The following is a 53,937-nucleotide window of genomic DNA, read 5'->3' as shown; positions in this document are numbered from 1 at the left end:
AACTGCATTGATGTCCAGGCCGATAGGTGAATGCAGCTGGGCGATCCGCTCTGGCCGGATCCCCGCGCTGAGGAGCCCCTCCATGCGCTGGAGGTGGCTGCGGCGCGATCCCATGGCGCCGATATACGCCAGGTCGAGCGCCAGTGCTGCTTCCAGGAGCGGGAGGTCGAACTTGGGATCGTGGGTAAGGACGGCCGCCACGGTGCGGCTGTCCAGGCGGCCCGCGGCAGCTTCCGCCGCGAGGTAGCGGTGCGGCCACTGGGTGACCACAGCGTCGGCGGCAGCGAACCGTGGCTGGTGGGCGAAGGCAGGCCGGGCATCCACGAGGGTCACGTGGTAGCCCAGCAGCTTGGCAGCCGGGACCAGGGCGGCGCCGAAATCGTTGGCGCCGAACACCAGCATCCGTGGCGGCGCAAGGCGGGACTCCACGAGGATCAGTGGTTCCCCGGCCTCGGGCCGGCTGGCCTGGCCCAGCCTGCCGGGAAGGCAGTTGCCGTCCCCGGCCGGCCGAACCAGGCCCGCACCGCCGCTGCGTACCAGGGACTCCACCTGCAGCGCGGGCTCCCCGTGCAGCATTGGTGCCAGCCCGGGGAATGTTCCCACGCGGGCAGCGGCGGGGTTGGAAAGCACGACGGCGCCGCCCCCTTGCCCGTCCAGCAGCCGTACCAGCGCCACGGGTTCGCCCGGGCCAAGTCCGGCGAGTTGCAGCAGGGCGGCCCGCAGGGGATGCACTGCCCCGCCGGGACACTTGCCGGGCACGGCACCGGGCACCGGCTGGACATGAACGTCCAATGCGCCGCCGCAGGTGAGCCCGGCAGCGAAGGCGTCCGCCGAACTGAAGCCGAAGGTTGCCAGCCGGGAGCCGCCGTCGTCCATTGCCTCTTCCGCCAGCGCAACCACCGCGCCCTCCACGCAGCCGCCCGAAAGGCTGCCCAGCACAGCCCCCGAGCCGCTGACCAGCATTGACGTGCCCACCGGGCGGGGCACCGAACCGGAAGCAGAGACGATGGTGGCCACGGCAAACCGCTGCCCCAGCAGCCCGTGCAGCCAGCTCTCAGGCAAGGGGATCAGGTCAAGCATGGCGGCGCTCCTTCATCCGCGCGGCGGTGGTGTCCATTGTCGGTCCTTCCAGGTGGTTGGGGAAGCAGGCGGGCGCTTACCCGCCGAGCAGGGCGTTGATCGGTCCGCGGGCGAAGTACACCAGGAACCCGGCGCTCACCACCCACATCAGCGGATGGATCTTCTTCGCCTTGCCCGACGCCGCGCCGATCACGGCCCAGCTCACGAAACCCACACCGATGCCGTTGGCAATCGAGTAGCTCAGCGGCATGGTCACGATGGTGAGGAATGCCGGCAGGGCCACGGTGAACTTGGTGAACTTGATCTCCCGGATCTGGGCCATCATCATCGCGCCCACCACCACCAGCGCGGCCGCGGCGACCTCGAGGGGCACCACGCTGGTGAGCGGGGTGAGGAACATCGAACCCAGGAACAGCAGGCCGGTGACCACCGAGGCCAGGCCGGTGCGCGCGCCTTCCCCGATGCCGGCAGCGGAATCGATGTACACGGTGTTGGAGGAGCCTGAGGTTGCCCCGCCTGCCACGGCGCCGAAGCCTTCCACGATGAAGGCGGACTTCAGCCGCGGGAACGTGCCGTCCTTGTGCGCAACGCCGGCGCTCTTGGCCAGGCCGGTCATGGTGCCCATGGCGTCGAAGAAGTTGGTGAACACCAGCGTGAAGACCAGCATGGTGGCAGCGAGTCCGCCGATCCGGGCGTACGAGCCGAAGAGGTCGAACTGGCCCACCAGGCCCAGGTCCGGAGCCGAGACCAGCTGGCCGGAAAGGACCGGGGTGTTCAGGTGCCAGCCGCCGGGGTTGGTGGCGCTGGCCGGGCCAATCTTCATGATGGCTTCCACGATGGCGGCCAGCACGGTGGTGCCGACGATGCCGATGAGCAGGCCGCCCTGGACCTTGCGGGCCACGAGGATGCCCATGCTGAGGAGCCCGACGACGAAGACGAGGGTGGGCACGGAGGTGATGGAGCCGCCGTCGCCCAGCTGGACGGGAGGCCCGCCCGCGGTGGGCCGGACGAAGCCGGAGTCCACGAACCCGATGAAGGCGATGAACAGGCCGATGCCGACCGCGATGGCGGCCTTCAGTTCCTTGGGAACGGCGCGGAAGATCGCGGTGCGGGCGCCGGTGACGCCGAACAGCACGATCAGGATGCCGTTGATCACCACCAGGCCCATGGCCTCCGGCCAGGTGACCTCGTGGATCACCGAGACGGCCAGGAAGGAGTTGATGCCGAGCCCGGCGGCCAGCCCGAACGGCAGGTTGGCGATGAGGCCGAACAGGATGGTCATGACGCCGGCGGTAAGGCCGGTGACGGCGCCCACCTGTGCTGCGGAGAGCCAACCCCCGGCGACGTCGGTGGGAGCGTTGTCCGCGCTGAAGCCGCCCAGGATCAGGGGGTTCAGGATGACGATGTACGCCATGGTGAAGAAGGTGACCAGGCCGCCGCGGAATTCGCGGGCCAGGGTTGAGCCCCGCCGGGTGATGTGGAAGAAGCGGTCAAGGAAGGAGTTCGACGCCGGCAGCTTGGGAGTGCGCGGGGCCTGCCGGGTGGCGGGGGTACTTGGAGCCGAATGCTCCTCGTGGGAATGGTCCAGAATGGTCATCTTTGCCGCCGGGCCTAGTAGTCGATCCTGGATTCGAGCGTGTTCCAGGTGTTGAACGGCTCCAGCGGCGCCGGGGCCTGGGGATCGCCCAGTTCCAGCTTGGAGACCGGCATCAGGGAGTCCCTGTCCTGGTTTTCGAAGTATTCGTAGAAGACGGCGTCGTCGAAGCCGACCGAGGCGGCGTCGTGCCGGTCCGCCGCGTAGACCACCCGGTCCACGCGGGCCCAGAGTGCGGAGGCCAGGCACATGGGGCATGGCTCGCAGCTCGTGTAGAGGGTTGCGCCGCTCAGGTCGAAGGTGCCCAGTTCGCGGCAGGCGGTGCGGATGGCGGTGACTTCTGCGTGGGCGGTGGGATCGTTGTCCGCGGTGACGCGGTTGACGCCGTCGAAGGTTGTGCCGTCCGCGGTGACGATCATGGCGCCGAAGGGCCCGCCGCTGTTGAGGACGTTGGCCGTTGCCAGCCGGATGGATCTGGCCAAAAACTGTTCGGCCGTGACGGTGGTACTCATGATGCGACTTCCTTTTGCCGGGAAGCCTGTTGCCGTGCAGGACCAGTAGAACCAGGTGCGAACGGTTACCAGGCTTCAGCATGTGCTGTGAAGGTTAAGTTGCGCCTGGTAGATAGCTTCCCGGGTTCGGGTGCCCGCCTTTGGCAGAATTGAGATTAGCACCGCTTTGTGGGCCACGCCATAGTTTTCTGGAAATTTTCTTTCGCCATGTGAAATCAATGTTTCGGGCCCTTCACCGCCCTTCCCCGGGCCGCCGGTCACATTCCGCCGGCGTTGACCCGCCGCCCACGGGCTGGCTACTGTCATCGGACCCGCGGCCCGCGGTTCTTCGGGCACGGCGGCGACCTGGATCAGCAGACAGGGCCTCACTGAGCTGGATTAACTGCCCCTTTGCTCAGAACAGGACATCCACATGCACCAGCCCACCCCCGCATCCCGGCTCTGGATCCGGAACCCCCTGGCCGCGTTCACCGCCAACTCCCTTGACGCGTCCGGCGGGGTGGTGGTCAGCGGCGGCGCCATCACTGAAGTCCTCGCAGCCGGGCAGCGGCCGTCCGCACCCTGCGAGGAGACGTTCGACGCCGGCAGCCACGTGCTGCTGCCGGGCCTGATCAACACCCACCACCACTTCTACCAGACCCTCACCCGCGCCTGGGGACCCGTGGCCAACGCCCCGCTGTTCCCCTGGCTGCAGAACCTGTACCCGGTATGGGCACGGCTCACGCCAAAGGACCTCGAACTCGCCACCACCGTTGCACTGGCCGAACTGCTGCTTTCGGGCTGCACCACAGCCGCCGACCACCACTACCTCTTTCCGGCGGGCCTCGAGGATGCGATCGACATCGAAGTGGCAGCGGTGCGCCGGCTGGGCATGCGGGCAACGCTCACCCGCGGGTCCATGACGCTGGGAACGGACGACGGCGGCCTGCCGCCGCAGTCCACGGTGCAGGACCCGGAGGTGGTGCTGGCGGACAGCGAACGGTTGGTCCGCCAGTACCACGAGCGCGGTGACGACGCCGCGATCCAGATCGCCCTGGCGCCGTGCTCGCCATTCTCGGTGACGAAGGAGATCATGGCCGAGAGTGCCGCCCTCGCCGAGCGGCTCGACGTCCGGCTGCATACCCACCTGGCCGAGACGCTGGACGAGGAGGACTTCTGCCGGGAGATGTTCGGGCTGCGGACCGTGGACTATTTGGACAGTGTCGGCTGGCTGACGGACCGCACCTGGCTGGGGCACGGCATCCACTTCAGCGACGCCGAGATCAGCCAACTCGGGGCGGCCGGGACCGCCGTCGCACACTGCCCAACCTCCAACATGCGCCTCGCGTCGGGCACTGCCCGCGTCCTGGAACTGGAGGACGCGGGAGTCCCGGTGGGGCTGGGGGTGGACGGCTCGGCGTCGAACGATGCCTCCAACATGATCCTCGAAGCGCGGCAGGCGCTCTACCTCCAGCGGCTGCGCTACGGCGCGGACGTTCCGGTGGAGCGGGCGCTCGCGTGGGCAACCCGCGGGTCCGCCGCGGTCCTGGGCCGGCCGGGACTGGGACAGCTGGCGCCGGGCATGCAGGCGGACCTGGCCCTCTTCAAGCTCGACGACCTGCGGTTCTCCGGCAGCCACGACCCCATTGCGGCGCTGCTTCTGTGCGCGGCCGACCGGGCAGACCGGGTAATGGTGGGCGGACACTGGCGGGTGGTGGACGGCCGGATACCGGGACTCGACGTCGCAGGCCTGATCGCGGAGCACTCCGCCGCCGCATACCGGCTGGTCAACGGCTGACAGGCATCCACCCCGCTGCTAGCGTGGCGCCATGACTCCATCAAAGACGCCGGCCGAGATCCTGGACATCGATGGTGAGGAAGTCCGGATCTCGAGCCCGGACAAAGTGGTGTTCCCCGAACCAGGGCTGACCAAGCTGGACCTGGTGCGCTACTATCTTGCCGTCGCGGACGGTGCGCTGCGCGGGGCGGGCGGCAGGCCCATGGTGCTCAAGCGGTTCCCGAAGGGGATCGACGCCGAGCCGTTCTTCCAGAAGCGCGTCCCGGAGAACCATCCGCCGTTCATCGACACCACCACCCTGCACTACGCCTCCGGAACATCGGCCGAGGAAGCTGTCATCCGGGACGCCGCGGGCCTTGCCTGGGTGGTGAACCTGGGCTGCCTGGACCTCAATCCGCACCCGGTCCGCGCCGAGGACCTGGAACATCCGGACGAGCTCCGCGTGGACCTGGATCCGATGCCGGGCGTGGACTGGTCGCAGATCGTGGACGTCGCGTACGTGGCGCAGGAGGTGCTCCATGATGTGGGGCTGGTGGGCTGGCCCAAGACCAGCGGGTCGCGCGGGCTCCACATCCTGGTGCGCATCGCACCCCGGTGGTCCTACCGCGACGTGCGGCTCGCCGCGGAAGCGCTCGCGCGGGAGGTGGAGAACCGCGCCCCCGGCCTCGCCACGGCGCGGTGGTGGAAGGAGGAGCGCGGCGAGAGCGTATTCGTGGACTTCAACCAGAACGCCAAGGACCGGACCGTGGCCTCCGCCTACTCGATCCGGCCGCTGCCTGACGCCCGGGTCTCAACACCGCTGGCCTGGGGCGAAGTACGCACCATCCGCCCGGAACAGTTCACCGTTCCTACCGTGCTCAAGCGGTTCGCGGAGTCGGGCGATGCCCACGCGGGCATTGATGGCGCCGTGGGTTCGCTGGACGGGCTGCTGGCGCTGGCCAAGGAACTGGGCCCGGCGGAAAAGGCGCCGCGCGCCGGAAACGGATCCGGCCGCAGGCAGTCAGTGATGCCACTGATTGAAGTGGCGCGCACCCGGACCAAGCCGGAAGCCCTCGCGGCCCTGGAGGAGTGGAAGTCCCGGCACGCCGCCGTCACCCCGTCCCTGAGTCCCGCCGACGTCATGGTGGACGGGATGCGCGGGTCCAGTTCGCTCTGGTACCGGGTGCGGGTCAACCTGCAGCACGTTCCGGAGACTAAGCGCCCGGCCCAGGAGGAGCTGATTGCGGACTACGACCCGTGGGCCGGCAAGGAATGGGCCGCCGCCGGGGACTGACTGGAGGGCTGGCGTCAGCGGCGGCCGAAGCCGGGAAGCGCGTGCATCCAGCGCGAGAAGCGGCTGGGTTCATGGACCCGGTCCTCCGGTACGTAGAAGTCCGGATCCGTGCCGCCGCCGAGGGGGAGATAGAACTCCTGGGCTGAAGGTGCGGCGGGTGGCTGCGGTGCGACGGGTGCCCTGTCCTGCTGGTACATCTGATCCTCCTCGTTGTCTAAGCGCTGTTTCATATTGTGGAAACTAAATTTTGCTATACGAAAAGAGTACGGGCGAGATGGGGGGACCGTCAATAGGTGCCGCCAACGCCGGGCGGCAGGGCAGTCACAAAATGAATTTTCGCCTTGTGATGTACACCACCGGCTTCCAGGGGTACGCTTTTAGGCAACTCGTGGCGCAGGTCACGTAACCTGGGAGCAGCAGGCAGGGTCGTAATGAGCTGGCATCAATGGATGCCGGCTCTTTTTTGTTGGGTCGGCTCCACCGGAAACGCGCTTGAAATGCGCGCTTAATTTCAGTGATGGAACCTTGGTTCCACTTACCGGAGATTGGGAAATGACCATGAGCAGCAAGATCATCCTCGGCGAAAACCAGTACGGCAAGGCCGAAGTCCGCGTCGTCAAGATCACCAGGGACACGAACCGCCACGAGATCGAGGACCTGAACGTCACCTCGCAACTGCGGGGCGACTTCGCCGCGGCCCACCTGGAGGGCGACAACGCCCACGTGGTGGCCACGGACACCCAGAAAAACACCATCTACGCCTTCGCCCGCGACGGCATCGGCTCGCCGGAAGCATTCCTGCTGCGGCTCGGCGAGCACTTCACCTCCAGCTTCGACTGGGTCACCGGCGGCCGCTGGGAGGCCGAGTCCTACGCCTGGAACCGCATCCAGGCCCACGGCAGCGAACACGACCACTCGTTCGTCCGGAACGGCCAGGAAGTCCGCACCGCCGTCCTGGTCCGCGACGGTGCCACCAGCCACCTGGTCTCCGGGCTGAAGGACCTGACCGTCCTGAAGTCCACCCAGTCCGGCTTCGTCGGCTACCCCAGGGACCGCTACACCACGCTGCCCGAGACCACCGACCGCATCCTGGCCACTGACGTTTCAGCGCGCTGGCGCTTCAAGACCGGCACCGACTTCAGCACCCTGGACTTCAACAAGAGCTACGACGACGTCAAGGGACTCCTGCTCGAAGGCTTCACCGAGAAGTACTCGCACGCCCTGCAGCAGACCCTGTTCGACATGGGCACCAAGGTCCTTGAGGCCCACAGCGAGATCGATGAGATCAAGTTCTCCATGCCGAACAAGCACCACTTCCTGGTGGACCTCTCCCCGTTCGGCCTGGACAACCCGAACGAGGTCTTCTTCGCGGCAGACCGCCCGTACGGACTGATCGAGGCCACCGTCCAGCGCGAGGACGCTACGGCGGCCCCGGCCGCCTGGTCGGGCATCGCCGGCTTCTGCTAAAGCACGACACCAGGTTTCGACGGGCCCAACCACCTTTGGCGGCTGGGCCCGTCGGGGTCACCCCACAGCTTCACCTGTTAGCCAGACAACGTTAGCCAGACGATGACGTCTGCCATGAACCCAGAAAGTCTGCCATGAACATCAGAAGGAAACCGGCCACCGCGGCCGCCGCAAAAGGCACCCAGCCGGCCCGCCCGGAGGACCAGCGGCTCCCGATTGGAAGCACGTTCGCCTACGGCTTCCAGCACGTCCTCACCATGTACGGCGGCATCATCGCCCCGCCACTGATCATCGGCGCCGCCGCGGGAATGAACTCCCAGGACATCGGCCTCCTCATCGCGGCCTGCCTCTTCGTCGGCGGCCTCGCAACCATCCTGCAGACCGTCGGCGTCCCCTTCTTCGGATCGCAACTGCCGCTGGTCCAGGGCGTCTCCTTCGCCGGTGTTTCCACGATGGTGGCCATCGTCCACGGCGGCGGCGGGATCCAGGCCGTCTTCGGATCGGTTATCGCAGCCTCCCTGATCGGCCTGCTGATCACCCCCCTGTTCTCGAAAATCATCAGGTTCTTCCCGCCGGTAGTGACCGGAACGGTGATCACCACCATCGGCCTGACGCTGATGCCGGTCGCCGCCAACTGGGCCATGGGCGGCAACAGCAAGGCGCCCAACTACGGCAGCGTGGCCAACATCGGTTTGGCCGCGGCCACCATGGGCATCGTCCTGCTCCTGAGCAAGGTGGGCAGCGCCGCCATCTCGCGGCTGTCCATCCTGCTCGCCATGGTCCTCGGCACGCTCATCGCAGTCGTCTTCGGCATGGCCGACTTTTCCAAGGTGGGCCAGGGCGAAATCGTCGCCTTCCCCACCCCCTTCGCCTTCGGACCGCCCACGTTTGAAGTCGCGGCCATCATCTCCATGCTGATCGTCATCCTGGTGACCCTCACCGAAACGTCCGCGGATATCATCGCCGTGGGCGAGATCGTGGGCACCAAGGTGGACTCGAAGCGGATCGGCAACGGCCTGCGTGCTGACATGCTCTCCAGTGCCGTCTCCCCGCTCTTCAATTCCTTCACCCAGAGCGCCTTCGCACAGAACGTCGGCCTGGTGGCCATTACGGGCGTCAAGAGCCGGTTCGTGGTCAGTGCCGGCGGCGTGATCCTGGTGGTCCTGGGCCTGCTGCCCGTCCTGGGCCGGGTGGTCGCGGCGGTGCCGACGCCCGTCCTGGGCGGCGCCGGCGTCGTGCTCTTCGGCACTGTCGCGGCCAGCGGCATCCGGACGCTGTCCAAGGTGGACTACAAGAACAACATGAACCTGATCGTGGTGGCAGCCTCCATCGGCTTCGGGATGATCCCCATCGCCGCCCCGGCGTTCTACGACCAGTTCCCCTCCTGGTTCGGCACCATCTTCCACTCGGGCATCAGCTCCGCCGCCGTCATGGCCATCCTGCTGAACCTGCTGTTCAACCACCTCCGCGCCGGCAATTCGGACAACCAGTCGGTGTTCGTCGCGGGCACCGAGCGGCTGGTCCGCGCCGAGGACCTCCGCTGCCTGGCAGAGGGCGACCGTTTTGAAAACGGTAAGCTCATCGACTGCGACGGCAAGGAAGTGCCCATCCAGTCAGCCGAGAAGGCGTCAGAGCACTGACACTTCCGCAATGGGCGCACGACGGCGGCCCCTCCCGAAAGGAAGGGGCCGCCGTCGCGCGTGGTTATGGCAGTCCGGGCCGCGCGGGTGCCCTAGGTGCGGTTCAGCTCGCGCGAGATGGCTTCGGCAGCTTCCCGAAGGATCGGAACGGCCTTGTCGGCAAAGTCCTCATCCACCCGCGAGACGGGGCCGGAGACCGAAATCGCCGTCGGCGTGGGGGCGTTGGGCACGGCCATGGCGAAGCAGCGGACGCCCAGCTCCTGCTCCTCCTCGTCAATGGAGTAGCCCCGCTCCCGGATGAGCTTCAGGTCGGCGAGGAGCTCTTCGACGTCGCCAATGCTCTTGGGCGTGGGGGTGGGCATACCCGCGCGGGCAACGATGCCGCGGACCGTGTCGTCGTCGAGCTGGGCGAGGATGGCCTTGCCGACGCCGGTGGCGTGGGTATGGGCGCGCCGGCCCACCTCGGTGAACATGCGCATCGAGTGCAGCGAAGGCACCTGGGCCACGTAGATCACCATGTCCGAGTCCAGCACGGCCATGTTGGAGGTCTCCCCCAGCCGGTCCACCAGGGTCTTCAGCTGCGGGCGGGCCAGTGCGCCGAGCTGCTTGTTGGCGCCTTCACCCAGCCGGATGAGGCGCGGCCCCAGGGCGTAGCGCCGGTTGGGCAGCTGCCGGATGTAGCCCAGCGACACCAGGGTGCGCAGCAGGCGGTGGATGGTGGGCAGCGGGAGGTCCGTGGACGAGGAGAGCTCGCTGAGCGTGACGTCGCCGCCGGCATCGGTGATGAGCTCCAGCAGCTCGAAGACGCGTTCCACCGACTGAACCCCGCCAGAGGCTTTTTCTGCCATTCCGTTGTCTCCTATGGCTCGGAATCCGACAACTCTTATCCGCATCGTGAAAAGAGTTGCTTAGAACACCCAACATACAGCACGGCGCGCGCCGCGGCGACGGATGGCCGCCGGTCACATTCGAAGGGCTTGTATTTCCATAAAGTAGATAATAATATCCATAATACGAAAAGATTCGGATACGGCAGAAGCCGGTCAAGGCCCAACAGGAGGACATTCAATGGCGAACCCCAGCCCCGGAAATTCGATCACCCTGCGCGTGGAAGCACCGTCAAGCTTCACCGCCACCAGCGAGCTTGCCGCAGCCGTGGGAGCAGCAGGCGCTGCCATCACCGCGCTGGACGTCACAGAGTCCCACCACGAAACCCTCGTCGTGGACGTCACCTGCAACACCACTGACGACGCCCACGCTGAGCGCGTCAAGGACGCCCTTAACGCCCTCGACGGCGTCACGGTCCAGCACGTCTCGGACCGCACCTTCCTGATGCACCTGGGCGGAAAGCTCGAAGTCGTCCCCAAGGTGCCGCTCCGCAACCGGGACGATCTGTCCCGCGCCTACACCCCCGGCGTCGCGCGCGTCTGCCTGGCCATTGCCGAGGATCCCGCAGCCGCCCGCAACCTGACCGTCAAGCGCAACACCGTCGCTGTGGTCACCGACGGTTCCGCAGTGCTGGGCCTGGGCAACATCGGCCCCGCCGCCGCCCTGCCGGTCATGGAGGGCAAAGCCGCCCTCTTCAAACAGTTCGCCAACGTGGACGCATGGCCCGTCTGCCTGGACACCCAGGACACCGAGGAAATCATCCGCACCGTCAAGCTGCTTGCACCCGTCTTCGGGGGCGTGAACCTGGAGGACATCGCCGCTCCGCGCTGCTTCGAGATCGAGGCCCGCCTGCGCGAGGAACTGGACATTCCGGTCTTCCACGACGACCAGCACGGCACCGCCATCGTGACCCTGGCCGCCCTGGTCAACGCCCTGCGCGTGGTGGGCAAGAAGATCGCCGACGTCAAGATCGTGGTGTCCGGGGTCGGCGCCGCCGGTTCCGCCATCATCCAGCTGCTCAAGGCCCAGGGCGCCCGGCACATCGTGGCCGCGGGCCGCTCCGGCGCCATCCACAAGGGCGAAACCTACAGTGATTCCCACCGCACCTGGATCGCTGACAACACCAACGAGGAAAGTTTCTCCGGCAGCCTGCACGAGGCCCTGGTGGGCGCCGACGTCTTCATCGGCGTCTCCGCCCCGAACATCCTCGGGGAAGAGCACGTTGCCTCCATGGCCAAGGACGCCATTGTGTTCGCCATGGCCAACCCCACCCCCGAGGTGGACCCGGCAGTTGCCTCCCGGCACGCCGCCGTCGTGGCCACCGGCCGCAGCGACTTCCCCAACCAGATCAACAACGTCCTGGCCTTCCCCGGGCTCTTCCGCGGACTCCTGGACGCCGGGGCAAGCGACATCACGCCGGACATGCTGGTGGCCGCCGCAGAGGCAATCGCCAACCGGGTGAATGATAATGAGCTCAATGCGAGCTACATCATCCCGAGCATTTTCGACCCGCACGTGACCGCGGACGTCGCGGCTGCCGTCGCGGCTGCGGCCCATGCCTCAAACGTTGCAACGGCTGCCGAACCGGCCGACTCTGCCAAGGAATCAGTGCCGGCACTCGCCTCCGCCTGACCCGCCCGACTTCCAGCCAAAGGAAAGGACCAGAAATGGCCATCACCGTCACAGATCCCCGGCCCATCGCCCGCGCGGAGGAGATCCTCACCCCGAAGGCACTGGCCTTCCTGGAGGAACTCCACACCCGCTTCGCAGGCACCCGCAACGAGCTCCTGGCGGCCCGCTCCGCCAAGCGGCAGCGCGTGGCAGAGACCGGCAAGCTGGACTTCCTGCCGGAGACCAAGGACGTGCGCGACGGCGACTGGAAAGTTGCGCCCGCCCCGGCAGCCTTGCAGGACCGCCGGGTGGAGATGACCGGGCCTGCGTCCCCGGCAAAGATGGCCATCAATGCCCTGAACTCCGGCGCCAAGGTGTGGCTGGCGGACCTCGAGGACGCCAGCACACCCACCTGGGCCAACGTCATCGACGCCATCCTGAACCTGAGGGATGCCGCCCAGGGCACCCTCAGCTACACCTCGGATGAGGGCAAGGAGTACCGGCTTCGCACGGACGCGCCGCTCGCCGTCGTGGTGGCCCGCCCCCGCGGCTGGCACATGCAGGAAAAGCACCTCCTCGTCAACGGCGAGCCCGCCGTTGGTGCGCTGGTGGACTTTGGCCTGCACTTCTTCCACATCGCCAAGCAGCTGGTGCTGAACGGCCAGGGCCCGTACTACTACCTGCCCAAGATGGAGAGCCATCTTGAAGCCCGGCTGTGGAACGACGTCTTCGTCTTCGCCCAGGACTACCTCGGCCTGAACCAGGGCACCATCCGGGCCACGGTCCTGATTGAAACCATCCCCGCCGCCTTCGAGATGGATGAGATCCTCTACGAACTGCGGGACCACGCCTCCGGCCTGAACGCCGGCCGCTGGGACTACCTTTTCAGCATCATCAAGTACTTCCGCGATGCCGGCGAGGAATTCGTCCTGCCGGACCGGGCCTCCGTGGTGATGACCGCCCCGTTCATGCGCGCCTACACCGAGCTGCTGGTCAAAACCTGCCACAAGCGCGGCGCCTTCGCCATGGGCGGCATGGCAGCGGTCATCCCCAACCGCCGCCACCCCGAGGTCACCGCGGCCGCTTTCGAGAAGGTGCGTGCGGACAAGACCCGCGAGGCAAACGACGGCTTCGACGGCTCCTGGGTTGCCCACCCGGACCTGGTCCCCACCTGCCGGGAAGTCTTCGACTCCGTGCTCGGTGACAAGCCGAACCAGGTGGACAAGCAACGCCCGGAAGTATCGGTCACCGCGGAACAGCTGCTTGACGTCCAGTCCGCCGACGGCCAGGTCACCGAGGCGGGCCTCCGACTGAACCTGTATGTCGCCGTCGCCTACACCTCCGTGTGGCTGTCCGGAAACGGCGCCGTGGCCATCCACAACCTGATGGAGGACGCCGCCACGGCGGAGATCTCCCGCTCGCAGGTATGGCAGCAGATCCGCAACAAGTCGATCCTGGCCGACACCGGCAACACGGTGACCAGGGAACTGGTGGAAAAGATCCTGGCCGAGGAGACCGAACGCCTCCGCACCGAATTCGGTGACGAGGCCTTCCGCCGCTACTACCAGCCGGCCAGCGAACTGATCGCGGACATCTGCCTCTCCGACGACTACACGGACTTCCTCACCACTCCGGCCTACGAACTGGTGGACTGAGATGACAGCACCCAAGCCCTCGCTCTCGGCGGGGGACCTCGCATCCATTGATGGGCAACTGGCCGCCACGGACCGGCTCCTGGAGCGGAACTACCCGGGTGACGACGGCTCCCGCCAGCCCGTGCACACCGTGTACGTGCCCGCGGACCGTTTCACGCCGTCGTTCGCCGCCGACTGGGGCGCCCAGGCGGCGGCGACCGCGGAAGCCCACGGCGGCTTCGAAAAGCTGGGCCTGCTCCTGGGCCAGGAAGCGGGCCTCGCCGGGGCCGTCGCCTCCCGCGTGGCCGCCAAGCTGGCCACGGAACCGATCGAGGACCTGCGCCTGGACTTTGAGGACGGCTTCGGGGACAGGGGCGACGACGCCGAGGACGCCGCCGCGGTTGCTGCGGCGTCCACAGTGGCAGCCGCAGTCGCGGCGGGCTCGGCTCCCCCGTTCATCGGTATCCGCTTCAAATGCTTCGAATCGGCCACCCGCGCGCGTGGCCTGCGGACACTGGACCTGTTCGTCTCCGGCCTCGCCGCAGCCGGCGAGCTGCCCGAGGGACTGGTCCTGACCCTGCCCAAGGTAACCACCGTGGCCCAGGTGAAGGCCATGGACTACGCGGTGTCCCGGCTGGAGGAGGTCCACTCGCTGCCGACGGGCCGGCTCCGCTTCGAAGTCCAGGTGGAAACGCCGCAGCTGATCCTGGGTCCGGAAGGAACGTCCCCGGTGGCGCAGCTGCCGCACGCCGTGCCCGGGCGCATCAGCGGCCTGCACTACGGCACGTACGACTACTCGGCATCCCTGCAGATCTCCGCCGAGTACCAGTCCATGGAGCACCCGGTGGCCGACTTCGCCAAGGAAGTCATGCAGCTGGCCGTGGCCGGGACCGGGATCCGGCTCTCCGACGGCTCCACCAACATCATCCCGGTGGGTGACAACGTGGAGAACGCCTGGCAGCTGCACGGCCGCCTGGTCCGGCGGTCATTGGAGCGCGGCTATTACCAGGGCTGGGACCTGCACCACGCCCAGCTGCCCAGCCGCTTTGCCGCCACCTACGCCTTCTACCGCGAGGGCCTGCCGGCCGCCGCCGCCCGCCTGCGCAACTACGTGGAGCGCACCGAAGGCGGCGTCATGGACGAGCCCGCCACCGCCCGAGCGCTGGCCGCCTTCGTTCTTCGCGGGGTCCAGTGCGGCGCCGTCGGTGCCGAGGAAGTCCAGGCGCTTGCCGGCGTCGGAATTCCCCAGCTCACGGGGCTGGCGCACCCCCGGCTCGCCACCACTTCCAACTCCTAAGCAAAGGATCTTTGATGGGCAAGTACTACTCCCCCAGCGGCGGACTGCCGCCGCAGACCCACCTCACCACCGAGCGGGCCATCGTCACCGAGGCGTACACGGTGATCCCGAAGGGCGTGATGACGGACATCGTCACGTCCAACCTGCCCGGCTTCACCAACACCCGCTCCTGGATCATTGCCCGCCCCATCTCGGGCTTCGCCACCACGTTCTCCCAGCTGATCGTTGAGATCGGCCCGGGCGGCGGCGCCCCCAAGGCCGAATTCGAGGCCGGCGTGGAAGGCGTCGTCTTCGTCACCCGGGGCAAGGTCAACCTCACCCTCGACGGCGAACTGCACCAGCTCGAGGAAGGCGGCTACGCCTACTTGGCTGCCGGTGCAGAGTGGGGCCTGGAGAACGTCTCTGACGACGTTGTGTCCTTCCACTGGATCCGGAAGGCCTACGAGCGCCTTGAGGGGTACGAAGCCAAGTCCTTCGTCACGAACGAAAAGGACGTTGAACCCACGTCCATGCCGGACACCAACGACGTCTGGAAGACCACCCGCTTCACGGACTCCAACGACCTGGCGCACGACATGCAGGTGAACATCGTGACGTTCCAGCCCGGCGGCGTCATCCCGTTCCCGGAGACCCACGTGATGGAACACGGCCTGTACGTCCTGGAGGGCAAGGCCATGTACCTGCTGAACAACGACTGGGTTGAGGTGGAGGCCGGCGACTTCATGTGGCTGCGCGCCTTCTGCCCGCAGGCCTGCTATGCCGGCGGCCCGGGCGAGTTCCGCTACCTGCTGTACAAGGACATGAACCGCCAGGTGAAGCTGACCTAGGCTTTCCGCAGGCCCAGCGTGACACAACAGCAGGCGCCGTTATGGACCTCCATAACGGCGCCTGCTGCTGGTTTAGCGGCTCAGGCCGCCGGGTTGAGGACCACCTTGATGCAGCCGTCTTCCTTCTTCTGGAACTTCTCGTAGAGTGCCGGCGCACCGTCGAGGTTGGAGCGGTGGGTGACCAGGTCCATCACACCCAGCGGATCGGCGTCGTCCTCCACCAGCGGCAGCAGCTGGTCTGTCCAGCGCCGCACGTTGCACTGGCCCATCCGCACCTGGAGTTGCTTGTCGAACATGGTGAGCATCGGCATGGGGCTGGCCTGTCCCCCGTACACGCCGCTCAGCGAGAGCGTGCCGCCCCGGCGCACAGCGTCGATGGAGGCGTGCAGCGCGGCCAGGCGGTCCACCCCGCCGGTCTCCATCGCCTTCTGCGCCAGCTTGTCCGGCAGGAGCCCCAGCGCCTGGTGGGCGAAACCGGCCACGGGCGAGCCGTGGGCTTCCATTCCGACGGCGTCAACCACCGCGTCCGGGCCTCGCCCGCCGGTCATCTCCCGGAGTTCATCGCCGATGGTTTTGCTGTAGTCCAGCGTTTCCACACCGTGCCGGGCAGCCATGGCGCGGCGTTCGGGGACGGGGTCGACGCCGATCACGCGGAAGCCCTGGTGCACGCCGATCCGGCCGGCGAACTGGCCCACGGGTCCCAAACCGAACACGGTCAGGGTTCCGCCCGCCGGAACGTTCGCGTATTCCACGGCCTGCCAGGCGGTGGGAAGGATGTCCGAGAGGAACAGGTACCGCTCGTCCGGAAGCTCGCTGCCCACCTTGACCGGGCCGTAGTCGGCGTGCGGCACGCGCAGGTACTCAGCTTGGCCGCCAGGGACGGAGCCGTAGAGTTCGGAGTAGCCAAAGAGCGCCGCGCCCGAGCCTTTCTCCCGCACCTGGGTGGTTTCACACTGGGACTGCAGGCCTTGCTTGCACATGAAGCAGGAGCCGCAGGAGATGTTGAACGGGACCACCACGCGGTCGCCCTTGCGGAGGTTGGAGACGCCACTGCCCACCTCCTCCACGATGCCCATCGGCTCGTGGCCGATCACGTCGCCTTTGTGCATGTAGGGGCCCAGGACTTCGTACAGGTGCAGGTCCGAGCCGCAGATGGCGGTGGACGTGATCCGGATGATCGCATCCGTCGGTTCCTGGATGACCGGATCGGGCACTTCTTCCACACTTACCGACCGTTTTCCTTGCCACGTCAGTGCTTTCACAGTCTCCCTTTCGTTGCAGAGTGTCCTTCGACGCTATCTGCTTTTCGCAGGAAAAGTAAGCATGCTGATCAAATACTTGTGGTCCGTGGCCGCTGCTTCTAGCGTTGGAAGGGCCACGTACCCAGGCATGACCGGATTGCGAACGAAAGAGGAACACCATGTCGCTGTACCAGCCGGAACCAGTCGAGATCTCCACGCGCATGCGGCCGGGCGAGTGGACCGAAGCCAGCCTGGTGGAGCTGGTGAACACCTACCGCACCCGGATCAGCGAGATGGGCGCGGCCGCCGCGGATATCGTCACCGACGTCGAGCGGAACGACGACGGGTCCGTCAAGGTGGCCGTGTCCTGGGCCAAGCCCGCGGCGGCAGGCGGCGAGGGCCAGGTGCCGGGCGGCCAGCCGCTCTAAGGCCAGCCGCTCCAGGGCAAGCCGGCGGTCCTCAGGGGTTCGGCTGCAGGGCCAGGAGCCGGCCGATCACGCTGGAGCCAAGGTTGTCCAGCAAGTCGCGGGGGCCGCTGTAGACCTCGGCGGCCCCGGCATCCCGGAGTTCTGCCGCGTTGATTCCCCCGCAGGTCAGCCCAATCGAAGGGATGCCCAGCGCCGCGGCTGCCTTCATGTCCCAGACCGCGTCCCCCACATAGACAGCGTCCCCGGCGTCCACGCCGACGGCGTCCAGCGCCGCCTGGAGGATGTCGGGGGCCGGCTTGCTTTCCGCCGCGTCATTGGCGCTGGTGGCAGCATCGATGAAGGCATCGGCATCCAGCACCTGTCGCATCACCTGGAGGTCCTTCTCGCGGGCCGATGAGGCGAGCGCCACCACCAGGCCGCCGGCGTGGCATTGGCCCAGGAGGTCCTTCACGCCGTCGAACGGCCGAAGGGAAGGCCAGTGCGAGGCATACAGCGCCCCATGGCTGGCCATAATGTCCTCATCCTCGGAACGGTCCCGGCCGTCAGGGAGCAGGTTGTCCACGAGCCTGGCTCCGCCCATCCCCACGAAGTGGTGGATGTTGGCCATGGGCACATCGTAGCCGTACTGCCGGAACGCACCCCACCACGAGAGGGTGTGGAGGTAGGACGAATCGATCAGCGTCCCGTCGACGTCAAAGAGAACCCCCCGGCGGCGGCCGCCAGGGGGTGGTGCGGCGGCCATCAGCCCACTACCGCCCCACGCGCCGTGGGCAATTTCTTGTGTGCCGCAGGCACCTTCTTGCGCCTCGCCGCTTCCTCCTTGGGAACGCTGACAGGCCGCACGCGGTCACGGATGACAGAGCCCGCACCGTCGTGGCTCTTGTCCCGGATCAGGCCGGTGCCGGCAATTTCGCGCGCCATGGCTACGCCGGCGACAGCCGCCCTCTTGGTTGGAAAAGTCACTGAGATGGCCATCAGGTTACCGGCCCCGTCCAGCATCCTGAGGCGGTAACCGCCGTCGGGGGCGTCCACGAGCTCAAAATGTCCGGCCATTGCTATCACTCCTCGGTCAATCACGGCGCGATGCTTGGGAACACGCCGTGAGGTGTTGGTAAGTATACTTATCTATTCCGCGAAGGAGAAGTTCCAGCCCCGACCCGCGCCGCCTCAGCGCGAATCCACCCTGTCCGGCGGAATGGGGGTATCACTGCGCCGAACCGTATCCTGATGCAGCTCAAGAGCGCTAGTCACAAGGGCGAAGTGACTGAAGGCCTGGGGTGTGTTGCCCAGCTGGCGCCGGGCCTTCACTGCCCATTCCTCACTGAGCAGCCCCACGTCGTTCCGCAGTTCCAGCAGGCGCTCGAAGAGCTCCCTGGACTCTTCCCGCCGGCCCGCACCCAGGAGCGCCTCCACCAGCCAGAACGAGCAGGCCAGGAAGACACCCTCATCACCCGGCAGGCCGTCGTCGCTCTTCTCCGGCCGGTAGCGCAGCACGAAACCGTCCTGGGTCAGCTCCTGCTGGATGGCCTCGATGGTCCCGACCACCCGGGGGTCGTCGGGCGGCAGGAACCCCACCCGGGGGATCAGCAGCAGGCTGGCGTCCAGCTCGGGACGGCCGTAGGACTGAAGGAACGTGTTGCGTTCCGCATCGAAACCGTTGGCCATGATGTCTTCACGGATCGTGTCCCGCAGCGCCTCCCACCGCTCCACGGGACCAGGCAGGCCGGATTCACGCACCCCCTTCACCATGCGGTCGGCCGCCACCCAGGCCATGACTTTCGAATGGGTGAAGTGCCTGCGCGGGCCCCGCATTTCCCAGAGCCCGTTGTCCGGCTGGTCCCAGATGGTTTCGAGGTGTTCCATCAGGGCCACCTGCACGTCCCAGGCCTCGTCGGTGTGTTTGAGCAGCGAGTTGCGCGTCAGGGCGAGGCAGTCGAGCACCTCGCCCCAGACATCCAGCTGGAACTGTTCCGCCGCCGCGTTCCCGATGCGCACGGGGGTCGAATTCTCGTAGCCTTTCAGCCAGCTCAGCTCCATCTCGGGCAGCCGCCGCTCACCGTGGATCCCGTACATGATCTGCAGGTCGGCAGGGTCACCGGCCACGGCCCGCAGCAGCCAGTCCCGCCAGGCGGCAGCCTCCGCCGTGTAGCCTGCCGCCAGCAGGGCCTGCAGCGTCATGGTGGCATCCCTCAGCCAGCAGTAGCGGTAGTCCCAGTTGCGCTGTCCTCCGGGCTGCTCCGGCAAAGAGGTGGTGACGGCTGCGACGATTCCGCCCGTGGGGCCGTAGGTCAGCGCCTTCAGCGTGACGAGGGAACGCACCACCGCTTCCTGGTACTGCCCCTGGAACGTGCATTGGGAAGCCCACCCGCGCCAGAACGCAAACGTGCTCTCCAGGACCTTTTCGGCCTCCACGGTGACAGGACGCCCCACGTGGCTGGGCGCCCAGGTGAGGACGAACGGCACCTTCTCCCCTGCCTTGACGGTGAAGTCGCTGAACGTATGCATGTTCTCGCCGTGCAGGGGCGCAGGGGTAACGAAGTAGACCGCGTCCGGTCCGGCGATCGCGTGCAGGCCATACTTGTCCCGGCGGACCCAGGGGACGATGTGCCCGTAATCGAACCGCAGGGTCAGCTCGCCGTGCATCCTGACGGTGCCGCTGATCCCCTCCACGATCCGGACGATGTCGGCCACGGAGTCACGCGGCGGCATGAAGTCGGTGACCCGGACCGTCCCCTCGGGCGTTTCCCATTCCGTGTCAAGGATCAGGCTGCCGTCACGGTAGCCGCGCCGGGTGCAGGTGCCGCCGCCTTCGGGCGCAAGCAGCCAGCGGCCCGCATCTGGAGTGTCCAGCAGCGCATTGAAGCAGGCCGGCGAATCGAACCGTGGCAGGCAGAGCCAGTCGATTGAGCCTTCCTTGCTGACCAGGGCTCCGGTTTGAAGGTCGCCCACCACCGCGTAGTCCTCAATTCGCGCCATGTCATTACCCTGCCACACACAGGTGCCGCGGGAGGGGGAAATTGCGGGTGTAGCCTGAGGCAAATGGCAATCCACATCGGCACCTCCGGCTGGAGCTACGACCATTGGGAAAACGTCCTGTACCCGCCGGGGCTGCCCGTCCGGGACAGGCTGCAGTGCTATGTCTCCCGGTTCGACACCGTGGAACTGAATGCCAGCTTCTACCGGTGGCCGCGCGATACGACCTTCGCCGGCTGGAACAGGCGCCTGCCGCCCGGGTTCAGCATGTCCGTCAAGGCTCCGAGGGGGCTGACCCACGCCCGGAAGCTGTACTCCCCGGAGGTTTGGGTGGAGCGCATTGCCCGGTGCTGGCATGAGCTCGGCGACAAAAGGGCCGTGCTGCTGGTCCAGTTGCCGCCGCAGTTGGCCCGGGATGACGCGAGGCTGGACTACTTCCTGGCGGCGGTTCCGTCCTGGATCAGGGTGGCCGTGGAATTCCGGCACCCCACGTGGGAAAGCCCCGAGGTGTTTGCGCTGCTGGAACGCCACCAGGCCGCCTACTGCATCATGAGCGGCGCCAACCTTCCCTGCACGCTGCGCACAACAGCCCCTTTCGCCTATGTCCGGCTGCACGGGCCGGACCAGCAGCACCTGTACGGCGGGTCGTATTCGGACGCGGACCTGCACTGGTGGGCGGACCGGATCAGGGAGTGGGCGGGCGGGGGCCTTGACGTCTACGCGTACTTCAATAACGACGGCGGCGGCAACGCCGTGCGCAACGCGGAGACTTTGAAGCGCCTCCTTGGAGACGGCTGATGCCACGGAACACCGCCTGCAGCGGGCTCCGCCGCACCCTGTGGCAGAGTGGTGCCATGGATAATGCGCTCTCGGGAAACCAGGTCTTCCGGCTGGCCCACAGGCTCTCCGACGCCGTCAACGACGTGCGGATCCAGCTGGCCCAACGCTGGAACTTCGTTCCCCAGACCATCGCCTACCAGGGCTACGGCTCCACCACCCGGGTGCGGGTGCTGGGACGGGTACTGCTGACGCGGAAGCCGGCGCCGGGCAGCAAGGCCGAACACGAAGCAAGGAACGGCAACCAGAACATCCGCGGCTGGCGGGCCTTTACCAGCGTGCCGCTGCAGTACAGCGACGTCGAAATCACCATCGACGGCACCGTCACCCACGTCACGGCGGACCGCGGCGGCCTGATCGACACGGAAGTGGATGTCCAGCTGTCGCCCGGCTGGCACACAGCAGTCTTGCGGGCGGAGGGAACGGAGCCCGCCGAGGCCCTGATCCAGGTGATCGCCCCGGACGTGAAGTTCGGGATCGTCTCGGACATCGATGACACCGTCATGGTGACCGCCCTCCCGCGGCCCTTCCTTGCCCTCTGGAACACCTTCGTGCTCAGCGAGCGGGCGCGGATGGCCACGCCCGGGATGGCAGTGCTGCTGGACCGGCTGACCATTGAGCACCCCGAAACCCCGGTCATCTACCTGTCTACCGGGCCCTGGAACGCCGCACCCACCCTGGCGCGGTTCCTCAACCGCAACATGTACCCCAAGGGCGCGCTGCTGCTGACGGACTGGGGGCTGACCCAGGACCGCTGGTTCCGCAGCGGCCAGGAACACAAGCACCGCAACCTGGAGCGGCTCTCGCAGGAGTTCCCGGACATGCGGTGGCTCCTGATTGGCGACAACGGCCAGCACGATGAAGCGATCTACTCAGCCTTTGCCGCGCAGAATCCGGACAAGGTGGCGGCCATCGCCATCCGGCAGCTGTCCATCAGTGAGTCGGTGTTCGCCGGCGGGCACTCCGAGGACGGCGACCACACCACGTCCCGGGTGCCGTGGATCTACTCGCCGGACGGCGCCGGCATCGCCAAACAGCTGGCGATGCTCGACCTGCTCTGAACCTGGCCCACAACCGCCCGCCCTGCACCACGCCTGACCTAGGCGCTGGCACCCAGGGCAGCGCCGTCGTCGGGCGCTTCACTTGCAAGGACCTCCGGAACCGCCGCCTGCGCAATCGCGGCGTCCGCCGCTGCCGCGAGGTTCCGTTCCTCAATGAGCTCCTGGAACCAGAAATAGGAGGCCTTGGGCGTCCGCTCCAGCGTCTCGAAGTCAACGTGCAGGAGGCCGAACGGCTGGTTGTAGCCGGCGGACCACTCGAAGTTGTCCAGGAATGACCACACATAGTAGCCGCGCAGGTCCACGGACGCGGCCTCACCGCCCGGGGCCGTGGCCCGCAGGGCGGTTTCGAGGTGGTCTGAGATGTACTTGAGCCGGCGCTCGTCCGGGATGAACCTGGTGTTGGTGGACTTGTCCCGCACAATGATGTCCTCGAAGCTCGCTCCGCCTTCGGTGATGATCACGGGCGGAAGGTTGGGGTAGCGTTCGGCCATCTCCTTGAGCGCGACCGCCATGTACTCCGGCTTGACGGGCCAGCCGTAGGCGGTGATGTCCGCCTCCGGCCAGGTCTCCAAATGGAACGGGGTTGCACCGCTGCCCGTGGCGGTGAGGTCGCTGCCCATGGCCTCCGCCATGCTCGACGGCACCGCGCCGCCGCCCGGCCCCGCCGCCACTTTGGTGGGCATGTAGTAGTTGAGCCCGTAGAAGTCCAGCGGCTGGGAGATGATTTCCATGTCCTCCTCAGGGTGCTCGAAGGAGCTGAAGAACTTGGCGGCACGGATGAGGTCCGGGTACTTGCCCGTGAGGACCGGGTCCGCGTAGAGCCGGTTCTGTCCCAGGTCCATCAGCCCGGCACTGATCTTGTCCAGGGGATTGATCGAATTCGGCACCATGGGCGAGTAGACGTTCGTCATGCCAATCTCGCCGGGCACGCGCGCCGCGCGAAGGGCCTGCACGGCGAGTCCGTGGCCCAGCAACTGGTGGTGGACCGTGGGAAAAGCCCCCAGGGCCAACTCCTTGCCCGGTGAGTGCAGCCCGAATGAGTAACCGTTGGCGCTCACGGTGGCCGGCTCGTTGATGGTCACCCAGCGGGCTACCCTGTCCCCGAACGCCTCCGCCACCAAGGCGGCGTACTCCCCCAGGCGGTAGGCGGTGTCCCGGTTCATCCAGCCGCCGGCTTCGTCCAGTTCCAGGGGCGTGTCCCAGTGGTAGATCGTGGCCATGGGCGAGATGCCGTTGTCCAGGAGCTCGTCCAGGAGCCGGTCATAGAAGGCCAGGCCGGCCCGGTTGGCCGGACCGGTTCCGCCGGGCTGGATGCGCGGCCAGGAGAAGGAGAACCTGTAGGAGTCCACGCCCAACTGCTTCAGGAGTGCGACATCCTGCGGCATGCGGTGGTAGTGGTCGGTGGCCACTACCGGGCTGTGCCCGTCCACGATGGCCCCGGGCCTGGCGGCGAAGACGTCCCAGCCCGCCGGCCCGCGGCCATCCTCGTCCAGTGCCCCCTCGATCTGGAATGCTGCGGTGGCGACGCCAAGCGTGAACCCCTGGGGGATGAGTGCTGCGAGGTCCTTGGCGGAGATGTGCATGGAGGTTCAGCCTTTGTGACGGTAATTGGAGTACGTCCCACAATGGCACAGCGGAGGGCAGCTTACGAGGAGAATCTCCGCGGCGCCCCTCCGGCGCCTACTGGGAGCCGAACAGGAACTCCTTCGCATGTGCCACGGCCTTGCGGAAGGCGTCGTTGCGCAGGGTCACCAGGTGCTCAGTGTCGCCGTCGGACGGTTCAAGGTAGCCGGTGTACCCAGGCCGCAGCATCCAAATGTCACCCGCGGGCGGAAGGTAGAACACCCCGAAGGAGCGCTGCTGCGTGTCCTCCGCCGTCCAGACCGGCACTACGGCCAGTGCGGCGCCTGTTGCCGGGTTGATCCATTGGGCACGCGGCAGCGGCTCTTCATGTGCCTCGGGGTCCAGGAAGGGGGCGGTGCCCTTGCCCCAGCGCTGTTCAAAGCGCTCATGGAAGGCCGGGATCAGGGGCGAGTCGTAGCGGCGCCAGTCGCTCATGCGGTTGTCCTCCTCGGGGTGTGTCAGGCCCAGGGGCCGCTTTCCCAGCGGACCGGCGTCACGCGGATCGCTGGTCCGGACGGTTCGCTGCGGCCGGGTCCGTGCCGGACGGGAATGATGATGGGTGCCGATGAATTCAGCTTCCTGTCGTAGGCGGCGCGGCGCTCCGGGTCACGCAGCACGCTGAACGCCTGCATGATCCTGAGGAGTTCGGCCTCCTGCGCGGGTTCCTGGCCGGTTCCGTTTGCCTGGCCCAGGCTGCTGTCCATGTCCGGATGATGGCTTCTCATGAGGGCCCGGTAGGCGCGCGCGATCTCCTGCTGCGTGGCATCGGCACCCACGCCCAGAATGCTGTAGTAGTCGCCCTTGTCGCTCATCCCGGCCCTCCCGTGGTGCCGGGCGGAGCGGCTTGTTGCCCCGCCCGGCGCAGGCTTCCTGCAGCCGCCCCGGCTAGGTTCCGATTTCCTGCCGCTGGCCCTGCTGCGTCTGGATCTCGATCTTGCGCGGCTTGGCCTGCTCGGCGACGGGAATCCGCAAGGTCAGGACCCCCTGGTCGTAGCTTGCCTTGATCTTCTCCGTGTCCAGGGTGTCGCCGAGGATCAGCTGCCGGCTGAAGACGCCGCGCGGACGCTCCGCGGCCACCAGCTCCACATTGGGCTGGGTTGGATCCTGGCGTTCGGCACGCACGGTGAGGACATTGCGTTCAACGTTCAGGTCCAGGGAATCCATCTTCACTCCGGGGAGGTCGAACGCCACGACGAATTCGCCGTCCTCCTGCCACGCGTCCATGGGCATGGCGGCCGGCCGGGCCGCAGTCCCGAAGACCTGCTGCGTGAGCCGGTCCAGCTCACGGAACGGGTCCGTACGCATCAACATCATTTCCCACTCCTTAAACTTCCAGGTGCCGGATCTGCTCCTACCCACCAGCCAGAATCTATGGTGGTGGATATAGATTTTTTATAGCACCCGTGGGAAACTGAAGCAAGAGACAGCAGGCACGAATTTCGGAGGAGACGATATGGCCGAATCTGCCGCCGGCCGGGGGCCCAGGCCTCCCGGCTCACGCGCCCTGTATGCCATCTCAGTAGCGGCCGAACTCACGGGAACCGGACAGCAGAACATCCGGCTGTACGAGACCAAGGGGCTGCTGACGCCCTCGCGCACCGCGGGGGGCACGCGGCAGTACAGCGACGATGACATTGCCGTGCTGCTGCGGATCGGGGAACTCCTGGAGCAGGGACTCAACCTTGCCGGCGTCGCCAAAGTATTGGAACTGGAGGCTGCGAACCTGAAGCTGCACCGCGCCCTCAAACGCGCACGGTCACAGCCTGAGTAGCCCCGCGGACAGGGACCAGCTCAGTCCCGCGGAGACTCCGCTTTGGACAGCTCTCCCGTGATCGCTTCCCCCGGGATCCTGGCCGTGCGCCAGGTGTCGAGGGCAATCACGCCACCGAGGATGAGCAGCGACAGGGAGAAGGAAGCCAGCGCATCGCTGAGCCAGTGGTAGCCCAGGTAAAGGCGGCTCACGGCAGCCAGCACGATGCCGACTCCGGCGCCGATGAAGCCCAGTACTGCGGCGCGGTTGTTCCTGCGCCGCGAGAAGATCAGGAAGGTCCCCACCAACAGGAAATCGCACGCACCCAGGACGTGGCCGGACGGAAATGAAAAGGTCTGGTCCACGCCGAAGAGCATCTGGTCCACCGGCGGCCGGGAACGCCGGACGATCTGGAGGATGATCTGCGAGATGACCACGCCGCTGAGCATGGCCGAGGCGAGCAGGATGGGACGCCATGCATGCTTGGCTGCAATGCTCCATGCCACGATGACCACCAGCACAATGATGGGCAGGACCACGGGACCGAAGACCACCGCCAGGAAAATCATGGCCGCCGTGACGGCGTCGGAACGCTCGGCGAGCAGCCAGTCGCGCACGGGGATGTCGGCCGACGAGAGGCCGTCCGCCTGAACCACGCTGATCAGCGTGCTGATGAACAGCGCCACCCCCACCACGGCCAGGATGACTGACGCCCGGTACAGCCGGCGCCGGTCGGCCGGATCCACGTAGCGCTCCTCCACCACGAACTTGTCGTGGAAGGTGCGCCACCAGCCGCTGTTCTTCTCCGGGCTTCCGGAGCCTGCCGATTCATGTGCCAAAGTGCTGCCCGTCCCTGCGCCGTATTGATTGCCTAGGGTGAACATTATCCGGCCCGGACGCCATCCACTCCACCCGGCGGCCATCCCAGCGGCTGCGGGCCGCTGGAGCGGCCCCGTGGCGAACTGCCAACTGCGCTTGCCTAGCTGCCTCCCCCGCCCGCGCCGGCCGCCGCGTGGTTCCGCCAGCTGTGTTCCGGCTCATATCCCAGCAACCGCCGCGCCTTGTCGATGGACAGCATGGTTTCGTGCTCGCCCAGTTCCTTGGTGACCTTGACGTCCGGGAAGACTTCTGCGGCAAGGCTGGCGCTGGACCGGCTCATGACCGTGTCCGCGTTGGCGACGATGAACGCTTCGAAGCCTGGCTTGGCGTTCTCGAGAGCCCGCGCCACGGCCTGCGCCCCGTCCCGTCCGTCGATGTACCCCCACAGGTTCCATTTCCGCAGCATGGGGTCGGCGTCGAAGGACGGGAACCGGGCATAGTCCTCCTCGTCCATGACGTTGGAGAACCGCAGCCCCGTGATGCTCAGCTCCGGGTCCCAGCGGGTCAGTTCCACTGCCATCTGCTCCTCCAGGTGCTTCACCAGGGAGTAGGTGCTTTCCGGCCTGGCCGGGTATTCCTCATCCACCGGGATGTAGGGCGGGTCGACGTCGAACGGCAGTCCCAGCACCGTCTCGCTGGAGGCGTACACCACCTTCTTGATTTCGGCGCGCCGGGCCGCTTGGAACACGTTGTAGGTGGACAGCATGTTGTTCTCGAACGTGGCTGCGTCCGGAATGATGCCGGGCGCGGGGATGGCACCCAGGTGCACCACGGCGTCGAACCCGTCATGCCGGTCGTCAACGCCCAGCAGGGCGTCCACCACCTGGCCGTAGTTGCGCAGGTCCACCACCAGCAGCTCCGGGCTCCGAGACCCTGCCCGGTCCAGGGTGAGGACCTGGTGGCCGTCGTCGTTGAGCCGGCGCACCACATGGCGTCCGAGTTTTCCGCTTCCGCCGGTTACGGCAATTCTCATCAGTAATTCCTTCTGTTGCAGTGGAGGAGCTGTGCGTGCGGTACTTCGGTCAGGCCGGGGGACGCGGGGAGGCCAGGAACTTTTCGACGGCGGCGATGGCCAGTCCCGTGATCTCCCCCGGATCGCCGCTGCCGTTGACGGAGACCAGGATGCCCCGGCCCGCGTACACCGAGACTACTTCATGGGTCTGGCGGTGGTAGAGGTCCAGCCTGCGCCGAAAAATTTCGATCGTGTCGTCCGTGCGTCCCTGCTCCCGGGCGCGCCGAAGCATCCGTTGCTCCAGTTCGGCATCCCCAGCCTGCAGCTCGATGACGGCATCCAGCATGCGGCCCTGCGAAGCGAGCATGTTGTCCAGTTCCGTCACCTGCAGCGCTGTCCGGGGGTAGCCGTCCAGCAGGAACCCGTTTTTGACGTCAGCCGCCTGGAGGCGGTCCTTCACCAGGGCGTTGGTGAGGCGGTCCGGCACGAAGTCGCCGCCGTCAAGGTACCCGGCCGCCTGGTTTCCCAGCTCCGTCTCCTGGCTGACGTTGCTCCGGAAGATCTCGCCTGTGGACACTGCGGGGATCCCGAAATGGCGGGCAAGGTGTTCGGCCTGGGTTCCCTTGCCGGAGCCCGGCGGTCCGATGATGAGCAACCTGGTCATGTTCTTCGTCCCTCCGCGGCATGGCGCCAGTATTCCGGCCCGTCGGCGGCGGCGCCGGCGCCTGCTTCATTGTGCCGGTTCCCCGCCGGGGGCGCCAGCATCCGCTCGCCGGGAGGCAGGCAATATGACGTTCTGGCACGTGCACGGATGTATATACTTCTGGGTATCGGTTTAGCAGCAGGCCGTTGGAAAGTTCGTCGATCCAGCGACCATCACAGGTTCCCGCCAAGGGGCGGGGCCCTTTGTGTGTTGCTGGCTCGTTTTGACCTGAGCGAATGGCACCAGAAGACCGTGGCCAGCGAGTCAACAGCAAAAACCGATACATCCATTACAGAGCACCTGCACGAACTGGTCCTCAACAGCTCCGACGTTGAGGACTTCCTGAATGAGTTGGCGCAGGTGTCTGCGCGCAACCTTTCCGAGCCTGATGACGAGATGCTGTGCGCCATCACCCTGCTCCGGCAGCGCAAGGCGGCAACGGTTGCCAGCAGCAGCAAGGATGCCGAATCCATTGGCCGGCTCGAGCACAAGTACACCCAAACGCCCAGCATGACTGCCTCCGCTGCCCAGGAGACCGTCCACGCCCCGGACCTCGCCGAGGATGGCCGCTGGCCGGAATACACGGCAGCCGTGGTGGCCCAGGGCGTCCGATCCGTGGCAGCCGTTCCGTTCCGGCTCGAAGGGGAGACCAAGGCAGCGTTGCTGCTGTACTCCCGCCGGGCCCACCGCTTTGAAGGCCGCATCCTGGACTTCGCCAAGGACTTCGTCAGCCAGACGTCGCTGGCACTGCGGCTTGCCGTCCGGTTCGCCCATTACAGCGAGACGGCTGCCAACCTCCGTGCCACCCTCGAGTCCCGGACTGCCATCGACATGGCAGTAGGCATCATCATGGCGCAGAACCGCTGCAGCCAGCAGGACGCCTTCGACATCCTGAGGACGGCGTCCAGCACGCGGAATTCCAAGCTGCATGACGTGGCCACCGCAGTGGTTAATTCCCTGGGCCAGGGGCCCGTCCGTACACATTACGACGGCTAGTCACCATTCCGGCGAACGGGGATGGGCGGCGATAGACTGTTGCCAAATTTTTTCGGCCTGGGGGGCTTGGATGGAACAGCAGCGTGTTTGCCTTGTCGTCGAGGACGATGACGACATCCGCGATCTCATTTCAACGGTCCTGGCCGGAGCGGGCTTCGAGGTCAGGGCCGCGGCCACGGGCGGCGAGGGCGTCGTGGCGGCCGCCGATCCCGCCGTCACGCTTATCACCCTGGACCTCGGCCTGCCTGACATGGACGGGCACGTGGCGGCCCGTGCCATCCGCGCGCTGAGCGCCGCGCCGCTGCTCTTCCTGACGGCCCGCTCCGGGCAGGACGACGTGCTGGCCGGCATGGCATCAGGGGCTGCAGCCTACCTGACCAAGCCATTCCGCCCGAGTGAACTTCGGGACGCTGCCGAACAGCTGTGCCCGGCGCACATTTCACAGGAGCCTCATGTCCCAGGCAATCCGCTGCACTGAATTGGCTGCCTGAAAATGAGGCCTGGTGGCTGCCTCTGGTAGCCACCAGGCAGTAAACAGCACAGCAAACGGCGACGGCGGGATCCCCGGCCGCCGCCGTTTACGCTGGCGCTGGCGGGGGCTACTTGGCGAGGAAGCCGAGCAGCGCCTGGTTGACCTCCGCGGTGTGGGTCCACAGAAGGCCGTGCGGGGCGCCCTCGATCTCCACGTACTCGGCGCTGGGCAGGGCCTTGGCGAACAGCCGTCCCGTGGCGTCGATGGGAAGGATGTTGTCCGCAGTGCCGTGCAGGATCAGGGCGGGCACATCGATCTTGGGGATGTCCTGGCGGAAGTCGGTGAGCCAGGTGGGCTGCGCGGCCACCGACGCCGTGGCCCCGGCGCTGGCGGCCAGGTTCCAGCTGGCGTCGACGGCTTCCTGGCTCAGGCGCGGGGTGCCCAGGAAGGTGTCGGAGTTGTAGAAATTCTTGAAGAAATCGGTGAAGAAGGCGTACCTGTCAGCAGTCACCGCTTCCTTCAGCCCGTCGAACACGTCCTGCGGAACGCCGTCGGGGTTGTCATCGGTCTTGAGCAGGAACGGCTCCAGGGAACCGATGAAGGCAGCGCGGGAGATCCGGGCCGAACCGTAGTTGGACAGGTATCGTGCCACTTCGCCGGTGCCCATAGAGAAGCCCACCAGGACGGCATCGCTGAGGTCCAGGGTGGTGAGCAGGGTGTTGAGGTCCCCGGCAAAGGTGTCGTAGTCGTAGCCGTCGGTGGGCTTGCTGGACTTGCCGAAGCCGCGGCGGTCGTACGTGATGACGCGGTAGCCGGCGTCCAGGAGGGCTGAGGTCTGCTTCTCCCAGGATGATCCGTCCAGCGGGTAGCCGTGGATCAGCACCACGGGCTGCCCCGCGCCATGGTCCTCGTAGTAGAGCTCGATGTCGGTGCTGTTTTCAGTACCTACGGTGATGAAAGCCATCGCAGCGTATTCCTTTCGAGACTGATCAGGGCGGGCGGCAGAGGGCGCCTGCCCGCACTGTTCCTACTCTAGGGGTCCTGCTCCAGGGGCCCGGCCAAGGGCCTGCACTTCCCGGCATGGATTCCCTTATGTCATTATTTGCGTATGAATGCAGATAGTGATGCTTGCTCACTGGCCACCGACAGCCAGTATGTGGAGTTGGCAGTGGAAGTCTTCTCCATGCTTGCCGATGCCACGAGGGTCCGGATCATCCTGGCCCTGCGGGGCGGCGAGATGGCCGTAGGCGCGCTGGCCGAGGCGGTGGGCAAGTCCCCTGCTGCGGTTTCCCAGCATCTGGCGAAGATGCGGCTGGCCAGGATGGTCTCCACCCGGCAGGAAGGGACGCGTGTCCTTTACCGGCTGGAGAACGAACATGCACGGCAACTCGTGGCTGATGCCATCTTCCAGGCAGAACACGCCCTGGGCGGCGAACCGGCCCACCACCGCCTTCCCGGCAAGGGCACAGAGAGGACCTCCCGATGAGCGGCGCACACCATGAGTCAACGCACACGCACAGCCATCCGCATGACCATGATCACGGGCAGGGCCATGACCACGATCATGGGAATGGGCATGACCATGGCCACGGCCATCACCACCACGGCGGCTTCAAGGGCTGGCTGTCCGAGCTCTTCGTTCCCCATACGCACGACGCCGCGGACTCCATCGACGACGCCATGGAGGCCAGTACCGAAGGCATCCGGGCGCTGAAGATCAGCATGTTCCTCCTGCTGGCCACCACCATGCTGCAGTTCCTGGTGGTCCTGTTCAGCAGCTCCGTGGCACTGCTCGCGGACACGATCCACAACTTCTCGGACGCCCTGACGGCGGTGCCGCTCTGGGTTGCCTTCGTCCTGGGGCGCAAGGGGGCAAGCCGTCGCTACACCTATGGCTACGGCCGGGCCGAGGACCTCGCCGGGCTGTTCATCGTGGCCGTGGTGGCCCTCTCAGCGGTCGTCGCCGGCTGGCAGTCGGTGGACCGGCTGATTAGCCCGCAGCCGCTGCAGAACCTTGGATGGGTCATGGCCGCGGGCATCATCGGGTTTGCCGGCAACGAGGCTGTTGCGGTCTACCGCATCCGGGTGGGACGCAGGATCGGTTCCGCGGCACTGGTTGCGGACGGCGTGCACGCCCGGACGGACGGCTTCACCTCGCTTGCCGTGGTGATGGGAGCCGCGGGCGTCATGCTGGGTTTCCCGCTGGCGGATCCCATCGTGGGCATCATCATCTCGGCGGCGATCATGGTGCTGCTGTGGGGAACAGTGCGCAGCATTGGCCGTCGCCTGATGGACGGCATTGAACCGGAACTGCTGTCACGGGCGCAGGCTGCGCTGGAGCAGACCCCCGGCGTGCTGGCCGTCCGCGGCCTGCAGCTGCGGTGGTCCGGCCACCGGCTGCAGGGCGCGGCACGCATCGAACTGGCCGACATCGAGCTGTCCCAGGCGGAAGACATCATGCGCAGCGCGGACCACCGGCTTCGCCATGCGCTGCCCAAGCTGGACGGGATGGTTCTCTCGCCCAGCCTGCAGCGGTACTGACTTCCCCTTAGGGCAGTGCCAGCTTGAAGACCTTGGCCCAGGATGAGCCAACCTGCTTCAGCAGGGGCCCGGTGGTGTACTTCAGGCCGTAGCGCTGGCAGATCTCGCGGACCCGGGGCGCCACTTCGGCGTACCGGTTGGAGGGCAGGTCCGGGAAGAGGTGGTGCTCGATCTGGTGGGAGAGGTTGCCGGTCATGAGGTGCATGAACTTGGAGCCTGAGATGTTGGCCGAGCCGATCATCTGGCGCACGTACCAGTCGCCGCGGGTTTCGCCGTCCACCATCTCCTCCGTGAAGGTGTCGGTGCCTTCCGGGAAGTGTCCGCAGAAGATGACCGCGTGGGCCCAGACGTTGCGGATGGCATTGGCTGCGATGGTGCCGAACAGCGCCTGCTTGGCGGAACCTGTCAGCATGGCCAGGGCAGGGGTGGCCGCGTAATCCTTGGTGAACTGCGTGACCACCTTCTTGCCCAGGGCTTTGAGGTCCTTGAGCAGGGCTTCCTTGGACTTGGTGCCTTCCTTGTACTCGGTCAGCTCGAGGTCATAGATGGCGATGCCCCACTCGAAGACCGGCGCCAGGATGGCATTGAACAGTGGGTTGGCAAGGTTGATCGGCTTCCACGGCTGCTGCTCGTCCATGCGCAGGAGGTTGTATCCGACGTCGTTGTCCTTGCCCACCACGTTGGTCCAGCGGTGGTGCAGGTCGTTGTGCGTGTGCTGCCAGGACCGTGAAGGGGTGACGAAGTCCCATTCCCAGGTGGTGGAGTGGATATCCGGGTCCCGCATCCAGTCCCACTGGCCGTGCAGGATGTTGTGGCCCAGTTCCATGTTCTCCAGGATCTTGGCCAGGCTCAGCAGGGTGGTGCCGGTGACCCAGGCGGCCTTGTTCTTGCTGACCAGCAGGGCCGCCCGGCCCGAGAGTTCCAGGCCCCGCTGGATTTTGATCATGCGGCGGATGTAGGCCGCGTCCTCTGCACCACGCTTGCCCAGGATCTCGTCCCTGATGGCGTCGAGCTCACGGCCCAGCTCCGCCACCTGTTCGTCGGTGAGGTGGGCTGCTGCAGGCGGGCGGACGGTGGGGCTGCCCGATTCGGCCAGTTTGCCGGGACGCGTGCGTGAGGAGCCGGCGTTGGCACCCGCGGCGGTGGTTTTTGTGGGTGAGATGACAGACATACGGTACTGCTCCTCAGAGTTCGAGGTTGACGGGTCCGGCGGCTGCCGAGACACACGTTTGGATCAGTTGGCCGGGCTCGCCGTGGATTTCCCCGGTGCGGAGGTCGCGGACCTGCCCGGCCAGGAGTGGGGTGAGGCAGCTGTGGCAGATGCCCATCCGGCAGCCGCTGGGCATCAGCACCCCGGCGTCCTCCCCGATGTCCAGGATGGGGGTGTCGCCGTCGGCCTCCACCTCCCGGTCCGAGGCTTCGAAGGTGACCAGGCCGCCGTCGTGCCCCACACCGGCGTTGAACGTGGTGTTGAAGCGTTCGATCATCAGGTTGCCGGGATCTCCGGCCACGGCAACATCGGTCCCCGGCGCGCGCGTGGTCAGGGCTGCCCGCTTCCACAGCGCCTCGGCATCGTCCAGGAAGCTGTCCGGACCGCAGGCGTAGGCCGCCCGTTCCTTCCAGTCGGGGCAGATCTCGTCCAGTTCCTTGGTGCTGGAGAAGTCCATCCGGCCCTGCTCGCCGGTGTACCAGTGCGCCAGGCGGAAGTTGGGGAACTGGTCCGCCAGTTCCGCCAGCTCCTCGCGGAAGAGGCTGTCGCCGGGAGTGCGGGCCGAGTGGACCAGAACGACGTCGGCATCCGGGCGCCGCGGCACCAGGGTGCGGATCATGGACATCACCGGGGTGATGCCACTGCCGGCGGTGACCATGAGAAGGGGGCGGGGATGCTCCGGAAGCACGAAATCACCCTGCGGCGGGGCCAGGAAAAGGACATCACCGGGCTTGGTGGTGCGGACCAGGGTGCCGGAAACCGCTCCGACGTCCGTGACGGTGATGGCGGGGTCCTTACCGGCCGGGGCGCTGAGCGAGTAGGAGCGCCAATGGCGGACGCCGTCGAGTTCGACGCCGATACGCGCCCACTGTCCCGCAAGGTGCGCCTTCCAGCCGCGGCCGGGACGGAAGAAGATCGTTGCTGACTGGGCCGTCTCCTGCACCACGCGGGTGACGACGCCACGGAGCTGCCGCGCGGAGTAGACAGGGTTGAAGAGGGCAAGGACGTCCTCTGGAGCCAGAGGCGTGGTAAGCACGGAGGCCGCCTGGGCCAGCTGTCGTAGCCGGATCATGATTTAAAGCCTAGGGCGGCGCGAGCCATATTTCTCTCTCTCCGTCATATGACCGGTACGCAGTCACACTGGTTGGGGGCGCTAAGCCCCCAAGCCGCACCTTAAGAGTAACGGCCCGGCCCTCCAGAGAGTTCCCTGGGTACTTTCGCGCCTAGTTGTTCCTACCCTTCACCCGTACCCACCGATCGCCGGTTCCAACCCAGCGCGGGCGCAACGAACCGCGCCACGTTGCCCAGGAGCTTGGCGTTGAAATCCACACCGAGCTGGTTGGGAACGGTCAGCAGCAGGGTGTCAGCGGCCTGGACCGCGGTGTCCCCCGCGAGCTGTTCCGCCAACTGGTCGGGCGGGCCCACGTAGCTTTTGCCGAACCTGGCGGTCAGGCCGTCGATGACGCCCACCTGGTCCCGCCCATCGCGGAGCGCGCTCCCCGCAAAGTAGTAGTTGTCCTCTTCATCCACGATGGGAAGGACGCTGCGGCTGACCGAGACGCGGGGTTCGTGCCCGTGTCCCGCGGCCGCCCAGGCGTCCCTGAAAAGTTGGATCTGTTCTGCCTGGAGCTCGTGGAACGGTACGCCGGTGTCCTCGGTGAGCAAGGTGGAACTCATCAGGTTCATGCCGAGTTCGGCGGCCCAGACGGCGGTCTTGCGGGTGCCGGCGCCCCACCAGATGCGCTGGGCCAGCCCCGGGGACTGGGGCTGGACGGGCAGGAGGCCGGACGCGCCGCCGGCGTAGCGCGGGTCCGCCTGGGCCACGCCTGCGCCGGTGATGGCCTTGCGGAAGAGGGCAGTGTGGCGGCGGGCCATGTCCGCGTCCGTCTCCCCCGGCTCCGGGCGGTAGCCGAACGCAGACGCACCTTCCCGCGCGGGCTCGGGTGAACCGCGGCTGATGCCCAGTTGCAGCCTGCCTCCGCTGATCAGGTCCGTGGCCGCAGCTTCCTCCGCCATGTACAGCGGGTTCTCGTAGCGCATGTCGATGACGCCGGTTCCGATTTCGATTCGGCTGGTGCGTGCGGCAATGGCGGACAGGAGGGGAAACGGCGATGCCTGCTGGCGGGCAAAGTGGTGCACGCGGAAGAAGGCACCGTCCACCCCGAGCTCCTCGGCGGCGACAGCCAGTTCGACGCCCTGAAGCAGCGCGTCCGCCGCGGTCCTGGTGCGGGAACCCTGGCCGGGTCCCCAGTGGCCGAATGACAGAAATCCGATGCGCTCCATACCAGCCCCAACCGTGTGGCGGGCTGCAGCATTCCCGGCTGGCATGATGGCTGGCTGGTTACCCCGGAAGCTGCCCTACCAGGCAACGGCTTGGCCAAGGCCCGGCCGGCGCCGTAGCCGCGGCTAGACTGGCCCCGTGACCAACAGCGAGCAGCCCACCCCCGCCACGGCCCCGCCGCCGCGCGGCAAAATCGCACAGCTGCTGCTGCCCGGGGGCGAGGAACCGGATCCGCGGTTCACCCTGGCGAACGAGCGGACATTCCTGGCCTGGATCCGCACGTCCCTCGCACTGCTGGCCGGCGGCATCGCCATCGAGGCATTCACGTCGGGACTGTTCCTGGAGCCGGTCCGGAAAGGCCTGGCCGTCCTCCTGCTGCTGCTCGGCATGATGCTCAGCAGCGGGGCAGCAGTGCGGTGGGTCAGGGTGGAACGCAGCATGCGCAATAAGGCGCCGCTGCCGCTGCCCCTCCTTGTGCCATTGGTGGCCGGGGCAGGCGCCCTGGCAGCCGCCGTCGTAGTCGTTTTCATCCTGCTGCGCTGACCGTCCATGGCGTCCCGCAACCCCAACCCGCACGGTGATCCGGGGCTCCAGCCCGAGCGGACGGCCCTCGCCTGGGGCCGCACCATGCTCGCGCTGGTGACGGCGAGCGCCTTCTTCCTGCGCTGGCTGCCCGTGTACGGGTTTCCCATCCTGATGCTTTTTGCGGTCTCCGCCGGCGCGGCCCTGGCCATCTACCTCACCCAGCGCAGCCGGTACCGGGCCAGGGCCCACGGCCTCGCGGGCGAAAGCATCGAAGCGGACCTTCCTGCGGTGCTTTGGACCGCCTTTGCCGGCGTAGCCCTGGGCGGCCTGGGCATTGCCGTGGTCCTGACCGGCTAGCCGCACCTAGAACATCGGCAGGACGAAGCCGGCCAGCAGCGCCACGGTGCCGATGGCAGTCAGGCAGCGGCCCAGGACAGACGCCGTCCCGCCGGGCTCCTCCGGCACGGTGGACTGCCACTGGGTGGGACGCTTGGGATGGTAGTAGATGTGCAGGGTGTCGCCGGGAGCCATGTCCCTGATGTCGTAGGGCGACATCGGCGCCTGGTGCACCAGGCCTTTCCGGTCGGACCAGCGGAAGCCAACACCGGTGCGGTCGGAATACACGACGGCCTCGGCAACATCCCAGGGGTGCACGAAGCGCCGCAGGAAACCGGTGTAAAAGAGCAGTCCGAGCCCGGCAGGCAGGCACAACCAGGTAAGCACTTCCAGGATGGGACCTGCCATGTCGAGCGCGGTGGGCATGAAGTTGATGGTACCGCGCGGGGGCTGGTGGCTTCAGCACCTACTACGTACGCTGAAGGGGACCGGACCGGAGGAAGGGAAAGCCATGAATGATGAGGATATTTTGACGCGCATCCAGGCGTTGGTGGAGGAAGAGCACTCCCTCCGCGACGGCACCGGTGAGGGTGGAGTGCCTGACCAGGCCCGGCTCCGGCACGTGGAGGAAAGCCTGGACCAGTGCTGGGACCTGCTGCGCCAGCGCCGGGCGAAGAAGGACTCGGGCGAGAACCCGAACGACGCCGAGGCACGGCCCGTCAGCGAAGTTGAAGGCTACCGGCAGTAGCTTCACCGAAGCATCCCAGGCGCCCGGGTTCGGCTACGGCCCGGGCGCCTTTTCCGCCGCCCAGAGATCGGAGATCTTCCATGCGCATTGCAGTCGCGCAAATCATCAGCAGCGCCGACACCTCAGCGAACCTTGGTCTCGTATGGGATTACGCTGCCCAGGCCAGGAATGCCGGCGCGCAGCTGGTGGTCTTTCCCGAGGCAACAATGCGTGCGTTCGGCCATTCCCTGAAAGACATCGCCGAGCCCCTGGACGGCCCCTGGGCCAGCGAGGTGCGCCGGATAGCGAAGGACCTGGACATCGCGATCGTGGCCGGGATGTTCACCCCAGGGAATGAAGGCCGCGTCCGAAACACGCTGCTGGTGACGGGCCCCGGGCTGGACACGTCCTACGACAAGGTCCACCTTTTTGACGCCTTCGGCTTCACGGAATCCAGGACGGTGGATGCCGGAACCGCGCCCGTAACGTTCGAGCTCGATGGCACGGTCTTCGGCCTGGCTACCTGCTACGACGTCCGCTTTCCTGCCCTCTTTACCGCCAACGCCAATGCCGGTGCGCAGGTGAATATCGTGTGCGCTTCGTGGGGCGCCGGCGAAGGCAAGGCGGAGCAGTGGGACCTGCTGGTGCGCGCGCGGGCACTGGACAGCACCACCTTCGTGGTCGCCTGCGGCCAGGGTGATCCCGAAACCGTCGGCGCCGGACCCGCCGGGACGGCACCCACCGGGATCGGCCACAGTGCCGTCATCACTCCCCTGGGCTCCGCCGTGGTGGCGCTCGGCGGCAAACCCGAACTCGCCGTCGTCGACATCGATCCGGCGGCAGTTGAGGAAGTGCGGGCCAAGCTGCCGGTCCTGGCGAACGCCCGCCGTTTCTGAGCACGTGAGCAGCCGTTCATGGCTCCGAAACATGGGGAAAGGGCGTGCGACGGCGGTTCTCACCATTGGCGCGGCGCCTGCCCTGCGATTCCGGGGGATTTTGCGGGGCGGGAGCTATGGCAGCGAAAGCCGGGTGGGCGCCGGTTTACATTCCCGAAACATAGCTGACACGCGAACTTCACGCAGACCCCATTTGTGTAACGTGACCGCAACTTTAAGCGGCATTGGCTGAAACACGGCCCCCGAAAAATAGACCGCGGGGGAAATGCCAGGGGCCAGTCGGGCCCTAAGTCGAGTTCACGTTGCGAAGGGACTACCGGTGGAGATCACTGCCCAACAGGTCTGGCTGATGATTTCAGCCGCGATGGTACTGCTGATGACCCCCGGGCTGGGCCTCTTCTACGGCGGCATGACCCGCGCAAAGGCTGCGCTCAACATGATCATGATGAGCTTCATCTCGGCCGGCATCGTTGGCGTGGTGTGGGTCCTTTACGGCTACTCCATGACCACCGGCGACGGCGTGCTCGGGCTCTTCGGCAACCCCTTCACCAGTTTCGGGTTGCAGAACCTCATGGGCTCCCCCGATCTCCTCAAGGCCGGCTACAGCGCCACCTTCGCCATCATCACGGTGGCACTCATCAGCGGCGCCATCGCCGACCGCGCGAAGTTCAGCGCCTGGGCCCTGTTCGTGCCGGTCTGGATTACCGTCATCTACTGCCCCTTGGCCTACATGATCTGGGGCGGCGGGCTGATGAGCGCAGGAGGTGCCGTCACGGCAATCTTCGGCCAGGTCATCGACTTCGCCGGCGGCGCGGTAGTCGAAATCAGTTCCGGAACCGCAGCCCTGGTCCTGGCCGTCATCGTGGGCCAGCGCCACGGCTTCGCCAAGGACCCCAACCACCGCCCGCACAACCTGCCCTTCATCATGCTGGGCGCAGCAATCCTGTGGTTTGGTTGGTTCGGCTTCAACGGCGGTGCTGCAACGAGCGCGGAGCAGGCCGGCCTGATCTGGATCAACACCCTCGTCGCCCCGGCCGCGGCCATGCTCAGCTGGCTGGTCACCGAGAAGGTCCGCCACGGACACCCCACCTCGCTGGGCGCCGCATCGGGTGTCGTCGCCGGCCTGGTGGCCATCACCCCGTCCTGCGCAAACATCAGCCCGGTGGCCGCCATCGGCCTGGGCCTGGTGGCCGGTGCGGCGTGCGCCGTGTTTGTCGACCTCAAGTACCGCTTTGGCCTGGACGATTCCCTCGACGTCGTCGGTGTCCACCTGGGCGCCGGCCTCATCGGTACGCTTTCGCTCGGCTTCATCGCCCTCCCCGTGAACGGCCAGGGCGGCGGACTCTTCTACGGCGGCGGGGTGCAGCAGCTGATCGCCCAGACGGCCGCCGTCGTTATCACTCTCCTGCTGTCAGGTGTCGGCACCGCGGTCATTGCCCGGGTTATCAACAAGACCGTGGGCTTCCGTGTCAGCCACGAGGCGGAGACTGCCGGGGTGGACCTGTCCGAGCACGCCGAGACCGCCTACGCCTTCGGCGAGATGGGCGCCGGCTTCAACCCGCTGGGCCACGCGGCACCCCACAAGCCTGCACCGGCCCCCGCCACCGCCGGCCAGGAGCTGCATGCCAAGGAAGACTCCTTCGCATAGCGCGGCCCCGGCCGGCAGCTGCCCTCAGTCCGCAAGGATCTTGTAGAGGGCGCGGCGCGTCTCATCCATTTTCTCGATGGCAGCGGCGCGCTGTTCCTCGGTGACACCCGCGCGGAACTGGTGGATGGCACCCATCAGCTTGGCGATGCTCTGGTGGAAGTCCCGGTCCGAGCTGTCCGGCTCGGCATTCCAGGCATTCTCCATTTCATCGCCATGCTCGGCCACGTAAGCCTTGCCCGCATCCGTGAGCGCGAACTCCGTCCCGCGGCCTTCACTGAGCGCCTCAATCAGCCCCTCATCCACCAGCTGCTGGAGGGTGGGATATATCGATCCCGGGCTGGGCCGCCACATGCCGCCGGTCTTTTCGGCGATGGTCTTGATCAGTCCGTAACCGTTGGACGGCGACTCTGCCAGGAGCGAGAGGATCGCGGCACGTACGTCGCCCCGGCTCGCACGGCGGCCCCCGCGGCCGAAGCCCGGACCGAACCCGGGACCAAATCCGGGTCCGAACCCCGGACCAAATCCAGGGCCGAAACCCGGACCAAAACCCGGACCGCGGTGCCCGTGCGGCCCTTTGCGTCCCCTCCCCCGCTGGAAGCGTCCTTTGCCGAATTCCGGGCCGGGCTGTTTTTCGTCAAATATGCCTTTCATGGTGGCATCTTCCCTTCTTCGTAAGATTTCGCTGCTGTCGTCAGCGATAGTTAACGATATGTCGGTAAGTATCGCTCGTCAACGGTTCGGCGTGACCAAATCCTGACCTTCCGGCGTCTGGAAGGTCCCCGGTGGGCGGCGTATTCTGTTCACACCTGCCGAGTACGGGGGCTGGAGATGGCGAAGAAGAGCAAGCCCAGGCGCGGGTTCGGGGCCGTCGTGGGACGGCTCGTGGGGTTCCTCGCAGCGAGCGTGATGTGCGGCGTGCTGGCGGCCAGCCTCGTTGTGCCGGCGGTCGCGGCGGCGGGCCTTGGGGTCAGCACCTCCATCGGCTTTTTCGACAACCTGCCGGCGGAACTGACCGTGCAACCGCCGTCGCAAGCCACCAAAGTCCTCACCTCAGACGGCCAGCCGATCGCCACCTTCTATGCCGAGAACCGGCTGCGGGTACCGCTGGACCAGATGTCACCCTTCATCAAGGACGCCATCGTGGCCATCGAGGACAGCAGGTTCTACGAGCATGCCGGCGTGGATCCGCAGGGCATCCTGCGTGCGGTGGTCTCCAACCTGACCAAGGGCGGGCAACAGGGCGCGTCCACCATTACCCAGCAATATGTCACCAATGTCCTGAACGAAGCCCAGCTCTCGCAGGACAGGCCGGACGAAGTGGTCCTCAGCGGTCAAAAGAACATGGGCGACAAGCTGCGGGAGATGAAGCTCGCCATCACGCTGGAGAAGAAGTACACCAAGGACCAGATCCTTGAGGGCTACTTGAACATCGTGTTCTTCAACAGCAACGCGTACGGGATCGAAGCGGCAGCCCATTACTTCTTCAGCACCACCGCGAAGGATCTCACCCTTCCCCAGGCCGCGCTGCTGGCCGGGCTGGTCAACAGTCCCACCTTCTACAACCCGGAGACCAATCCGGATAAGTCGATCGTGCGCCGGAACCAGGTCCTGTCGGAGATGCTGCGGCTGCACAAGATCACCCAGGCCCAGCACGACGAGGCCGTGGCCGCACCGATCGAACTCAAGATCACGCCTGAGAGGCAGGGTTGTGCGTACGCGGCGATGGCGCCGTACTTCTGCGACTACGTCTCCCACCTCATCCTGAACAACCCCGCCTACGGGCAAAGCGACATTGAGCGGGAGCGGAAGCTGTCCCGCGGCGGCCTCACGATCGTCACCACCCTGGACAGCAGGCTCCAGGCAGCAGCGCAGGCCCAGGTGGACGGGACAGCCGGGGCCAACCCGGACCGGTGGGCAGCGTCGCTGGTGACGGTGCAGCCGGGCAGCGGCAGGATCCTGGCCATGGCACAGAACACCGTCTTCCTGCCGGAGCCGGGCAAGTTCGACACAAACCTGAACTTCAACGTGGATGCGAAGGACGCCCAGGGCAACGACCTGAATGGGGCCGGCGGGTTCCAGCCGGGGTCCACAATGAAGCCGTTCACATTCGCGGAGTGGCTGAACGAGGGCAAGACACTGACGGCGGAGGTGGACGCCTCGCGCCGGGTTTATCCCCTGGGCTTCCCCTGGCGGGACAGCTGCGGCAAGGTGTTGGGGGCGTACAGCACTGCACAGAATAATCCGACCCTGGGCGCCGCCGATGACCTTCAGAACGCCGAGGACGGCTTCTACCGGCCCATGCCGGTCAACTACGGCCTCTACAACTCGATCAACACCGCCACGTTCGCATCAGCGGCGCAGCTGGACTTCTGCGGCATCCAGAAGATGGTGGATGCCGTTGGACTTCACAGCGGCCTCGACGGCGCCCCCATCAACATGCACCAGCTGGGCAACCTCCTGGGCGGCACCGGGGTCTCCCCGCTCAACCTGGCCAATGCCTTTGCCACCTTCGCCACCGACGGCCGTTTCTGCGCCCCGATCGCCATCCTGGAAGTCAGGGATGCCAGCGGCGGAAAGCTGCCGGCACAGGCCCCGGAATGCCGCGACGCCGTCAAACCGGACGTGGCCCGTGGGGTGAACTCGGTACTGCAGGATGTACTGAAGAAGGGCTCGGGCGTCTGGATCAACCCCAAGGTCCATGACAAGGTGCCGACGGCGGCCAAGACCGGAACGTCCAACAACAACGGGTCCACCTGGGTGGTGGGCTATACGACGGGAATCGTCACGGCGTCCTTCTTCGGCGACGCACTTGAAGGCCAGAAGCGGTCCGGGCAGAACGTGACCATCAACGGTACGTTCTACCCCCGCCTTGATGGCTATATGATCGCCGGCCCGCAGTGGGCCAACTACATGCTTAAGGTCGCTCCGCTCTATCCTGCCGGCGCCTTCCCGCCGCCTCCGGCTTCGATGATCGGGCCGAACCCGTCACCCAGTCCCAAGCCGTAGCGACCCTTAGCCCGTCCCCTTCCACAGCCGCTGCCACCACGACCGCTCGGGCTCCGGTTCCCGGGCTGGCTCCGGAGTGCGTGCCGCCCGGCGCTGCCGCCAGCGCTCCACGTCCCCCTCCACGTCCCGGGTCTTGGTGATGACCGGCGGACCGCCCTGGAGCTGCCGGCGGGCGTCGATCACGCGCCGGTTAAAGTCCGCCAGGATGTCGCGGACCTGCTGCTCGGTGTACTGCGCGTCAAGCTTGGCGTCGAGCTCAGCGTCCTCCGTGCGCAGGAGGATGGCCGCCGGTCCCAGACCACTGATGTTCTCCCGCTGGATAAGGCCCTTGACCCACCAGTCGGGGTCATAAGACTCGCCAAGTCCAGGAATTGGCTTGCCGGCGTACTTGAGGTTGTCGAACTTGCCCTGCGCCATGGCGTCCCGCACGAGGTATTCGGCGCGGGCAGCATCGCTGACCTTCCTGCGCTTCCCGCGTTCCTTCTCCTCAAGGGCATCCAGGGCGGCTTCCTCTTCGGCGCTGATGCCCGCACCCCGGTACGAGCGGACCTCCGCCGCCCGCTCCAGGCGCTTCCGGAAATCACTTGCCCCGCTGCCCACTGCTGCCACCACCGATCGCGTTGCCCCTGGTTCCAGTATTCAGAAGCCTGCCGCGCCAATCAACGCTCAGGCGGGTCAGCGCCCGGCGAGGATACCGTCCATCTGGCCCACTGCCTCCCTCAGGCCTTCTTCCATGCCCATGGCCATAATTTGTTCCAGCTGTTCCTCGGATTCGAAGGTCGACAGCATGGTCATGCGCGTGCGCTCCCCCAGCGGTTCCAGGCTCACCCTCGCATGGCTGACGCCCAGGTCACCGGTGGGTTTGCCGTCGCTGTCGGCGAAGCCGTCGTTGAATTCGAGCCGATGCGGCGCGTCGATGCTGGTGAACTCCCACCAGCCGTGCGATTTCTCCCCCTCCGGACTTGTCATGTAGTAGCTGGCTCCGCCGCCGGGCACGAAATCGTGCTTGTAGAACGTGGCCGGATAGGTGGGCGGACCCCACCAGCGCTCCAGCTGCCGCGGGTCCTCGAAGAGCTGCCAGACGCGCTCCACACCGGCGTCGAACTCGGCAACGAGGGTAAGGCTCAGGGCCTCAGGATTCTTATCCGTACCGATGACTGTCATGGCAATACCTTCCTAACCTTCAGCGGGAATGCCGGCTAGCGGGCGGCAGGTTGCCGCCAGATCTGTTCATATTCGTCGGGCAACTGCCGTGTCAACGGTTTGGCGGCCGGTAGTTTGATCCCATGAGTATCTACCTGGCCGGCGCCGGGCCGGACCCCGCAGGCTTCCCCGACGTCTTTGACCGGTTCGCGGCGGACGCCTCCCGTCGCACCGGGCCGGAACGTCCGGCAAGGATCGCGGTCGCAGTGCATGGCACCGGCGCTGGAGCGCCGGATCTCCTGGCCGCCTACACGCAGCCCCTCCAGGCAAGGATCACCTGCGAAATTGCCCCGGTGCTCCTTGAGGCAGGCGTGCCCGCTGACCCGGCAATGTTCGACGGCGTGGATGCCCTGGTGGTGGGCGGCGGTCTCACCCCGGCCTACTGGTCAGGGCTGCACCAGGCGGCCCCGGCGATCCGCCGACTGGTTACCGCCGGAGCCCCCTACCTGGGGTTCTCCGCAGGGGCCATGGTTGCGGCCGAAAGGGCATTGATCGGCGGCTACCGGATCAACGGGGTGGAGGTGTGCGGGGAAGAGTGCTCCGAAGGCCTTGATGCCGTGGACCTCCGTGATGGCTTGGGGCTCGCCCCGTTCACCGTGGATGTGCACGCCGCACAGGCGGGCACACTTAGCCGCGCGGTGGGCGCGGTGGCTGCGCGGCTCGTGGAACGCGCCGTCGCCATTGATGAGGGCACCGCCCTGGTGCTGGAGGCTGCCGGCGGCCAGGACTACGGCGTCATAGGCCGCGGCAACTGCTGGGACGTCCGCAACCAGTCGGGTGCCGCCGTCGTGTCCGTCCTGCCGGCCGGCTGACCACAGCCGTCGGCCCAACCCCGCCGGTTGGAGCGGTGGCTACGCGTCGAAGTGGGTCTTGATGCCGGAGCCGGAGAGCTGCTCGATCAGTTCCCTGGCGACGTCCCGCAGCTTGCGGTTCCGATTGCTGGACACCTTCGTGAGGATAGCCATGGCCTCCTCCTGGGAGCAGCGGTTCTGGGCCATGATCACCCCGCAGGCCAGGTTGATGGCGGTCCTGCTCTCCAGGGCCGCTTCCAGGTCGTCCGCCCGGTTCTGGGCGTTGTTGATGCGCACCGAAAGATGCAGCGCGTTGTGGGCGGCGGCGGCGAAGCCAAGCGCCTTGTCGTACACGTCCGCGGTGAACACTCCGGGGCTGGTGGCGAAAAAGTTCAGCGCCGCGCTGGCATCGGCGGTAATTTCCAGCGGCACCCCCAAAGTACTGTGGACATTCCGTTCCGTCAGCTGCCGGCAGTAGGTCCGCCACCTCGAATCCTTGGCGACATCATCGATGAGGACAGGGGCCATCTCCCGCAGCGCCCGGATACAGGGCCCGTCGCCCAGGGCCTGTTCCAGGTTGTCGAGTTCCAGTGCCCGCGCACTGCTCGCAGCGACGGTGGCCAGCCGCTGGCGGAGCTTCAGGGTGACGGCGCATTCGATGTCGTCACCGGCGGCTTCGGACACTGCCGCGGCAGCCAAGCCTGAGAGGCCGGACAGGAATTCCGCCGCATTCCCGGCCCCCACGAGGATTTCCTGGAGGAGAAGGACGGACTCGTTATCGGCATTTGGCATAAATTCATCCTACTGTCGGCAGGCAGGACAATGGCTGCCTGCACGCCGCCAATCACCCCCAGCCTGTACCGGAATAGACCGCGGAGGCGTAGTGTCAGAGGTAGGAGATTTCGGGATAGTGGCATGATCCGGAGGTTGAATGCACGGGCCGCCCGCGCTGAGAGCGGAGGCCGCCAGCCAGGGGAAACGCCCCAGGCGTAACAACGGATCGAAGCCGGACGGCCCATGAGGAACGCACCCACCACATCCACACAGAACTGCGGTGCGCAGGCATGACCGCAGATTGGACCCGCGGCCCCGACCAGCAACTGGAGGCCGATGAGGAACGCCATGGAGCGGCGGAGCGCTTCCGTGACGCCGACTTCCCGCTCATGAAGCTGTGGACGTATTACTACGGAATCGGCGGGGATGTTGACGAGGTGTCCCTGGACGCCTACCTCAATGAAGCGCTGCGCCTTCCTGCGGCGCAGGTAGGCCTGATCAAGACCGCCATGACGGAACTGGCCGGAGACGACGACCGATGACCGGAAACGTTGGACAGGCGGAGGAGCCGGACGGCCTGGCTCAAGCGGCGGACACGGACCCGGTGCACTCCTTCCAGCAGATGGTGCTGGAGAACCCCGACATCAAGGGCTTCCTCGCTGAACTGGCCCTGCTCGCTGCCGCCCGGTTGTCCATTCCGGGAAACAGCATCCACGCGGGTGTCACGGTGCTGAGGCGCAAGAAGCCCGAGGCCGTGGCCGCCAGCGATGCCGCCGCCAGAGCCTTGGATGAATTGCAGAACGGCTTCGGCGACGGTCCATGCCTCACGGCCCTCCGGCACCGGACCACCATCCTGGTCCCGGACCTCACCGCGGAAAGCCGGTGGGCGCCTTACGTCCAGACCGCCGTGGACCACGGCGTCGCCTCCATCCTCGCCGTCCCGCTGGATCTTGCCGGCGACGCCGAGGCCGTCCTGAACCTGTATTCCGGGTGCAGCCACGGCTTTTCCGGGGAGGACATCACCACGGCGGAGGCCTTCGCGGGGCAGGCAGCGAGCTCACTGCGCCTCATCCTCCGGATCACCCAGCTTCACGACGCCCGGAATGACCTGTCGGCTGCCATGCATTCCCGGACCGTGATCGACATGGCCGTGGGCGCCGTCATGGCGCAAAACCGGTGCGACCGGGATACAGCCTTCAGCATCCTCACCAGGGCCTCCAGCACACGAAACGTCAAACTCCGGGATGTGGCGGCAACGGTGATCACGTCCATTTCGGGGGAAGAGCACATCATCACCCACTTTGACGAGTAGGCAAGGCCACGCAGGGATGCGCTGTGGCGCCGGTCACACGTGATGAGACTCACTCGCAATAAAACGTTTTTCGGCTGGGCCAGCCCCTCCGGTTTGGGCACTATGGAATGGAGGGCGGGAATCTCCGCCTTGACATCCTGGTGACGCAACGAGGCCCACCGGTGAGCCACAGCCCACCGACGCCCCGGAGCGCGGACAGGCCGAACCCCGGCGCGGACCGCCGGACTGATGTAGGAAAGTACTGAACAATGACGTTTGACACTGCCAAATCCGTATCCCTGAAGATCTGGGACAGGGCCGCACTGCACGAGACCCTTGACTCCGCGGTCAGCGCCCTTTCAGCCCGCCACAACACCACCAACTGCCGCATCGCCGTCACCTGCAGCGGTCCCAACACGTTCACGCTGAGCGTGCGGGGCGAGGACCACGCACTGGCTTCCGTCTAGGCGGCCCCGCCTCGTGAGGGGAGCGGATGACGGCGGGACTTTCCCGCCGTCATCCGCTCCCCTTCTCTTTAGCCTTGCGACCTACGGGGCTTTGGTCCCTGACTGGCGCTGATCCGGCGCTTATAGCCTCGATAGCAAGGCCCGCCAGCCGCGACGGACGGCGCAGGACAAGCCGGCGGTGCCTGACCATCGCACAAGGAGAATCCAATGGGCCATATCACGGTGAGCATACCGATCGATGCGCCGGTGGAGCGTGTCGTAGAGATCGCGTCAGACCCCGCGCACTGGGCCGCCTGGTGGGTCAACCTGGGCGAGGCCGAGAAGATCGAGGGCGACGGCGGAGTGGGAACCGTCGTCGAACACAAGTACCTCATGGCGGGCGTTCCGTTCCACGTCACCACCCGGGTGACCGGGCAGGAAACGACGGCGGCCGGCGGGCAGCGGTTCCGCATTGAATTCGACGGCCCGCTCAAGGGAAAGCAGACGTGGGACTACGATCCGGCCGGGAACGGCACCACCCTCGTCACGGCCGAGATCGACTACAACGTGCCCGGCAGTGCGATCGGCAGGTTGGCGGACGAAGTCATTATCGAGCGCATGCAGGAACGCGCGCGCCAGCAGACCCTCGAGAACCTCAAGCTCCTGGTCGAAGCCGGCTAAAGCCCGGCAGCGCGGAACGGCGTAGCATTCGTCAGGTATGCGCAGCCAGCCAGAAAGGGACCCATGACTATCCAGCGGAAATCCAGTCGGTTCAGTCTCGAGTCCCTGGCCCTGCCCGTCATCCAGGCTCCGATGGCCGGCGGCCCGTCGACGCCGGCCCTCGCCGCGGCAGTCAGCGCCGGCGGCGGCCTCGGTTTCCTTGCGGCCGGCTATAAGACGGCTGTCGCCACGAAGGCCGAGATCGAAGCCGTCCGGGCCCTGACGGGGGCGCCGTTCGGCGTCAACCTGTTCGTCCCCCAGCCATCGGTCATCAGCGCCGAAGCGCTGCAGCAATATGCACACACGCTCGAACCGGATGCTGAGCGCTTCGGCGTCAGCCTCGGCGAGCCCAGGCATGACGACGACGACTGGGACAACAAGGTCGAAGTCCTGCTGGACCTGGCCCCGGCGGTGGTTTCCTTCACCTTCGACATTCCCGACGCAGCGGTCATTGCCGCCCTTCGGGAACGGGGCATCTGGGTGGTTGCCACGGTGACAGGCCGCGGGGAAGCCCTGCAGGCACTGGAGGCCGGGGCCGATGCCCTGTGCGTCCAGGGCCCCGAGGCCGGTGGCCACCGCGGAACGTTCGATGCCGCAGGCGCTTCCCCCGAGGTTGGCCTGCACGGGATCCTGGAGGAACTGCGGGACCTTGAAGTGCCCCTGATTGCGGCCGGCGGGATCACCACGGCAGCAGATAGCCGGGCCGCCCTCGCCGTCGGTGCCGTGGCCGTCCAGGCGGGTACGGCGTTCCTCCGCGCCGATGAGGCCGGAACCAAGGCGGCCCACCGGGCCGCGCTGGCAGCGCCGGACCGGTTCACCACCACTGAGGTGACCCGTTCCTTCTCCGGCCGCAACGCCCGCGGGCTGCTGAACGAATTCATGCGCCGCCACGACGGCGACGCGCCCCACGGGTACCCGGAGATCCACCACCTCACCACTCCCCTGCGGGCCGCGGCGGCAGCCGCCGGGGATCCGGACTGGCTGAACCTGTGGGCCGGCGTCGGCTACCGGAGCGCCGTCGAGGGCCCGGCCGCCTCCATCCTGGCGAGCCTTCGGCCCTGAGGCCTGGGCCGCCGTCGTACGTTCTCCTTAGAGCCCGACTTAAAGCCCGACTTAAAGCCCGACGGCGGGCCGCGCCTTTCGGAGCAGCCCGCCGCGCAACGCCACACGACTCAGAGCGTGGCGGTGTCGATCACGAAGCGGTACCGGACGTCGGAAGCCAGCACGCGCTCGTAGGCGTCGTTGATCTTCTCCGCCGGGATGACCTCGATCTCGGCGCCGATACCGTGCTCGGCGCAGAAGTTGAGCATTTCCTGGGTCTCGCGGATGCCGCCGATCATGGAACCGGCGAAGGACCGGCGGCCGCCGATCAGGGCGAAGGCGTTGACCGGGAGCGGCTCGGCGGGGGCGCCCACATTCACCAGTGCGCCGTCGAGCTTCAGCAGCTGCAGATAGGAGCTGATGTCGATCGAGGCGCTGACCGTGTTGATGATCAGGTCGAAGTGACCGGCGAGTTCGGCGAAGGTGTTCTCGTCGCTGGTGGCGTAGTAGCGGTCGGCACCCAGGCGAAGGCCGTCTTCCTGCTTCTTCAGGGACTGCGACAGGACCGTCACCTCTGCACCCATGGCGTGGGCAATCTTGACGGCCATGTGGCCCAGCCCGCCGAGGCCGACGACGGCTACCTTCTTGCCGGGGCCGGCTCCCCAGTGGTGCAGCGGTGAGTAGGTGGTGATGCCGGCGCACAGCAGGGGCGCGGCCACGTCGAGGTCCAGGCCCTCGGGGATGGTCACCACGAAGTCCTCGGTGACGACGACGTGGGTGGAGTACCCGCCCTGGGTGATGGTCCCGTCGCGGTCCACGGCCCCGTACGTGCCCACGTTGCCCTTCAGGCAGTACTGCTCCTCGCCCTTCTGGCAGTTGACGCACTCCTTGCAGGAGTTGACCATGCAGCCGACGCCGACGCGGTCGCCCACCTTGTGGCGGGTGACCTTGGCACCTACTTCGGTGACGATGCCGGCGATCTCGTGGCCGGGGACCAGCGGGTACTGCTGCGGACCCCAGTCGCCGCGGACGGTGTGGATGTCGGAGTGGCAGATGCCGGCAAACTTGATCTCGATCAGGACGTCGCGGGGGCCGACGGCGCGGCGTTCGATGGTGGTTGCAACCAGGTCCTCGGTGGCGGACGGGGATGCGTAAGCCTTGACGGTGGTCATGGTTCTCCTGTGGTCTGTTGGGGGATGTTTGAAATGCTACCCGGGCCGAATGACATCAAACCCGGAAACGAGCCGGTTTAGCGAGGCCCTGCTGTAACTGGTCTTGGGAGTCCTACCCTTGGCCGGTGACTTCTTCGGTGGTTCTGGCAGTACCTCCTTAGGGATCCTGGATTCGTCGTAACGTGTTCCTCATGGATAACCGAGCCGAGGTCCGACAGTTCCTGTCCTCCCGCCGCGGGCGCATCAGCCCCGAGCAGGCAGGAATCGAACCGTACGGCGGCCGGCGGCGTGTGCCCGGGCTTCGGCGTGAGGAAGTGGCCCGGCTGGCCGGCGTCAGCGTGGACTACTACACGCGCCTGGAACGGGGAAACCTCAGCGGGGTCTCGGACAGCGTCCTGGACGCCATCGCCGGCGCTTTGGAGCTGGACCGGGCGGAGCACGACCACCTCTACGACCTGGCCAGGGCAGCCAACACCTCGGACCGCAAGCGTGCCGCGGGCGCAGCCGGTTCCACCCCCTCACGGGTGCGGCCCGAGCTGCAGTACCTCCTGGACACCATCACCGGGGCGCCTGCGTTCATCGGCAACAACCGGCTGGATATCGTGGCCGCCAACACCCTGGGCTACGCCCTGTACTCGGACATGTACCGTACCCCGTCGCGGCCGGCCAACCACTCCAAATTCATCTTCCTTGACCCGCGCGCCCACAATTTCTACACGGACTGGGACCGGGCAGCGAAAACCAACGTGGCCATCCTGCGCCGGGAAGCGGGACGGAATCCGCACGACAAGGGGATCGCCGAACTCGTTGGCGAACTGTCAATGCGCAGCGACGAGTTCCGCACGCTCTGGGCCGCGCACAACGTCCGGCGCCACTACGCGGGCACCAAGTTCTTCCAGCACCCCGTGGTGGGGCTCCTGGAACTGAACTACCAGGTCCTCGGCCTGGAAGAGGACCCGGGGCACACCCTTACCGTCTATCCCGCCACTCCCGGCAGCCCGTCCGAGGAAGCCCTCAAGCTTCTGGCCTCCTGGGCTGGCACGGAGAACATCGTGGCAGCGGCGCAGGCTCCCGTGCGCAACTAGGAGGCTGCGGGGGCGTCGCCGGGGTATCGGACCCGGACCAAGGCGACAGCACCCGTGAGTTCCCCGTGCACGACGAACGGTGAGGTTGGTGCGCCGAAACGGGCGTTCAGGGACCGTGTGCTTAGCCGCGGCTCCAGCCGGGTACTCCCTAGACTGGCAAGTGAACGTTTTCTGCCAGGACGAGACGAAGGAGCAAGTAAATGGGCAATGTAGTCGTTGTGGGCGTGGATGCCAGCCCGTCGGCACGGAAGGCTGCGGAAGTAGCCCTGGGTCTGGCGGAGTCGCTAGGGGCATCGCTCCATGTGGTGACCGCCTTCGAAGCCGAGAACGCCGAAACCTTCGGCGTGGGATCAGACAAGGTCAGGATTTCCAACGCGGACAGCTCGGAAATGGTGGCGAAGTCCCTTGCCGCGTCCCACCCGGGCGTGCAGATCACCCACTTCGCCGCCCGGGGCAAGCCTGCCGATTCCCTCATCAAGGAAGCCATCCGCCTGGACGCCCGGGTGATTGTGGTGGGCAACCGGAGGATGCGCGGCATCGGCCGCCTCCTGGGCAGCGTCGCCAACAGCGTGGCGCACAACGCCCCGTGCGATGTCTACATCGCGAACACCTATGAGGACTGACCTGTCCCACAAGGTAGGTGGGCGGACGACGGCGGAACCTCCCGCCGTCGTCCGTTCTCCCTTGGGCCTGAGGCTGGTGGCTGAAACGCCAGAGCCCCTTTACCTCGCCAGGTCCTTGTCGAGCTCGGCAAGGCAGTAATCCTTGAACCAGTGCCTGATGCCGCGCGGCAATCTGGGGTAGGCCACCGACAGGATCCGCATGGTCCGGTCGAACCGGCGGGCGTGCAGGTCGCTCCAGGGAAGCCCGAAGTCCACCCGCACGTGGTACGGAAGGAGCCCGGCGGTGAGGAACCTGGCCGGAGGCATGATGGCGCGGTACCAAAGGGCCGTGTGCTTCGGAAACAGCAGGCCGCGTCCGACGCGCACGCCGGCGTCCTCCGCCTGCAGCCTGGAGATTTGTTCCTCCCAATAGCGGGCGAAGGCCGCCCGGTCCTTGGGCCACATGCCCGCCGGGAGCTGCAGGGCTGTGCCAATCCGCGCATAGTCCTGGTACATCGCATCGGCTGAGTCGTCGTCGAGCGGTCCGTAGATTTTCTCGATGATGGTGGCTGCTGTGTCGTAGAGCGTGGCGACCACCCAGAGCTGCAGCTCGGGATCGTAGGCGTTGTACCCGGCAGAGGACCCGTCCGCCGGCCGGCGCACCGGTCCATGGGCACGGTTCACCCTGCGGCGGACCTCTTTGAGTTGTTCCTCATTGCCGTACACGACGGCGTACACGTACGTGAGGGTGCCCTTGAGCCTGTTGACGGGGCGCTGGGTGAAGGTGCTGTGCTCCGCCACTCCGCTGCCGATCGCAGGATTGGCCAGTTGCAGCAGGATCGCCCGCCCGGCTCCGGCGAGCAGGATGCCTTCCGCGCCGTAATCAGCTATTCCCTGCACCATGGGAAAAGGGTACCGTCAGGCGCAGCACGGGGGGACGGGGCCTTTGGCCTCTTTCCGAGGCAAGCCGCCGCGCTGCGCCCGACGCGCTGTTACCGCTCCAGCAGGGACACGTCCCGGACGGCGCCCTTGTCCGCGGACAGCGCCATGGCGGCGTAAGCCCGCAGCGCCGCGGACACCTGGCGGTCCCGGTCCTTGGGCTTGTACCCGCCGTTGACTTCGAGTTTTTCGCGGCGTTCGGCGAGGATCTCGTCGGAGACCTCCAACTGCATTGAACGCTGGCTGATGTCGATGCTGATGATGTCGCCGTCCTCCACCAGGGCAATGGCGCCGCCGGAGGCAGCCTCCGGGGAGATGTGCCCGATCGACAGGCCGGAGGTGCCGCCGGAGAAGCGGCCGTCCGTGATGAGGGCGCACTTCTTGCCCAGGCCGCGGCCCTTGAGGAACGACGTCGGGTAGAGCATTTCCTGCATGCCCGGGCCGCCCCGGGGGCCTTCGTAGCGGATGACCACCACGTCGCCTTCCTTGACGGTCTTGTTCAGGATCTTTTCCACGGCTTCGTCCTGGGATTCGCACACCACGGCAGGGCCCAAGAACGTCCAGATGGACTCGTCCACGCCGGCGGTCTTCACCACGGCGCCGTCGACGGCCACGTTGCCGCGGAGCACTGCGAGGCCGCCGTCCTTGGAGTAGGCGTGCTCCACAGAGCGGATGCAGCCGCCCTCGGCGTCGGTGTCCAGGGAGGTCCACTCGTTCGACTGGGAGAACGCGGTGGAGGAGCGGACGCCGCCGGGAGCTGCGTGCCACAGGGCCTTCGCTTCCTCGGTGGCCTTGCCGCCACGGATGTCCCAGTCGTCCAGCCAGCCGTCCAGGTCGGCGGAGTGCACGGAATGGACATCCTTGTGCAGGAGCCCGCCGCGGTTCAGTTCGCCCAGCAGGGCGGGGATGCCGCCGGCGCGGTGCACATCCTCCATGTAGTAGGTCTTGTCCTTGGCCACGTTCGGGGCCACCTTCGCCAGGCAGGGCACCTGGCGGGACTTGGCATCCATCTCGGCCAGGCCGTAGTCCACGCCCGCCTCCTGGGCCGCGGCGAGCAGGTGCAGGATGGTGTTGGTGGAGCCGCCCATGGAAATGTCCAGCGCCATGGCGTTGTCGAATGCCTTGGCGGTGGCGATGGAGCGCGGCAGCACAGAGTCGTCGTCGCCGTCGTAATAGCGCTTCACCAGC

The 53,937-nt window shown here is 66.6% G+C and carries 58 protein-coding genes (2 of these 58 cut by a window edge); 30 read left to right on the top strand and 28 right to left on the bottom strand.

What is annotated here, in order from left to right:
• The 3 genes from AC2JAJ_RS11045 to AC2JAJ_RS11035 form a co-directional block, all read right to left on the bottom strand.
• Nucleotides 1-1,080, bottom strand: the 5' portion of a protein-coding gene (locus AC2JAJ_RS11045; protein WP_486415849.1) for an XdhC family protein. It extends 159 nt beyond the left edge of the window; only the first 1,080 of its 1,239 coding nucleotides appear in the window; it begins with the start codon at nt 1,078-1,080; the stop codon falls past the left edge of the window.
• A 76-nt stretch (nt 1,081-1,156) separates the two neighbouring features.
• Nucleotides 1,157-2,677 carry an NCS2 family permease gene (locus AC2JAJ_RS11040; RefSeq protein WP_486415850.1) on the bottom strand — a complete coding sequence of 507 codons (1,521 nt, stop codon included), beginning with the start codon at nt 2,675-2,677 and terminating at the stop codon, nt 1,157-1,159.
• A gap of 14 nt (nt 2,678-2,691) precedes the next feature.
• On the bottom strand, nt 2,692-3,186 hold the full coding sequence (locus tag AC2JAJ_RS11035; RefSeq protein WP_221383463.1) for a nucleoside deaminase: 495 nt from the start codon (nt 3,184-3,186) through the stop codon (nt 2,692-2,694).
• 412 nt (nt 3,187-3,598) lie between these two features.
• On the opposite strand from AC2JAJ_RS11035, the gene AC2JAJ_RS11030 reads away from it, so the two are divergent.
• Together AC2JAJ_RS11030 and ligD are read left to right on the top strand one after the other, a co-directional pair.
• Nucleotides 3,599-4,963 carry an 8-oxoguanine deaminase gene (locus AC2JAJ_RS11030; RefSeq protein ID WP_486415851.1) on the top strand — a complete coding sequence of 455 codons (1,365 nt, stop codon included), beginning with the start codon at nt 3,599-3,601 and terminating at the stop codon, nt 4,961-4,963.
• A gap of 31 nt (nt 4,964-4,994) precedes the next feature.
• Nucleotides 4,995-6,236, top strand: coding sequence for a non-homologous end-joining DNA ligase (gene ligD / locus AC2JAJ_RS11025; RefSeq protein ID WP_486415852.1), 1,242 nt, complete (start codon nt 4,995-4,997; stop codon nt 6,234-6,236).
• Between the two features lie 14 nt (nt 6,237-6,250).
• Here ligD and AC2JAJ_RS11020 read toward each other — a convergent pair whose 3' ends face one another.
• Entirely contained in the window at nt 6,251-6,433 is a 183-nt protein-coding gene (locus tag AC2JAJ_RS11020; RefSeq protein WP_501053115.1) for a hypothetical protein, read from the bottom strand.
• Between the two features lie 355 nt (nt 6,434-6,788).
• Between AC2JAJ_RS11020 and pucL the strand changes: the two genes are divergently transcribed.
• Together pucL and AC2JAJ_RS11010 are read left to right on the top strand one after the other, a co-directional pair.
• Nucleotides 6,789-7,703 carry a factor-independent urate hydroxylase gene (gene pucL, locus AC2JAJ_RS11015; protein ID WP_221383466.1) on the top strand — a complete coding sequence of 305 codons (915 nt, stop codon included), beginning with the start codon at nt 6,789-6,791 and terminating at the stop codon, nt 7,701-7,703.
• A 134-nt stretch (nt 7,704-7,837) separates the two neighbouring features.
• Entirely contained in the window at nt 7,838-9,343 is a 1,506-nt protein-coding gene (locus tag AC2JAJ_RS11010; protein WP_221383467.1) for a nucleobase:cation symporter-2 family protein, read from the top strand.
• A 92-nt stretch (nt 9,344-9,435) separates the two neighbouring features.
• Here AC2JAJ_RS11010 and AC2JAJ_RS11005 read toward each other — a convergent pair whose 3' ends face one another.
• Nucleotides 9,436-10,191, bottom strand: a complete 756-nt coding sequence (locus AC2JAJ_RS11005; protein ID WP_221383468.1) for an IclR family transcriptional regulator — start codon at nt 10,189-10,191, stop codon at nt 9,436-9,438.
• 220 nt (nt 10,192-10,411) lie between these two features.
• Here AC2JAJ_RS11005 and AC2JAJ_RS11000 point away from each other — a divergent pair, with 220 nt between their 5' ends.
• Genes AC2JAJ_RS11000 through AC2JAJ_RS10985 form a run of 4 tightly spaced genes read left to right on the top strand, consistent with a single transcriptional unit; the run spans nt 10,412 to nt 15,600 of the window.
• Nucleotides 10,412-11,863, top strand: coding sequence for an NAD-dependent malic enzyme (locus tag AC2JAJ_RS11000; RefSeq protein ID WP_486415854.1), 1,452 nt, complete (start codon nt 10,412-10,414; stop codon nt 11,861-11,863).
• 35 nt (nt 11,864-11,898) lie between these two features.
• Nucleotides 11,899-13,497 (top strand): malate synthase A, encoded by a 1,599-nt coding sequence (gene aceB, locus AC2JAJ_RS10995; protein WP_486415855.1) that lies wholly within the window; start codon nt 11,899-11,901, stop codon nt 13,495-13,497.
• A 1-nt stretch (nt 13,498) separates the two neighbouring features.
• Nucleotides 13,499-14,773, top strand: a complete 1,275-nt coding sequence (locus AC2JAJ_RS10990; RefSeq protein ID WP_486415856.1) for a DUF6986 family protein — start codon at nt 13,499-13,501, stop codon at nt 14,771-14,773.
• Nucleotides 14,774-14,787: 14 nt separating this feature from the next.
• Entirely contained in the window at nt 14,788-15,600 is an 813-nt protein-coding gene (locus AC2JAJ_RS10985; RefSeq protein WP_221383472.1) for a bifunctional allantoicase/(S)-ureidoglycine aminohydrolase, read from the top strand.
• Nucleotides 15,601-15,680: 80 nt separating this feature from the next.
• On the opposite strand, the gene AC2JAJ_RS10980 is transcribed toward AC2JAJ_RS10985, so the two are convergent.
• The gene (locus AC2JAJ_RS10980) at nt 15,681-16,862 is read right to left on the bottom strand and encodes a zinc-dependent alcohol dehydrogenase (RefSeq protein WP_221383473.1); all 1,182 of its coding nucleotides are present in this window, start codon (nt 16,860-16,862) and stop codon (nt 15,681-15,683) included.
• A gap of 158 nt (nt 16,863-17,020) precedes the next feature.
• On the opposite strand from AC2JAJ_RS10980, the gene AC2JAJ_RS10975 reads away from it, so the two are divergent.
• Nucleotides 17,021-17,269 carry a hypothetical protein gene (locus tag AC2JAJ_RS10975; RefSeq protein ID WP_486415857.1) on the top strand — a complete coding sequence of 83 codons (249 nt, stop codon included), beginning with the start codon at nt 17,021-17,023 and terminating at the stop codon, nt 17,267-17,269.
• A gap of 31 nt (nt 17,270-17,300) precedes the next feature.
• Here AC2JAJ_RS10975 and AC2JAJ_RS10970 read toward each other — a convergent pair whose 3' ends face one another.
• The 3 genes from AC2JAJ_RS10970 to AC2JAJ_RS10960 form a co-directional block, all read right to left on the bottom strand.
• A complete protein-coding gene (locus AC2JAJ_RS10970; RefSeq protein WP_501053114.1) occupies nt 17,301-18,011 on the bottom strand; it encodes an HAD-IA family hydrolase in 711 nt (236 codons plus the stop codon).
• Entirely contained in the window at nt 18,011-18,322 is a 312-nt protein-coding gene (locus AC2JAJ_RS10965; protein ID WP_221383476.1) for a hypothetical protein, read from the bottom strand. Before AC2JAJ_RS10965 ends, AC2JAJ_RS10970 begins: the two co-directional genes overlap by 1 nt.
• Before the next feature lie 114 nt (nt 18,323-18,436).
• Entirely contained in the window at nt 18,437-20,245 is a 1,809-nt protein-coding gene (locus AC2JAJ_RS10960) for a glycoside hydrolase family 15 protein (protein WP_501053113.1), read from the bottom strand.
• 63 nt (nt 20,246-20,308) lie between these two features.
• On the opposite strand from AC2JAJ_RS10960, the gene AC2JAJ_RS10955 reads away from it, so the two are divergent.
• Entirely contained in the window at nt 20,309-21,040 is a 732-nt protein-coding gene (locus AC2JAJ_RS10955; RefSeq protein ID WP_486415859.1) for a DUF72 domain-containing protein, read from the top strand.
• On the top strand, nt 21,040-22,140 hold the full coding sequence (locus tag AC2JAJ_RS10950) for an App1 family protein phosphatidate phosphatase (RefSeq protein WP_374226130.1): 1,101 nt from the start codon (nt 21,040-21,042) through the stop codon (nt 22,138-22,140). Before AC2JAJ_RS10955 ends, AC2JAJ_RS10950 begins: the two co-directional genes overlap by 1 nt.
• A 38-nt stretch (nt 22,141-22,178) precedes the next feature.
• On the opposite strand, the gene AC2JAJ_RS10945 is transcribed toward AC2JAJ_RS10950, so the two are convergent.
• From AC2JAJ_RS10945 to AC2JAJ_RS10930, 4 genes are all read right to left on the bottom strand, one after another.
• Entirely contained in the window at nt 22,179-23,723 is a 1,545-nt protein-coding gene (locus AC2JAJ_RS10945) for a glycoside hydrolase family 1 protein (protein ID WP_486415860.1), read from the bottom strand.
• Nucleotides 23,724-23,820: 97 nt separating this feature from the next.
• A complete protein-coding gene (locus AC2JAJ_RS10940; protein WP_221383480.1) occupies nt 23,821-24,198 on the bottom strand; it encodes a hypothetical protein in 378 nt (125 codons plus the stop codon).
• 23 nt (nt 24,199-24,221) lie between these two features.
• Nucleotides 24,222-24,575: a J domain-containing protein gene (locus AC2JAJ_RS10935; protein ID WP_221383481.1), complete on the bottom strand. Its 354-nt coding sequence runs from the start codon at nt 24,573-24,575 to the stop codon at nt 24,222-24,224.
• A gap of 73 nt (nt 24,576-24,648) precedes the next feature.
• A complete protein-coding gene (locus tag AC2JAJ_RS10930) occupies nt 24,649-25,074 on the bottom strand; it encodes an Hsp20/alpha crystallin family protein (RefSeq protein ID WP_221383731.1) in 426 nt (141 codons plus the stop codon).
• 142 nt (nt 25,075-25,216) lie between these two features.
• Here AC2JAJ_RS10930 and AC2JAJ_RS10925 point away from each other — a divergent pair, with 142 nt between their 5' ends.
• Entirely contained in the window at nt 25,217-25,534 is a 318-nt protein-coding gene (locus AC2JAJ_RS10925; RefSeq protein ID WP_221383482.1) for a MerR family transcriptional regulator, read from the top strand.
• 20 nt (nt 25,535-25,554) lie between these two features.
• Here AC2JAJ_RS10925 and AC2JAJ_RS10920 read toward each other — a convergent pair whose 3' ends face one another.
• From AC2JAJ_RS10920 to AC2JAJ_RS10910, 3 genes are all read right to left on the bottom strand, one after another.
• Nucleotides 25,555-26,352 (bottom strand): phosphatase PAP2 family protein, encoded by a 798-nt coding sequence (locus AC2JAJ_RS10920; RefSeq protein WP_221383483.1) that lies wholly within the window; start codon nt 26,350-26,352, stop codon nt 25,555-25,557.
• A gap of 140 nt (nt 26,353-26,492) precedes the next feature.
• Entirely contained in the window at nt 26,493-27,365 is an 873-nt protein-coding gene (locus AC2JAJ_RS10915) for an NAD-dependent epimerase/dehydratase family protein (RefSeq protein ID WP_486415861.1), read from the bottom strand.
• A gap of 49 nt (nt 27,366-27,414) precedes the next feature.
• Nucleotides 27,415-28,008, bottom strand: a complete 594-nt coding sequence (locus AC2JAJ_RS10910) for an adenylate kinase (RefSeq protein ID WP_486415862.1) — start codon at nt 28,006-28,008, stop codon at nt 27,415-27,417.
• 291 nt (nt 28,009-28,299) lie between these two features.
• Between AC2JAJ_RS10910 and AC2JAJ_RS10905 the strand changes: the two genes are divergently transcribed.
• Nucleotides 28,300-29,043, top strand: coding sequence for an ANTAR domain-containing protein (locus AC2JAJ_RS10905; RefSeq protein ID WP_486416703.1), 744 nt, complete (start codon nt 28,300-28,302; stop codon nt 29,041-29,043).
• 70 nt (nt 29,044-29,113) lie between these two features.
• Entirely contained in the window at nt 29,114-29,521 is a 408-nt protein-coding gene (locus AC2JAJ_RS10900) for a response regulator transcription factor (RefSeq protein ID WP_486415863.1), read from the top strand.
• Between the two features lie 121 nt (nt 29,522-29,642).
• Here the strand turns inward: AC2JAJ_RS10900 and AC2JAJ_RS10895 are convergent, their stop codons facing one another.
• Nucleotides 29,643-30,479 (bottom strand): alpha/beta fold hydrolase, encoded by an 837-nt coding sequence (locus AC2JAJ_RS10895; protein WP_486415864.1) that lies wholly within the window; start codon nt 30,477-30,479, stop codon nt 29,643-29,645.
• Nucleotides 30,480-30,623: 144 nt separating this feature from the next.
• Here AC2JAJ_RS10895 and AC2JAJ_RS10890 point away from each other — a divergent pair, with 144 nt between their 5' ends.
• Together AC2JAJ_RS10890 and AC2JAJ_RS10885 are read left to right on the top strand one after the other, a co-directional pair.
• Complete coding sequence (locus AC2JAJ_RS10890) at nt 30,624-31,001, top strand: ArsR/SmtB family transcription factor (protein ID WP_221383490.1); 378 nt, start codon at nt 30,624-30,626, stop codon at nt 30,999-31,001.
• Complete coding sequence (locus tag AC2JAJ_RS10885) at nt 30,998-32,056, top strand: cation diffusion facilitator family transporter (protein WP_486415865.1); 1,059 nt, start codon at nt 30,998-31,000, stop codon at nt 32,054-32,056. Before AC2JAJ_RS10890 ends, AC2JAJ_RS10885 begins: the two co-directional genes overlap by 4 nt.
• A gap of 7 nt (nt 32,057-32,063) precedes the next feature.
• Here the strand turns inward: AC2JAJ_RS10885 and AC2JAJ_RS10880 are convergent, their stop codons facing one another.
• The 3 genes from AC2JAJ_RS10880 to AC2JAJ_RS10870 form a co-directional block, all read right to left on the bottom strand.
• Nucleotides 32,064-33,227, bottom strand: coding sequence for a fatty acid desaturase family protein (locus tag AC2JAJ_RS10880; RefSeq protein WP_221383492.1), 1,164 nt, complete (start codon nt 33,225-33,227; stop codon nt 32,064-32,066).
• A 13-nt stretch (nt 33,228-33,240) separates the two neighbouring features.
• Complete coding sequence (locus tag AC2JAJ_RS10875; RefSeq protein ID WP_221383493.1) at nt 33,241-34,338, bottom strand: ferredoxin reductase; 1,098 nt, start codon at nt 34,336-34,338, stop codon at nt 33,241-33,243.
• Nucleotides 34,339-34,499: 161 nt separating this feature from the next.
• Complete coding sequence (locus AC2JAJ_RS10870; protein WP_486415866.1) at nt 34,500-35,549, bottom strand: LLM class flavin-dependent oxidoreductase; 1,050 nt, start codon at nt 35,547-35,549, stop codon at nt 34,500-34,502.
• 136 nt (nt 35,550-35,685) lie between these two features.
• On the opposite strand from AC2JAJ_RS10870, the gene AC2JAJ_RS10865 reads away from it, so the two are divergent.
• Together AC2JAJ_RS10865 and AC2JAJ_RS10860 are read left to right on the top strand one after the other, a co-directional pair.
• Nucleotides 35,686-36,090 carry a YidH family protein gene (locus tag AC2JAJ_RS10865; RefSeq protein ID WP_221383495.1) on the top strand — a complete coding sequence of 135 codons (405 nt, stop codon included), beginning with the start codon at nt 35,686-35,688 and terminating at the stop codon, nt 36,088-36,090.
• Between the two features lie 6 nt (nt 36,091-36,096).
• Nucleotides 36,097-36,429: a DUF202 domain-containing protein gene (locus AC2JAJ_RS10860; RefSeq protein WP_221383496.1), complete on the top strand. Its 333-nt coding sequence runs from the start codon at nt 36,097-36,099 to the stop codon at nt 36,427-36,429.
• Between the two features lie 6 nt (nt 36,430-36,435).
• Here the strand turns inward: AC2JAJ_RS10860 and AC2JAJ_RS10855 are convergent, their stop codons facing one another.
• On the bottom strand, nt 36,436-36,834 hold the full coding sequence (locus AC2JAJ_RS10855; RefSeq protein WP_486415867.1) for a hypothetical protein: 399 nt from the start codon (nt 36,832-36,834) through the stop codon (nt 36,436-36,438).
• Between the two features lie 85 nt (nt 36,835-36,919).
• Between AC2JAJ_RS10855 and AC2JAJ_RS10850 the strand changes: the two genes are divergently transcribed.
• The 3 genes from AC2JAJ_RS10850 to AC2JAJ_RS10840 all read left to right on the top strand — a co-directional run bounded on the left by AC2JAJ_RS10850 (nt 36,920) and on the right by AC2JAJ_RS10840 (nt 39,679).
• Nucleotides 36,920-37,156, top strand: a complete 237-nt coding sequence (locus AC2JAJ_RS10850) for a DUF2630 family protein (RefSeq protein WP_221383498.1) — start codon at nt 36,920-36,922, stop codon at nt 37,154-37,156.
• Nucleotides 37,157-37,236: 80 nt separating this feature from the next.
• Complete coding sequence (locus AC2JAJ_RS10845; RefSeq protein ID WP_486415868.1) at nt 37,237-38,031, top strand: carbon-nitrogen hydrolase family protein; 795 nt, start codon at nt 37,237-37,239, stop codon at nt 38,029-38,031.
• A 319-nt stretch (nt 38,032-38,350) separates the two neighbouring features.
• Entirely contained in the window at nt 38,351-39,679 is a 1,329-nt protein-coding gene (locus tag AC2JAJ_RS10840; protein ID WP_486415869.1) for an ammonium transporter, read from the top strand.
• Between the two features lie 24 nt (nt 39,680-39,703).
• On the opposite strand, the gene AC2JAJ_RS10835 is transcribed toward AC2JAJ_RS10840, so the two are convergent.
• On the bottom strand, nt 39,704-40,330 hold the full coding sequence (locus tag AC2JAJ_RS10835) for a PadR family transcriptional regulator (protein ID WP_221383501.1): 627 nt from the start codon (nt 40,328-40,330) through the stop codon (nt 39,704-39,706).
• 177 nt (nt 40,331-40,507) lie between these two features.
• Between AC2JAJ_RS10835 and AC2JAJ_RS10830 the strand changes: the two genes are divergently transcribed.
• The gene (locus tag AC2JAJ_RS10830) at nt 40,508-42,685 is read left to right on the top strand and encodes a transglycosylase domain-containing protein (RefSeq protein WP_486415870.1); all 2,178 of its coding nucleotides are present in this window, start codon (nt 40,508-40,510) and stop codon (nt 42,683-42,685) included.
• A gap of 6 nt (nt 42,686-42,691) precedes the next feature.
• Here the strand turns inward: AC2JAJ_RS10830 and AC2JAJ_RS10825 are convergent, their stop codons facing one another.
• On the bottom strand, nt 42,692-43,285 hold the full coding sequence (locus AC2JAJ_RS10825) for a DnaJ family domain-containing protein (RefSeq protein ID WP_486415871.1): 594 nt from the start codon (nt 43,283-43,285) through the stop codon (nt 42,692-42,694).
• Between the two features lie 75 nt (nt 43,286-43,360).
• The gene (locus AC2JAJ_RS10820; protein ID WP_486415872.1) at nt 43,361-43,849 is read right to left on the bottom strand and encodes an SRPBCC family protein; all 489 of its coding nucleotides are present in this window, start codon (nt 43,847-43,849) and stop codon (nt 43,361-43,363) included.
• A gap of 122 nt (nt 43,850-43,971) precedes the next feature.
• Between AC2JAJ_RS10820 and AC2JAJ_RS10815 the strand changes: the two genes are divergently transcribed.
• Nucleotides 43,972-44,700, top strand: coding sequence for a Type 1 glutamine amidotransferase-like domain-containing protein (locus AC2JAJ_RS10815; RefSeq protein WP_486415873.1), 729 nt, complete (start codon nt 43,972-43,974; stop codon nt 44,698-44,700).
• A 39-nt stretch (nt 44,701-44,739) separates the two neighbouring features.
• On the opposite strand, the gene AC2JAJ_RS10810 is transcribed toward AC2JAJ_RS10815, so the two are convergent.
• Nucleotides 44,740-45,471, bottom strand: coding sequence for an ANTAR domain-containing protein (locus AC2JAJ_RS10810; RefSeq protein WP_501053112.1), 732 nt, complete (start codon nt 45,469-45,471; stop codon nt 44,740-44,742).
• 272 nt (nt 45,472-45,743) lie between these two features.
• Between AC2JAJ_RS10810 and AC2JAJ_RS10805 the strand changes: the two genes are divergently transcribed.
• From AC2JAJ_RS10805 to AC2JAJ_RS10785, 5 genes are all read left to right on the top strand, one after another.
• Nucleotides 45,744-45,995 carry a hypothetical protein gene (locus tag AC2JAJ_RS10805; RefSeq protein ID WP_221383507.1) on the top strand — a complete coding sequence of 84 codons (252 nt, stop codon included), beginning with the start codon at nt 45,744-45,746 and terminating at the stop codon, nt 45,993-45,995.
• The gene (locus AC2JAJ_RS10800) at nt 45,992-46,765 is read left to right on the top strand and encodes a GAF and ANTAR domain-containing protein (protein WP_486415875.1); all 774 of its coding nucleotides are present in this window, start codon (nt 45,992-45,994) and stop codon (nt 46,763-46,765) included. Before AC2JAJ_RS10805 ends, AC2JAJ_RS10800 begins: the two co-directional genes overlap by 4 nt.
• Before the next feature lie 248 nt (nt 46,766-47,013).
• Nucleotides 47,014-47,211, top strand: coding sequence for a hypothetical protein (locus tag AC2JAJ_RS10795; RefSeq protein WP_221383509.1), 198 nt, complete (start codon nt 47,014-47,016; stop codon nt 47,209-47,211).
• Between the two features lie 207 nt (nt 47,212-47,418).
• A complete protein-coding gene (locus AC2JAJ_RS10790; protein WP_486415876.1) occupies nt 47,419-47,871 on the top strand; it encodes an SRPBCC family protein in 453 nt (150 codons plus the stop codon).
• 63 nt (nt 47,872-47,934) lie between these two features.
• Nucleotides 47,935-48,972 (top strand): nitronate monooxygenase, encoded by a 1,038-nt coding sequence (locus tag AC2JAJ_RS10785; RefSeq protein WP_486415877.1) that lies wholly within the window; start codon nt 47,935-47,937, stop codon nt 48,970-48,972.
• Nucleotides 48,973-49,082: 110 nt separating this feature from the next.
• Here the strand turns inward: AC2JAJ_RS10785 and AC2JAJ_RS10780 are convergent, their stop codons facing one another.
• Nucleotides 49,083-50,123, bottom strand: coding sequence for an NAD(P)-dependent alcohol dehydrogenase (locus AC2JAJ_RS10780; RefSeq protein ID WP_221383512.1), 1,041 nt, complete (start codon nt 50,121-50,123; stop codon nt 49,083-49,085).
• Nucleotides 50,124-50,314: 191 nt separating this feature from the next.
• On the opposite strand from AC2JAJ_RS10780, the gene AC2JAJ_RS10775 reads away from it, so the two are divergent.
• Nucleotides 50,315-51,208, top strand: a complete 894-nt coding sequence (locus tag AC2JAJ_RS10775) for a helix-turn-helix transcriptional regulator (RefSeq protein WP_486415878.1) — start codon at nt 50,315-50,317, stop codon at nt 51,206-51,208.
• A 200-nt stretch (nt 51,209-51,408) separates the two neighbouring features.
• The gene (locus AC2JAJ_RS10770; RefSeq protein ID WP_221383515.1) at nt 51,409-51,831 is read left to right on the top strand and encodes a universal stress protein; all 423 of its coding nucleotides are present in this window, start codon (nt 51,409-51,411) and stop codon (nt 51,829-51,831) included.
• Between the two features lie 99 nt (nt 51,832-51,930).
• Here AC2JAJ_RS10770 and AC2JAJ_RS10765 read toward each other — a convergent pair whose 3' ends face one another.
• Together AC2JAJ_RS10765 and ilvD are read right to left on the bottom strand one after the other, a co-directional pair.
• Entirely contained in the window at nt 51,931-52,713 is a 783-nt protein-coding gene (locus tag AC2JAJ_RS10765) for an oxygenase MpaB family protein (protein WP_501053111.1), read from the bottom strand.
• 89 nt (nt 52,714-52,802) lie between these two features.
• Nucleotides 52,803-53,937: the 3' portion of a dihydroxy-acid dehydratase gene (gene ilvD, locus AC2JAJ_RS10760; RefSeq protein WP_486415879.1), read on the bottom strand. It continues 725 nt past the right edge of the window; 1,135 of the gene's 1,860 nt are visible here — the last part of the coding sequence; its start codon lies beyond the right edge, outside the window — the gene reads right to left on this strand; its stop codon occupies nt 52,803-52,805.

Source organism: Arthrobacter sp. MOO21, from assembly GCF_057369995.2.
The sequence above is the reverse complement of the archived record's forward strand: the minus strand, read 5'-3'. Positions and strand labels throughout refer to the sequence as shown.

Coding starts and splice junctions, on each gene's coding strand:
- AC2JAJ_RS11040 (WP_486415850.1), bottom strand. CDS start 2,677: ATGACCATTCTGGACCATTCCCACGAGGAGCATTCGGCTCCAAGTACC.
- AC2JAJ_RS11035 (WP_221383463.1), bottom strand. CDS start 3,186: ATGAGTACCACCGTCACGGCCGAACAGTTTTTGGCCAGATCCATCCGG.
- AC2JAJ_RS11030 (WP_486415851.1), top strand. CDS start 3,599: ATGCACCAGCCCACCCCCGCATCCCGGCTCTGGATCCGGAACCCCCTG.
- ligD (WP_486415852.1), top strand. CDS start 4,995: ATGACTCCATCAAAGACGCCGGCCGAGATCCTGGACATCGATGGTGAG.
- AC2JAJ_RS11020 (WP_501053115.1), bottom strand. CDS start 6,433: ATGTACCAGCAGGACAGGGCACCCGTCGCACCGCAGCCACCCGCCGCA.
- pucL (WP_221383466.1), top strand. CDS start 6,789: ATGACCATGAGCAGCAAGATCATCCTCGGCGAAAACCAGTACGGCAAG.
- AC2JAJ_RS11010 (WP_221383467.1), top strand. CDS start 7,838: ATGAACATCAGAAGGAAACCGGCCACCGCGGCCGCCGCAAAAGGCACC.
- AC2JAJ_RS11005 (WP_221383468.1), bottom strand. CDS start 10,191: ATGGCAGAAAAAGCCTCTGGCGGGGTTCAGTCGGTGGAACGCGTCTTC.
- AC2JAJ_RS11000 (WP_486415854.1), top strand. CDS start 10,412: ATGGCGAACCCCAGCCCCGGAAATTCGATCACCCTGCGCGTGGAAGCA.
- aceB (WP_486415855.1), top strand. CDS start 11,899: ATGGCCATCACCGTCACAGATCCCCGGCCCATCGCCCGCGCGGAGGAG.
- AC2JAJ_RS10990 (WP_486415856.1), top strand. CDS start 13,499: ATGACAGCACCCAAGCCCTCGCTCTCGGCGGGGGACCTCGCATCCATT.
- AC2JAJ_RS10985 (WP_221383472.1), top strand. CDS start 14,788: ATGGGCAAGTACTACTCCCCCAGCGGCGGACTGCCGCCGCAGACCCAC.
- AC2JAJ_RS10975 (WP_486415857.1), top strand. CDS start 17,021: ATGTCGCTGTACCAGCCGGAACCAGTCGAGATCTCCACGCGCATGCGG.
- AC2JAJ_RS10970 (WP_501053114.1), bottom strand. CDS start 18,011: ATGGCCGCCGCACCACCCCCTGGCGGCCGCCGCCGGGGGGTTCTCTTT.
- AC2JAJ_RS10965 (WP_221383476.1), bottom strand. CDS start 18,322: ATGGCCGGACATTTTGAGCTCGTGGACGCCCCCGACGGCGGTTACCGC.
- AC2JAJ_RS10960 (WP_501053113.1), bottom strand. CDS start 20,245: ATGGCGCGAATTGAGGACTACGCGGTGGTGGGCGACCTTCAAACCGGA.
- AC2JAJ_RS10955 (WP_486415859.1), top strand. CDS start 20,309: ATGGCAATCCACATCGGCACCTCCGGCTGGAGCTACGACCATTGGGAA.
- AC2JAJ_RS10950 (WP_374226130.1), top strand. CDS start 21,040: ATGCCACGGAACACCGCCTGCAGCGGGCTCCGCCGCACCCTGTGGCAG.
- AC2JAJ_RS10945 (WP_486415860.1), bottom strand. CDS start 23,723: ATGCACATCTCCGCCAAGGACCTCGCAGCACTCATCCCCCAGGGGTTC.
- AC2JAJ_RS10940 (WP_221383480.1), bottom strand. CDS start 24,198: ATGAGCGACTGGCGCCGCTACGACTCGCCCCTGATCCCGGCCTTCCAT.
- AC2JAJ_RS10935 (WP_221383481.1), bottom strand. CDS start 24,575: ATGAGCGACAAGGGCGACTACTACAGCATTCTGGGCGTGGGTGCCGAT.
- AC2JAJ_RS10930 (WP_221383731.1), bottom strand. CDS start 25,074: ATGTTGATGCGTACGGACCCGTTCCGTGAGCTGGACCGGCTCACGCAG.
- AC2JAJ_RS10925 (WP_221383482.1), top strand. CDS start 25,217: ATGGCCGAATCTGCCGCCGGCCGGGGGCCCAGGCCTCCCGGCTCACGC.
- AC2JAJ_RS10915 (WP_486415861.1), bottom strand. CDS start 27,365: ATGAGAATTGCCGTAACCGGCGGAAGCGGAAAACTCGGACGCCATGTG.
- AC2JAJ_RS10910 (WP_486415862.1), bottom strand. CDS start 28,008: ATGACCAGGTTGCTCATCATCGGACCGCCGGGCTCCGGCAAGGGAACC.
- AC2JAJ_RS10900 (WP_486415863.1), top strand. CDS start 29,114: ATGGAACAGCAGCGTGTTTGCCTTGTCGTCGAGGACGATGACGACATC.
- AC2JAJ_RS10895 (WP_486415864.1), bottom strand. CDS start 30,479: ATGGCTTTCATCACCGTAGGTACTGAAAACAGCACCGACATCGAGCTC.
- AC2JAJ_RS10890 (WP_221383490.1), top strand. CDS start 30,624: ATGAATGCAGATAGTGATGCTTGCTCACTGGCCACCGACAGCCAGTAT.
- AC2JAJ_RS10885 (WP_486415865.1), top strand. CDS start 30,998: ATGAGCGGCGCACACCATGAGTCAACGCACACGCACAGCCATCCGCAT.
- AC2JAJ_RS10880 (WP_221383492.1), bottom strand. CDS start 33,227: ATGTCTGTCATCTCACCCACAAAAACCACCGCCGCGGGTGCCAACGCC.
- AC2JAJ_RS10875 (WP_221383493.1), bottom strand. CDS start 34,338: ATGATCCGGCTACGACAGCTGGCCCAGGCGGCCTCCGTGCTTACCACG.
- AC2JAJ_RS10870 (WP_486415866.1), bottom strand. CDS start 35,549: ATGGAGCGCATCGGATTTCTGTCATTCGGCCACTGGGGACCCGGCCAG.
- AC2JAJ_RS10860 (WP_221383496.1), top strand. CDS start 36,097: ATGGCGTCCCGCAACCCCAACCCGCACGGTGATCCGGGGCTCCAGCCC.
- AC2JAJ_RS10855 (WP_486415867.1), bottom strand. CDS start 36,834: ATGCCCACCGCGCTCGACATGGCAGGTCCCATCCTGGAAGTGCTTACC.
- AC2JAJ_RS10850 (WP_221383498.1), top strand. CDS start 36,920: ATGAATGATGAGGATATTTTGACGCGCATCCAGGCGTTGGTGGAGGAA.
- AC2JAJ_RS10845 (WP_486415868.1), top strand. CDS start 37,237: ATGCGCATTGCAGTCGCGCAAATCATCAGCAGCGCCGACACCTCAGCG.
- AC2JAJ_RS10835 (WP_221383501.1), bottom strand. CDS start 40,330: ATGAAAGGCATATTTGACGAAAAACAGCCCGGCCCGGAATTCGGCAAA.
- AC2JAJ_RS10830 (WP_486415870.1), top strand. CDS start 40,508: ATGGCGAAGAAGAGCAAGCCCAGGCGCGGGTTCGGGGCCGTCGTGGGA.
- AC2JAJ_RS10820 (WP_486415872.1), bottom strand. CDS start 43,849: ATGACAGTCATCGGTACGGATAAGAATCCTGAGGCCCTGAGCCTTACC.
- AC2JAJ_RS10815 (WP_486415873.1), top strand. CDS start 43,972: ATGAGTATCTACCTGGCCGGCGCCGGGCCGGACCCCGCAGGCTTCCCC.
- AC2JAJ_RS10810 (WP_501053112.1), bottom strand. CDS start 45,471: ATGCCAAATGCCGATAACGAGTCCGTCCTTCTCCTCCAGGAAATCCTC.
- AC2JAJ_RS10805 (WP_221383507.1), top strand. CDS start 45,744: ATGACCGCAGATTGGACCCGCGGCCCCGACCAGCAACTGGAGGCCGAT.
- AC2JAJ_RS10800 (WP_486415875.1), top strand. CDS start 45,992: ATGACCGGAAACGTTGGACAGGCGGAGGAGCCGGACGGCCTGGCTCAA.
- AC2JAJ_RS10795 (WP_221383509.1), top strand. CDS start 47,014: ATGACGTTTGACACTGCCAAATCCGTATCCCTGAAGATCTGGGACAGG.
- AC2JAJ_RS10790 (WP_486415876.1), top strand. CDS start 47,419: ATGGGCCATATCACGGTGAGCATACCGATCGATGCGCCGGTGGAGCGT.
- AC2JAJ_RS10785 (WP_486415877.1), top strand. CDS start 47,935: ATGACTATCCAGCGGAAATCCAGTCGGTTCAGTCTCGAGTCCCTGGCC.
- AC2JAJ_RS10780 (WP_221383512.1), bottom strand. CDS start 50,123: ATGACCACCGTCAAGGCTTACGCATCCCCGTCCGCCACCGAGGACCTG.
- AC2JAJ_RS10775 (WP_486415878.1), top strand. CDS start 50,315: ATGGATAACCGAGCCGAGGTCCGACAGTTCCTGTCCTCCCGCCGCGGG.
- AC2JAJ_RS10770 (WP_221383515.1), top strand. CDS start 51,409: ATGGGCAATGTAGTCGTTGTGGGCGTGGATGCCAGCCCGTCGGCACGG.
- AC2JAJ_RS10765 (WP_501053111.1), bottom strand. CDS start 52,713: ATGGTGCAGGGAATAGCTGATTACGGCGCGGAAGGCATCCTGCTCGCC.